Origin of the sequence: Streptomyces tuirus, from assembly GCF_014701095.1 — a bacterium.
Lineage (GTDB): Bacteria > Actinomycetota > Actinomycetes > Streptomycetales > Streptomycetaceae > Streptomyces > Streptomyces tuirus.
Window position 1 is genome coordinate 4,452,212 of record NZ_AP023439.1, and the last position, 56,304, is coordinate 4,508,515.

Consider the following 56,304-nt stretch of genomic DNA (forward strand, 5'->3'; position numbering starts at 1 on the left):
CCTCTCCCGCATCTCGCGCCGCCGCAGCTGCCGGTAGAGGACCTTCTTGACGTCCTTGCCCTCCGGCATCGGCAGCACGTAGGAGCCGGAGCGGTGGACCTGGCGGACCGCGTAGTCGCCGTGCTCGTCCTTCTCGAACTTCACGCCGTAGGACTCCAGCCGCTGCACCATGCCGAAGCCGCGGGTGGCGGTCTGGCGGACGGTGGACTGGTCGACGATGCCGTCATTGGCGCGGGTGATCTCGGCGACGTAGTCGTCGGGTTCGGCGCGGCCCGGGATGACCGCGTTGTTGACGCCGTCCATGCCCATGGCGAGCGCGCCGGAGTGGCGGACGTGCGCCTTCTCCAGCAGCAGCACGTTCGCGCCGTGCTCGGCGGCGGTCAGCGCGGCCATGGTGCCGGCGGTGCCGCCGCCGATGACCAGGACGTCGCAGGTCAGTTCCTCGGCGTCGGCGAGGGACGGGACGGCCAGGGGGGTGTCCGCAGGGGGGTTCACGGAGGTGGTCACCGGGGTGCCTTTCACGTACCGAGCGAGGTGAGGACGTCGCGCCGCAGGGCCACGCGCGCCGGGTCGTCGTGCGCGCCGCGCTCGCGCGGGCGGGGGATGTCCCGGACGGCGACGAGGCCGCCCGCGCCGAGCAGGGCCACGCGGTCGCCGAGGAACAGGGCCTCGTCCACGTCGTGGGTGACGAAGACGACGGTGGCGCCCGTGCCCTGGAGCACCTCCACCAGCAGGTCCTGCATGCCCGCCCGGTTCTGCGCGTCGAGCGCGCCGAACGGCTCGTCCATCAGGACGGCGCGCGGGCGCCCGGCCAGGGCGCGGGCCAGCTGGACGCGCTGGCGCTGCCCGCCGGAGACCCGATGCGGCAACTGCCGGGCCTGCGAGCCGAGTCCGACCCGTTCGAGCCAGGCCCGGGCCTCCTCGCGGCGTTCGGCGCGGGGCACGCCGCGGATGGCGAGGGGCAGTTCGACGTTGGCGCGCAGGGTGCGCCAAGGGAGCAGGGCGTCCTCCTGGAAGACCAGGGCCCGGTCGGCCGAGGGGCCGGTCAGCGGGTGTCCGTCCTGGGCGATCTCGCCCGCGAGCGGCGCCAGCAGGCCGGCCAGGGTGCGCAGCAGGGTCGACTTGCCGCAGCCGGACGGGCCGACGACGGTGAGGATCTCACCGGGAGCGACGTCCAGGCCGACCTTGTCCAGGGCGGGCGCGCCGGGGCGGCCGAGGGAGGCGCCGGTGAGGGTGAGCCGGGTGCCGCGCACCGGGGTGCCGGGGGCGGTCCCGGGGGCCGTCTTGGGCGAGGCGTCCTTCACATCCCCGGCCGGGGTGTTCGAGACGGTCTCAGACGAGGTGCTCATCGCGTGCCTCCTCGGATCGGGTCCCGCCGGGGGCGGTCGTGGCCGGTGCCGGTGTCAAGGACCGGTCGGCCCGGGGCGGCCGGGCCCCGGGCACGTACGCGGTGCGGGGCAGCCAGCGGGTGAGCCGGCGGCCCAGGAGTTCCACGGCCGTGGAGGTGAGCCAGCCGAGGACGCCGATGGTGACCATGCCGACGAACACCCCGGGGTAGTCGACGACCGTGTAGTCCTGCCAGGTGCGGTAACCCACGCCGTACTGGCCGGAGATCATCTCGGCGGAGATCACACAGATCCACGAGACGCCGATGCCGACGGACAGACCGCCGAACACACCGGGCAGCGCGCCCGGCAGCACGACCTGGCCGAGGATCCGATACCGGCCGCCGCCCATGGTGCGCACGGCCTCCTCCCACACGGGGGTCAGGGCACGCACCGCGTGCCGGGTGGAGACCAGGACCGGGAAGAAGGCGGCGGTGCAGGTGATGAAGACGATGCCCTGCTCGTTGGAGGGGAACAGCAGGATCGCGACGGGGACCAGGGCGATGGCCGGGATCGGCCGGATCACCTCCAGCACCGGACCGAGCAGGTCCTCGGCGAGCCGCGAGCGCGCCACGAGCACGCCCGTGGCCACCCCGAGGACGGCCGCCAGCAGGAAGCCGGTGAGGATCCGGGTGAGGCTGTCGGTGAGGTCCGTCCAGTAGTCCGGCCCGGACACCCGGGCGGCGAAGGTCCGGGCCACGTCGGTGACCGCCGGGAACTGCGAGAAGCGCAGCCACAGGTCGACGTTCAGGCTGGTCAGCGCCTGCCACAGCCCCAGCGCGACGGTCAGCGACAGCACGCGGAGCGCGTACCGCTTCACGACGCCCGCTCCAGGGCGTCGGCGTACGGGACGACCCGCGCCCCGCCGTGCCCGGCGACGTACGCCTGAGCGGTGTCGGGGGCGACGAAGGGCAGCAGCTTGTCCCCGTCGGCCACCCACACGGCCTTGTCGGCGAACCAGAGGGTGCCGGTGGTGGTGTCGGGCACGTAGGCGGCGCGCAGGGCGTCGCGGTGTCCGGCGACGTAACGCAACAGCTTGGAGGGGGAGTCGAACGTGACGGTCTTCGAGGCGCCCTTGGGCCAGGCCTCGCTCGCGGCCGGTGCGGGCTTCGTGGCGAGATGCTTGGCGTACGCCGCCGGTCCGAGGGCCTTCTTCACGTACCGGTCGTCGACGAAGGAGTCGACGTCCACGTCGCCGGTGAGCTTCGCCGACTTGAGGATCGACACGTCCTGCTTCAGCGCGGAGACGAGCTGGGGCTTGATGGCCGGGTCGAAGGTGGCGATGCCGTGATCGCCGTTGTAGAGGTAGACGACCTCGGCGGGCAGGCCCGTCGCCTTCGCGACCTTCTCGGCGGCGTCCACCGGGTGGTCGTTCAGGTAGGCGGTCGCCTCCGCCTGGGCCTTCAGGAACGCGTCCAGCACGGCCGGGCGCTTCTTCGCGAAGTCCTCGCGGGCGGTGACGCCGTGGAAGGTGGGCAGGTTCAGCCGGGCGCCGTCGTAGATCGCCTTCGCCTTGCCCTGGAAGGCGAGCAGGCCGGGCCAGGCGACGAACTGGGAGAGCGCGTCCGTGCTGCCCGCCGTGAGCGCGGAGGCGCCGACGGAGGGCTGCTGGTTGAGCTTCTCGATGCCGTCGTTCGGGTCGATGCCGGCACGTTGGAGAGCCCGTACGAGAGTGCCGTCGGCGGCCGAGCCGACGCTCGTGGAGACCTTCTTGCCCTTCAGGTCCTTCAGCGAGGTCAGCTTGGAGCCGGGCGCGGTGACGATGGTGTTGAGGCCGCCGCGCAGGTTGTAGCCGGTGACCGAGACCAGGCGGGTGGGGCTGTTCAGCTGCTTGCCGCGGGCCGCGTTGATGAGCAGCGGGAAGTCACCCATCGAGCCGATGTCTATCTTCCCGGCGGTCATCTGGGCGGTGATGGGGGCGCCGGTGGCGTAGTCCTGCCAGTCCACCTTGTAGTGGACGCCGTCGTGCAGGGAGTTCAGCTGCTTCTCGAAGGCGCCGAGCGAGCGCAGCAGGGTGCCCGCGGTGACGGTGTTGATGGTCCGGGACTGGTAGCCGACGGTGACGGTGACCGTGGAGCCGTTCCCTGCCTCGGCGTCACCGCCGCAGGCGCTGAGCGGGAGCAGGAGGACGGCGGCGGACGTGGCGACGACTGTGCGTTTCATGATGGTTCGGGCCTCTCACCGGAGCAGATAGGGCATGTTGACCGTGACGGCTCCGGTGGGGCAGCGGGCCGCGCACGGGCCGCAGTACCAGCACTCGTCGACATGCATGTAGGCCTTGCCGTTGCGCTCGTCGATGGCGAGGGAGTCCAGCGGGCACATGTCCACGCAGAGCGTGCAGCCGTCGATGCACTTCGACTCGTCGATGGTCACGGGCACGTCGGCCCGCTGGGGCGCCAAGGGCATGGCTGTCTCCAGGATTGTGCGCGAGCGGGGTGGTTACCGGGTCCGGTGCAGCAGGCCGCTCATGGTGATGCGGTCGCCGCGGAAACGAATGAATTCCAGGTCGACCGGGCGGCCGTCCGCGAGGTGGGTGAGGCGTTCCAGCATGAGGACGGCGGCGCCGCGCGGGGCCTCGAGCACGGCGGCCGAGTGGGTGTCCGCGCTGACCGCTTCCAGGGTGATCTCGGCGTGGCCGAGGTGCTGGCCGGTGACGGCTTCCAGGAGGCGGAAGACGTCGGTGTTCTCCAGGTCGGCGCCGAGCAGTTCGGTGCCGATGTCGAGCGGGATGTAGGTGAGGTCGAGGGACAGGGGCAGACCGCCGAGCCTGCGCAGGCGTTCGATGTAGAGGACGTCGGTGCCGGGCGCGAGCCGGAGGCGGTCGGCGACCGGGGCGGGTGCCGGGGCGGGGCCCACGGTACGGACCTCGTTGGTGACCCGCCCGTGTTCGCGGAGGGTTTCCGCGAGGCCCATCAGGCGGTCCAGGCCGTGGGGGTACTTGTGGGCCACGACCACGGTGCCGACGCCGGGCTGACGCTCCACGAGACCCTCGGCCCGCAGCAGGTCGAGCGCCTCGCGGACCGTGTTGCGGCTGGTGCCGTACTCGGTGGCGAGGGTCGACTCGTGGGGGAGCGTGCCGCCGGGGAAGGCGCCGGTGAGCGCCTGCTGGCGGAGCAGGTCGGCCAGTTGCCGGGCCCGGTCGGCGCGCAGCCGTCGCCGCGCGCGGTGGGCGGCGACGGTGGTCGCGGCTCCCTGTCCGGCGTGGTCTCGGATGCGGTCACTGGGCATGGCTCGGACCATACCTATCCGATAGGAAAAGTGGTGTTGCGGGAATGTTGCGCCACCGGGAGTGTGACCTGTTCGACTGCTGAGCTGCGGATTCGGCCGGCCCGTGGGGAGATCTGCCACCACGGCACGGGCCCGCCCGGCTACGACAGCGCCGTCAGCCCCGGGGCGAACGCGATCAGCAGGGGCAGCAGCGGGACGAGCGCGGCCGTCGTGGTGGTCAGGGCGCGGTGCAGGCGGTCCAGCCGGGGCGGCGGTTCCAGGAGCCGGTCGACCCGCTCGCCCAGCAGACGGTTGCTGGAGGCGCAGGACAGGACGCCGCGGTGCTGGTTGAGCTCGATCAGGGCCAGGGCGGTCGTCAGGTGGCCGCAGCGGCGGGAGGCCGTGTCGTCGGCGGCCAGTTCGACCAGGCGGTGCGTCTGGTCGCAGAAGTGGGCGAACAGCGGGATGCGGGGGAAGCCGGTGGCCAGGGCGGTGGACAGGTGCAGCAGCCAGTCGTGGCGGGCCCGGGCGTGGCCGCGCTCGTGGGTGAGGACGGCGTCGAGCTGGTGGCCGGTGAGGCGGTGCAGGGCGCCCGTGGTGACGATCAACTGGGGCGGGTTCCCCGGCATCCACCAGGCGTCCGGGTACTCGTCCTCGAGGACCAGCAGCGGACCCCGGGCCGCCGGCAGGCCGGCCGGCAGGTCGGGGGCGCGTTCGCGCAGCTGGGCGCGGGCCTGGGCGCGGCGCCGGCGCGCCTCGACGAGCTCCCGCGCGAGCATCGCCGTCGTCCAGGCGGCGCCGCAGGCCAGCAGCAGGGTGAGGGCGGCGGCCCACGGCGGGGCGGTGGACAGGTCGTACGCCGCGGTGACCGCGGGCGGTGCCGGGGCGAACAACTGGGCGCGGACCGTGCCGAAGACGGCTGCGGCGCCCAGCGAGAGCGCCGTCACGCAGGCCAGCAGGACGGTGGCGACCAGACACTGCCAGACCCACAGCGCGACCACCGGTTCCCGCTCGGGCCACCCGGCCCGGGTCAGCGCCCGGGGAACGGGGACGGCGGCCGTCACGGCGACGACGCTCAGCAGGAGCAGGCAGACGGTCATGGCCACGGGCTCCGGTTCCTCGTCGGAAGAGGGGCGGACACGGGTGGTGCGGGGGAGGGCGGCCGCCGTGCGCGCCGATGACCACGCCGAGCGTGACGTACGTGCGGGCACACCGCCCCGCGCCCAGTATGACGGGCCGGGCGGTGTGCGCGAGGGTTCGAACGACAACGGAAGGGACCTCGGGGGCGGCCACCGGCCGGCCCCCGCGCGTCCGCCCTCAGCCCTGGGCCACGCGCCCGGTCACCTCGCCCAGCCCCACCCGGACGCCGTGCGGTCCCGGGGCCCAGGCCGAGAGGGTCACCTCGTCGCCGTCCTCCAGGAACGTCCGCTTGCCGTCGGGGAGTTCGAGGGGCTCGCGGCCGTTCCAGGTCAGCTCCAGCAGGGAGCCGCGCTCCCGTTCCGCCGGGCCGCTGACCGTGCCGGAGCCGTAGAGGTCGCCGGTGCGCAGCGAGGCGCCGTTGACGGTCATGTGGGCCAGCTGCTGGGCGGCCGTCCAGTACATGGTGGAGAAGGGCGGTTCGGAGACGACGTGGCCGTTGACGGCGACGCTGATCCGCAGGTCGTAACCGCCGGGTTCCTCGTCGCTGTCGTCCAGGTAGGGCAGCAGCTCGTGCGTCCGGGCCGGGGGCGCCACGAGGGCCTCCTCCAGGGCGTCCAGCGGGGTGATCCACGCCGACACCGACGTGGCGAAGGACTTGCCGAGGAACGGGCCGAGGGGCACGTACTCCCAGGCCTGGACGTCGCGGGCGGACCAGTCGTTGAGGAGGCAGAGCCCGAACACGTGCTCGCGGAAGTCGCCGAGAGCCACCGGCGCGCCCATCCGGGACGGCACGCCGACGACGAAACCGACCTCGGCCTCGATGTCCAGGCGGACGGACGGTCCGAAGACGGGAGCGGCGTCCGTGGGGGCCTTGCGCTGGCCGGACGGCCGTGCGACCTCCGTGCCGGAGACGACGACCGTGCCGGAGCGGCCGTGGTAGCCGATGGGCAGGTGCTTCCAGTTGGGGGTGAGGGAGTCCTCCGCGTCGGGGCGGAAGATCTGCCCGACGTTGCGGGCGTGGTTCTCGGAGGCGTAGAAGTCGACGTAGTCCGCGACCTCGAACGGCAGGTGCAGCTCCACCGACGACAGGGGGTGGAACAGCGGGGCGACGGTCTCGCGGTGGGACGGCACGGTCACCCAGGCGGTCAGCGCCCGGCGCACGTCCGACCAAGTCGTGCGCCCCGCGGCCATCAGCGCGTTGAGGGTCGGCCGGGCGAGCAGGGAGGCGTACGGCGAGCCGAGCGCGTGGGCCGCGGCGCCCGCGTCCAGCACATGGTCGCCGAGCCGGACGCCCACGGTCCGGTGGGACGAACCGGGCAGGGAGAACACGCCGTACGGCAGATTGTGCGGGCCGAAGGGGTCGCCCTCGGGGACATCGAAGGGGGGCATCGGGTGCTGCCTCGCTTTCGGGTGTGCCAAGTCGTCACCACGTATTCGTGGTCGTGCCACACGTTACGGGTGACACACCGGTCCTGGGCAGAGTCCGAGGAGGTGGAGGGGGACGAACGGGGCAGGTGGGCCCGGGTGGGACCGGACGGGGCGACTCCGGCGGGCCGGACGGGACGCCGCATTCGTACGTGCCGGAAGTTATCCACAGGACGCGACGCAATCTTGACGGAGCGGTGCGAACGGGGCGACTCTGGGCGGGTGCCGGAAGGCCTCGGGGAGGGGGCTTTCCCACGGCACATCTGGGGGGCGGATGGCCATAGGGGAGGCCGGTCCGGGTTCGGTGCGGCGTGGTGCACAGCCGAAGCGGCTGGAAGAGACCATGCGCACCCGGCTCGGCCGGGAATGTGTGTATGTACCGTCGTGCCGTTTCGGGCTGTACGTGGCGCTGCGCCACTGGTGCCCGCCCGGCGGACGCGTGCTGATGTCGCCGGTCAACGACGACGTGATCTTCTTCGTCGTGCTCGCGGCCGGACTGCGCCCGGTGCAGGCGCCGTTGAACCCGCTCGACGCGTCCATCGATCTCGACGCCGTGCCGGACGAGGTGTGGGGCTCGGTGTCGGCCGTGCTCACGACGAACCTGTACGGCAACCCGGACCCGGCGCCGCGCCTCAGGCAGAAGTGCGACGCGCTGGGGATCCCGCTGTTCGAGGACGGGGCGCACGCGATCGGCAGCCGGGTGGGGGACCGGCCGGTCGGGGCGTGGGGCGAGGCGTCGGTGTTCAGCCTGTCCAAGCACGTCGGGGCGAAGGCCGGAGGCATGCTCTCGCTCGCCGACCCCGGGTTACGGGAGGCGGTGGAGAAGACCTGCGAAGGACTGCTCGCACCGCGCCGGGCGAGCGCCGAACTCGCCTACCTGGTCCGGCCGTACGCGGAGGCGACGGTGCGCGGGCTGCGGCTGCGGCGCGCCGCCTGGGCCGCGATCCGGCTGCTGGGCCTGGCGGACCGCGAGGAGATCCGGATGCCCCTGCGCCCGGACGAACTCGCCCTCGCCGCCCGCGAGACGCCCGGGCTCGACGCCCACCACCCGTGGGTGCGCGTCGACATGCACGACTACCGCCTGGAGCCCGGCCGGCTGCGGCTGCGGCGCATCGGCCACAAGCTCGACCGGCTGGACGAGGTGCTGGACGCCTGCCGGGCAGGGACGGAACTGCTGCTGTCCACGCCCTGGGCCAAGCCGCGCGAGGGCCACGGGACGCAGCCGCTGTTCCGCGTCCCGCTGTTCGTGGCCGACCGGGACGCGGCGCTCGCGGCCCTGGCCCGGCAGGGCATCGTCGTCGGCTACCTCTACGACCCGCCCCTGGACGACTACGCCGGCGCGGAGTTCACCGACCCCTCACCGGCCCCCGAGGCGGCCCGCTGGTTCGCGCGGCACGCGCTGCCCGTGGACCCGCTGCGGGCGCGCACGGTCGTCGAGGTGCTGGAGCGCTCCGGGGCGCAGCCCGTCCGGGCGCCGGGAGAACTGCCCGGGAACGCGCCGGCAGCGGGAGGGCTGGGACAGTCCCGTGGCTGAGATCCAGGTGCACGAGCCCGCCGCCGCGCGCACCGACGGCGGCGGACCGAAGCCTGCCGGCGCCGACCACACCCACGACTCCCTGTTCAAGAACGCCTACTTCCTCATGCTCAGCACCGGCGTCTCCGCCGTACTGGGCCTGGGGTTCTGGCTGGTGGCCGCCCGCTACTACACGGAGGAGGCCGTCGGCCAGGGCTCGGCCGCGATCGCCGCGATGCGGCTGCTCGCCAGCATCACGGCGACGACGATGATCGGCGCCGTCGTCCGCTTCGTCCCGCGCGCGGGACGGGAGACCGGGCGGCTGGTGTGGGGCACGTACGTGGCCAGTTCGCTGGTCGTGGCGCTCGCCGCCGCCGTCTTCCTGCTCACGCTCGACGCCTGGGGAGCGTCCTACGCCCCACTGGGCACGCCCATGGCGGGCGCGGTGTTCGTCGCGGCCTGTGTGGCCTGGGCGTTGCTCACCCTGCAGGACGGGGTGCTCACCGGACTGCGCAAGGCGGAGTGGGTGCCCGCCGGGAACGCGGTGTTCTCGGTCGGGAAGCTGGCCCTCCTGGCCGTCTTCGCCGGGACGCTGCCCGTCCTCGGCATCTTCGTCTCCTGGGCGGTGGCGATCGCCTTCTCCACCCTGCCGCTGGGCTGGCTGATCTTCCGCCGGCTCATCCCGCGGCAGGCGGAGGCCGACCGCGACAAGGAACCCCCGAAGATCAAGGACATGGGCCGCTTCCTGGCCGGGGACTCGCTGGGCGCCCTGTTCAGCCTGGCGATGATCAACCTGCTGCCGGTGATGGTCGCCGTCCGCTTCAGCGCCGCCGAGAACGGCTACTTCTACGTGGCCTACACCGTCGGCGGCACGATGGAGTTCATGGCCATCAACATGGCCTCGTCGCTCACCGCGCACGCCTCGCACGACCCGCGCCAGCTCGCCGACGGTGTCCGGGGCGCCCTGCGGCGCATGACCTTGCTGCTGGTCCCGGTCGTGGCCGTGCTGGTCGTCTTCGCCCCGTACATCCTCACGCCGTTCAGCCCGGACTACGCCGAGCACGGCTCGACCGTGCTGCGGCTGCTGGCCCTCGGCGCCCTGCCGCGGGTGGTGGTGGAGCTGTACATCGGCGTGCTGCGCGTCCAGGGGCGCACGGGTGTGCTGGCAGCGCTCCAAGGGGCCATGTGCGCCCTGGTGCTGGGCAGCGCCGCCGTGCTGTTCACCCCGGCGGGGATCGCGGGCGCCGGCTGGGCGGTGCTGCTGAGCATGACGCTGATCGCCGTCGTCTCCATGGCCGGACTGCGCACGGCCCTGCGCAACGACGACGGCGCACCCCCCGCCCGGACGCCCGCCGACCCCGCCTACGGCACCCACTGGGCGAAACTCAACGCCACCGCCGGCTACGGCACGACCTGGGCCCGCCGGGCCGCCTACCAGCCCAGGAACGGCGACCAGGACACGGTCACGCTGTTCATCGGACGCCCCGGATACGAACGCGAGGCGCTCCAGGCGGACACGCTGGCGCTGATCGTGCGACCGGAGGGACCGACCAGGGAACCCCCGCCCCCCGAGCCCGGGGAACCGGACCAGGACCTGCGGGAGCGGCGGCTGAGCGGCGCCTTGTGGAGCCTGCTGGCGGTGGCCTCCCTCTTCTTCCTCGCACCGCTGCGGGACCTGCCATGGCTCGACGGCGCCTCGCGGGCCGCGCTGACCGGACGGCAGCTGCTGGAGGGCCTGCCCCTGCCGTCGCTCACCGCGGGCGGCCTGCTGCTCGTGGTGTTCGTCGCCGCCGTCACGCTGAGCACCCGGCGCGACCCGTGGCTGCCCGGCACGGCACTGGCCGCCGCCCTGCTCGCCCTGTACGCCGCACCGGTCGCCCTCGGACGGGAACCGCGGCCGGTGGACGGGGCGTTGTATGAGAAGGCGGCCGGCTTCCTGGCGGACGCGGTCGGGCTCGACGGGCCCGAGCCGCTGCTGCGCTGGGCGCCGCCGGCCTGCCAGCTGCTGTGTCTCGTACCGCTGGGGCTGCTGCTCGCGAGGGCGGGCGCGCGGCTGACGTGGCCGGGGCGCTGGGGGGTTTTGTATCTCGTCGCGGTCGGCGGCTGGGTGTGGCGCGACGCGCTCGCACCCCTCGCGCCGCCCCTGCTCGCCGCCCTCGCGCTGCTCCTGCTGCTCCATCGCGCCGCGACAGCGTGGACACGCTCCCGCACCACGGCCTCACCAGGCCCCAGAGCCAACCGAACGGCCGGCGGACCACCGAGCGGCCCGCCCCACGACTGATCACACCCGAAGCCGAGACCGATCCGGGCACAAGGCCAAAAGGCCGAAGCAGATCCCAAGCAGACCCGAAGCACCCAAGCAGACCCGAAGCAAACGTCAAGCAGAGCCGACACAGAGCCGAAGAGAGCAACCGCCAGGGGGGAACCACCGTGCGTCCGCCAACCACACCGAGGGAGAGATCCACGCCGGAACCCACACCCGCACGGGACGGCGCGAACACCTCCGGCAGCGGCCCCGAGACGGCCAGCCAGTCCTCGAGTCCCTCCTCCTCGGAGTCCTCCAGCCCCGCCCACGAGCCCCTGACGGACCTGGCCGACCTGCCCCCCGCCTGGTCCGGGCGGGGCGCTCAGGCCTGGCCCGCCGTTCCGCTGCTCGTCGCGCTCGCCCTGTGGGCGTACGCCGTGCGGCACACCGACGTCTCGCGGCTCGACGACTACGGGCTGGTCAGCGCGCTGCACCCGGCCTTCTGGGCGGGGCTCGCGGTGCTCACCACCGGCTTCTGGTTCACGGTCCGCGACGCGCGCCGACCGGCCGCCTGGTCGGCGGCGTACGTGCTCGGCCTGCTGGTGATGGAGCGGGCCACGCAGGCGGTGCTCTACCCGACCCCGCTGTACGCCTGGGCGTGGAAGCACGAGGCCGTCATCGACCATCTGCTCACGGCAGGCGGTCTGCAGACGGCCGATCAGGTCGGCGACATGGCCGTGTACGACCAGTGGCCGGGCTTCTTCGCCGCCCAGGCCGCCCTGCAGCGACTGCTGGGCGTCGACTCGGCGGCGATGTTCATGGCCTGGTGGCCCCTGGCCTCCAGTCTGATGCTGCTGCTCCCGCTGCTGCTGATCTACCGCACCTTCACCGAGGACCGGCGGCTGATCTGGACGGCGGTCTGGCTCTTCTACGTCGCCAACTGGGTCGGGCAGGACTACTTCTCCCCCCAGTCGGTGGCGTACGCGCTGCACGTGGGCGTGCTCGCCGTCGTCCTGCGGCGCTTCGGCCGGTCGGCGGTGCGGCGGGGCCGGCCGCGGCAGGCCGTGTGGACGGTGGTGATCACCGTCATGATCGTGGCGATCGTCATCTCCCACCAGCTCACCCCGGGCATGCTGGTCGTCTGCCTGCTCGCCCTGTGCCTGAGCCGCCGCCACCGCGACTGGGTGCCGGTGGTCACGACCGTCGTGATCTTCCTGGCCTGGTGCCTCACGGCCGCGCTGCCCTTCCTGTCCGCGGCGATGCCCGACATGATCCGCTCCATCGGCGACGTCGGGGCCAACGTCGAGACGGGCTACGGCGCCACCCCGACCGGCACGGGAGCCATCGCCACGTCCTGGGCGGCCCGGCTGCTGTCCGGTTCCGTGCTGCTGCTCGCGGCCGTCGGAGTGCTGCGCCAGCGGGTGCTGCGCCACCGCGCCCGGCCCCTGCTGCTGGTCGCGGCGGCCCCGCTGCCGATGTTCGCGGCGAGCAGCTACGGCAGCGAGATGATCTTCCGGGTGCTGCTGTTCATGCTGCCCGGCGCCGCCTTCTTCGCCGCCGCGGCGCTGCTGCCGAAGGTCCGCACGCTGGCCGCCGACGCCGCCGCACAGCGGGCCGGCCACCGGCAGACCGCCACCGGCCCCGCCGCACAGGACGCCGGCCACCGGCAGGCCACCGGCCCCGCCAAGGCCCGCCGGTGGGTGACCGGCACCTGGGTGCCGCTGGCGGCGCTGCTCGGCGGAACCCTGGCGTTCGTCCCGGCCTACTCGGGCAAGGACCGGATCAACTACTTCCCGCCGCAGGAAGTCGCCCTCGTACGGCAGCTCTTCGACCAGGCACCGGACGGCTCGCTGGTCGTGGCCGCCAACCGCAACTACCCGGACGCGTACGCCTCCTACGGGAGCGTCGACCACTACTGGTTCCTCGACGACGCCCGCAGTCACGTCGACCGGATCGTCAGGAGCCCCGCCGCCACCCTCGCCCGGGACATGGCCGGAGTGGAGCGGCCGGGCCGGGCCTACTTCCTGCTCACCCAGGGGCAGCTGGCCAACTCCGAGATGAACGGGCAGCTCGACAAGGCGCAGCTGGACCGCATCCGGACGTCCGTCGCCGCCTCGCCGCGCTTCCGGCTGGTGGCGGAGAACAGCGCCGGGTGGCTCTACGTGCTGAAGCAGTCAGGGGGAGCGGAGCGATGACACCGCAGGAGCTAGTGGTCCGGATGCTGCCCCCGTTCGGCGGCTGGCTGGCGCTGGCCGCGCTCGCCCTGCCCGGCGGATCGCCGCTGCGGGGCGCGGCGGTCGTGCTCTTCCTGGCGGCGGGCCCGGGCGCGGCCATGGTCAGAGTCTGCGCCCCCGCCCTGGGGGCACGGCCCGCCGAAGGGCCCGTGGAGCGCCGGGAGGCGGACTTCGCCCGCCACTCCGACCTGCTGGAGCGGCTGATGCTGACGCTGTTCCTGAGCATCGGCGCCCTGATGCTCGTCGCGACCGTACTGATCGCCACGCACACCTTCAGCGCGCAGCGGGTGCTGCTGACGCTGACGCTGCTGACCACACTCGCCGCGTTCTGCCCGCCCCTGCGCGCCTCCCCGCGGCCGAGGACACCGAAGGGTTCCGCTCAGTGAGGTTCAACCGTCCCCACCGTCCCTTTCGCCGCACGCCGAGCACGACCGGAGGACAGCACCGGAAAGAACCGCACCAGGAGCGGCCCGGCGGCCCGTCGGCATCGGGCCGGCGCCGCCTGCTGATCACGTCCGCCACCGTCGTCAGCGCCGTCCTGGTCGCCGCGTTCGCCCTGCGCGACGCGTCGGGACCGGACTCGGGAGCCGCCGGCTCCAAGGCGGACTGCCGCCCCACGGCCCTCCTCGAACCGCCCTGCGGCGCCTGGTTCGGCGCGTTCGTGCCGCACGAGCGGGACGACCTCCCGGAGAAGGTGCGCGCCTACGAGAAGCGCGTGGGCCGCGAGCTGGACATCGTGTACACGTACCACGACATGTCCCTGCCCTCGGGCACCCGGCGCGAGGGGCAGTTGCTCACCCCGGAGGAGCGGCGCGTCGGCGAGGACCACCTGCTGCTGCTCTCCTGGGAGAGCAAGTGGTGGGGCGGCACCGAGCGGCAGCAGCCGAACTGGAAGCAGATCGCCTCCGGCGAGCTGGACGACAAGGTCATCGACGTCCAGGCCCGGCGCATCAAGGACTACGGCAAGAAGGTGTTTCTCTCCTTCGACCTGGAGATGGACACCCGCACCCCCGCCAGCGGCACCCCCACCGACTACGTGAATGCCTACCGGCACATCCACGACCGGTTCCGCGCACTGGGCGTGGACAACGTGGTGTGGACCTGGATCACCACCGGGTACCTCGACCACGCGGACGAGATCAAGAAGATGTACCCGGGCGACGACTACGTCGACTGGGTCGGCTACAACCAGTACAACTACTACCGCTGTCACGACGCCGGCTGGCTCTCCTTCGCGCAGACGCAAGCCGCCACACACGACTGGATCCGCGCGAACATCTCCGACGACAAGCCGCTGATGCTCTCCGAGTTCGGCACGGCCACGGACGCGAACCGCCCGCAGCGGCAGGCCGAGTGGTACGCGCAGGTGCCCGGGGTGCTGAAGGGCCTGGACGGCGTCAAGGCCGCCCTCCAGTGGAACTACCGGGACCCCGGACCGCACTGCAACCTGGCGCTGGCGAACGACGCGGCCTGGGACAGCCTGCGCAAGGCGGTCGCCGACCCCTACCTCAACCAGCCGCTGCGGTAGTCCCCGCCGGGGTCACCCCGCGAACTCGGGCCCGTGCACCACCGCACGGGCCCGCCGGTACCAGCGCCAGGCGATCGTCTTCGGCCCGTCCCGGTACGGCGCGACCCGCGCGCCCACCCCCGCCAGCCAGCCCTCGACATCGGCGACGGTGTGGGTGCGCCGGACGATGAGCCGGGCGATGCGGTAGCGCTCGTCGCGCTCGGAGCTGAGCGCGTGCCGCACCGCCGTCGCCGTCTCGTAGCCCGCCCGGGCCGACATGGCCCGCACCCGGGGGCTGTTGTAGCCGTGCGGATAGGCGAGGTGCCGGATCTCGTGGCCGAGAGCGTCCTCCAGCACGGCCTTGGAGGTGCGCAGTTCGTACGCCAGGGCCTTGGCGGACAGGGTGTCGAGCTGGGCGTGTGTGACGGTGTGACTGCCGATCTCCATGCCGGAACGTTCAAGCTCCGCCGCCCGGGCCAGGGTCATCATCGGGGCGGGCGGCAGCAGACTGCGGCCGCCCGGGGCGATGGCGCCGGTGGTGAGGTAGGCGGTGGCGGGCAGCCCGCGCGCGGCCAGGACCTCGGCGGTCGGGCCGGGAAGATCGGCGAACCCGTCGTCGAAGGTGAGCAGCACGGGCCGGGGCGGCAGGGGCGCCCGCCCGGCCAGATGATCGGCGACCGTACTGATCGTGACGGGCGTACGCCCGCTGCCGGCGATGACGTCCAGATGCGCCGCGAACTGCCGTGGCGTGACCGTGAACTCGGCGATCCACCCGGGTGGGTCGTCCATCACGGCGTGGTAGAGGAAGACGGGGATGGCCGGGGTGCCCGAGGGCGATATCGGCCCCTCACCACGTGTACGCGCCGACGTCGTCATCTCGCCCCCTGAGCGGTGTTCTCCCCTTGAGCGGTGGTCTCCCGCCGAGCGGTGTTCTCCCCTTGAGCGGTGGTCTTCCGCCGAGCGGTCTTCTCCCGCCGAGCCGTCTTCTCCCGAACCGCCGCGCGCAGCGCGTACCGCGCCCGCAGATAGCCGACGGGCCCGTAGACCATCCCCCTGCGCTGCAACCGCGACAGCCGCCGCGGCCAGGGATGCGTCCGCTCGTCGTGGTCGCCCGGCGGGCCGGCGCCGTCCGCCGTGTCCGTCTCGCGCACCGCCGTCAGCGTGCGGGCGTGGGCGAGGCCGCGGGGCAGCCTCGCGAGGAACGCCGGCAGCAGCGCGGGCCGGTTCACGAGCACCGCGGTGAGATACGCCGTGAGCCCGGCGCCGTAGCCGTACGCCTGGGTCTCCAGGTCCCGCCAGGTCTCCCGGTGGTGGTGCCACACCAGGGCGTACGGCGTGTAGTGCAGCCGGTGCCCCTGGGCCAGGACGCGGACGAAGCCGTAGAGGTCGTCGCCGCCCCGGGCCGCCGTGCCGGCCCCGGTGGCCGGGTCGAAACCGCCGACGGAACGCAGCACCGCCGTGCGGAACGCCATGTTCGCGCCCGAGCCGAACCGCCCGGCCGTGAACGGGAACAGCGGCTCGTCGCCCGGCGGGTGCGCCGGATCGTACGTCCTTGGAGTGAAGCCTTTGGCGAAGCCGCCGTGGCTCTCCAGCAGCACCTGGGCCGGGGTCGTCAGCCGCGCCGGCAGGATCAGCCCGGTGCTGCACCCCAGTCCGGCGTCGGCGGCGAAGGGCGCGGTCAGCTCGGTCAGCCAGCGCGGGTCGGCGACCACGTCGTCGTCGGTGAAGGCGACCACCTCGCCACGCACGGCGTCCAGCCCGGCGTTGTGGGCGGCTGCGAGCCCCGGAACGGGCTCACAGACGTACCGCACGCGCTCGGCGTACTTCCGCTCGATGAGCTCCCGCGTCTCGTCCGTGACCGGTGCGTTGTCCACGACGACGATGTCGAACCGCGGATGGTCCTGCGCCAGCAGCGAGTCCAGCGCCCGCGCCAGCTGCCCGGCCCGCTCCCGGGTCGCGACGACGACGGTCGTGATCGGCGGCTCCCCGGGCCCGGCGAACACGGCCGGCCCGCACTCCGCCCGCGCCCGGTCCGCCAGCACGGCCTTCGCGTCCGCGCCCCCCGGTACCCGCCCGAGCAGCGTGCCCACGGGCCGGCCGCCCCTCCTGACCAGGACGAACACCTCCCCGTGCGTCACCGGCGGACTCCCCGGGCCGGGTCTGAGCACCGCCTCCTCACCGTCGAGGTCCAGCTCGGCGACCTGTACCGCCCCGATGTCCAGGAACCGCCGTATCTCCTCCTGCGCACGCGCCGAACGGGCCATGCGCCCACCCCCCTCGTGAAGTCAGCCACGGCGCAGCCGAGCCGCGCCCTTCAGCGTCCGCGCGGCCAGCGACGCGAGCTGGGGCCTGCTGCGGACGAAGCTGTGCGCGCGGCGTGCCGGTTCGCGGCTCAGCCAGTGCAGTGCCGCGCCCACCCCCGGACGGGTCACCGCGCCCTCGTACACGGGCAGTTCGCCCGTCTTCAGCGCGTCCTTGTACTCGGCCGCGCCCCTGCCCAGGTCGAGCGTGCCGATGCCTTCGGCGGCGGCTGCCTCGGCCATCCGCAGGTGCAGCACCAGACCCGGCGAGAACTTCGAGAACTCCGGGTCGTAGGCCGGGAACCAGCAGGCCAGCACCGAGGCCGAACGCAGCCCGAAGTGCGCGGCGACGGGCCGCTCACCGGCGTACAGCACGGACAGCGTGCCGCTGCACTCCGGCGCCCGGGTCCGGGCCAGCTGCCCGACGAGCCGGGTGATCCACTCCTGGGCGAACCGGTCCCGGCGGCCGGTCCTGCGGTACTGCGCTGACTTCCACTCCATGAGCGTGCGCAGCGCGGCCGGATCGCGTTCGTCGAACACGAAGCGCAGCTCGCCGGCCTGCCGGCCCAGCCTGCGCTCCTTGGCCAGTGTGGTCTTCAGGAACTTCGGCGACTGCGCGCGCAGCACCGACTCGTACGTCTCGTAGCCCTTCTCCACGTCGATGACGTAGGTGGCGTACTCCTCGGCCGCGTACCGGACGAACAGCCGCTGCTCGGCCTCCAGATTGTCGAAGGCGAAGCTCGACAGCGAGCAGGCCCTCAGCAGTTCGCCCGTCTCCAGATCGAGGCCCGGCCGCAGGATCGCGCCCTGCGCGTCCGAGACGCCGAGCCCGATCGCCCGGCCCTGGCCCAACGGGCCCCGTTCGTAGGGCAGGAAGCCGGCCGGCTCCGTGCCCTCGTACACCACGGCCACCCGGGCCCCGGGCCTGACCCGGCCGACGGCATCGGTGAACTCCGGCTCCATGAAAGGGTTGCGCGGTGCCTCCGAGGCGGCGCGCAGCGCACGCCAGCGCTCCCTCTCCCCCTCGCCGAGCTCCCCGGGCCCAGCCACGCGAATGCGCCCACTGCTCAACCTGACCCCCCGATCAAGTCCCCCCTGGACACTTGGAAGGTACCGCTCTATGCGGCCCCACGGGTAGGTAGCGGAGCATGTTGTTGCCAACCGGTGCAGAGGCCTTCAACCGGGCAATCGGCGTCCACCGTGCGATGAAACGAAGGGCCGCACTGTCCGTATTCTCTGATCATGGCCGCACCCCTCGCATATTCACTCATCGCCACCGACCTGGACGGGACGCTGCTGCGCGGCGACGACACCCTCTCCGACCGGTCCCTCGCCGCGCTCGCGCGGGTGGCGGACGCCGGTGCCCAGCACCTCGTGGTGACCGGCCGGCCGGCGCCGAGAGTGCGGCCGCTCCTGGACGACCTCGGGTGCAGGGGGCTCGCGGTGTGCGGACAGGGCGCGCAGGTGTACGACGCCGGCGCGGGCCGGTTGCTGTGGTCCATCAGGCTGGACCGGGAGCTGGCCGAGACCGCCCTCGGCAAGATCGAGGCCGAGGTGGGGCAGGTGTACGCGGCGGTCGACCAGGACGGGGTCGACGGGCTCACGCTGATCGAGCCGGGGTATCTGATGCCGCACCCGACCCTGCCCGCCGTGCGGGTCGACCGGCGCGAGGAGCTGTGGGGCGAGCCCATCAGCAAGGTGCTGCTGCGCCATCCCCACCTGACGGACGACGAGTTGGCGGCGACGGCCCGCTCGGTGGTCGGCTCGCTGGCCACGGTGACGATGTCGGGGCCCGGCACGGTCGAGCTCCAGCCGTGCGGGATCACCAAGGCCACGGGGCTGGCGCTGGCCGCCGAGCATCTGGGACTGCGGCCGGCGGACACCGTCGCCTTCGGCGATATGCCCAACGACATCCCGATGTTCGACTGGGCCGGCCACGGCGTCGCGATGGCCAACGCCCATCCCGAACTCAAGGCCGTGGCCGACGAGGTCACCCTGTCGAACGAGGACGACGGCATCGCCGTCGTCCTCGAGCGACTGCTGGGCGGGACGGCTCAGTACGGGCCGTTGACGTTGTCGATCGAGCCGTAGCGGTCGGCCGCGTAGTTGCAGGCAGCCGTGATGTTGGCGACCGGGTCGTACGGGTCGAAGGGGGTGCCGGCCACGTGGTAGGCGGCGAACGTCGGGTCGATCACCTGGAGCAGGCCCTTGGACGGGGTGCCCGCGGCGGCGTTGGAGTCCCAGTTGTTGATGGCCTGGGGGTTGCCGGACGACTCGCGCATGATGTTGCGGTGGATGCCGTCGTAGGAGCCCGGGATCCCCTTCTGCGCCATGATGTCGAGCGACTCGCGGATCCACCCGTCGAGGTTGTTCGCGTAGGTCTTCGCGGACGCCTGGGTGGCCTTGGCGACGCCGCCGGCGGGCTTGGCGGCCGGCTTGGCGGGGGCCGACGACTTGGTCGCCGTCTTCTTCGCCGCGTCCGTCTTGGTGGTCTTCACCGTCAGCTTCAGACCCGGGTGGATCAGCTTCGGGTTGTCGCCGACGGCGGCGCGGTTGTCCTTGTAGAGCTGCTTCCAGCCGCCCGAGACGTCGTACGTGGCCGCGATGCGGGCGAGCGAGTCGCCCTTGACCACGGTGTACGCGAGGGACTTGGCGGGCTGGGCCGCCCGCTGCACGGACTGTGCGGCGGCGGGTGCGTTCTGGGGCTCGGCGGCGCTCGCGTGGGTGGCGCCGAGAAGCGGAAGGGTGAGTGCTGCTCCGCCGGTACCGGCGGCCATGAGGCCTCGGGTCAGCGGGTTGGTTCCGGGGCGACGGTGCTTGCCTCGTCCGGCCATGGCGATGTTCCTCTCCGGCGCCTGCGAGGTGAGCTGTCGGGTTCGGGCCGGGAGGTGCCCGGCCGCGTACGGCGCTGTGTGCCGTACGCGGCTTCACCCCGAGCCGGGCCGCTGTGCGGACCGGCGACTTACCTGGGTCCCCCGCTCCTGCCACGCGTGAGTGAGTCGGTTCCTGTGGGGAGTCCGGGCGGCGGCAGGATTAGGCGTCCGCCGGACAGGGCCGGAACGTATGCGAGAGCACATGTCGGGAACAAGCGCCTCAGTCACATATCGCGCGGTTGACCTTGGTCGGGGGCGTTTGGGCCGCTTGATCCTTTGCGGAAGCCAAGGCTCAACTGGCTTTCGGGGGAAGGCGTTAGAGGCCGCTGCCGCAGTGACGGGGAAAAGCGGAGGAAGTGATTCAACTCACTGATCACGAGTCCCTGGGGCAATTTTCCTCAAGGGGAATTCACCGACTCATCACGGCAAATCGTGCATAACTCGCTACCCCGGGGTAAGTCGATAAATATCTGTTCTTATAGGTTGATCGAAAACATAAGGGTCGTGATCGGATACCACCCGGCCTGTAACCATGGGCGCTGGCGGTGATCGAAACGTGACCGGATACGCTGACTCGAGTGAGGGCAGCGACCTATCGACAATCCGCGTAATCACCGGCAGACACAGCAGACAGGAGACCCCTCGTGACCGACGTCGGGCCGTTCGGGCTGAGCGTGCGGGACCAGGCTCTGGAGGCCGATGTCCAGGCCGGATTGGCGGCTGTCGAGGAAGGCTTGCTCGAGGCCACCAAGAGTGAGGTGCCCTTCATCACGGAGGCCGCCCAGCATCTGGTCCGGGCCGGCGGCAAGCGGTTCCGCCCGCTGCTCGTCATGCTGTCCGCCCAGTTCGGTGACCGCCACGCGCCCGGCATCGTGCCGTCGGCCGTCGTCGTGGAGCTGACCCACCTCGCCACGCTGTACCACGACGACGTCATGGACGAGGCCGCCGTGCGCCGCGGCGTCGAGAGCGCGAACACCCGCTGGGACAACTCCGTCGCGGTCCTCACCGGCGACTTCCTCTTCGCCCGCGCCTCGCACATCCTGGCCGACCTCGGCCCGGAGGCCGTGCGGGTGCAGGCCGAGGCGTTCGAGCGCCTGGTGACCGGCCAGATCCTGGAGACGGCCGGACCGCAGGACGGCCGCGACCCCGTCGAGCACTACCTGGACGTGCTGGGCGGCAAGACCGGCTCGCTGGTCGCCGTGTCGTGCCGGTTCGGCGCGATGATGTCCGGCGCCGACGACACGGTCGTGGACGTCCTGACCCAGTACGGCGAGCGGCTCGGCGTCGCCTTCCAGCTCGCGGACGACGTCCTGGACATCGCCTCCGACTCCCACGAGTCCGGCAAGACCCCCGGCACCGACCTGCGCGAGGGGATCCCCACGCTGCCGGTGCTGAGGCTGCGCGAGCGGGCGGCCCGGCTCGGGCTCGCCGAGGACATCGCCCTGTCCGAGCTCCTTGACTCCGACCTCACCGACGACGCACGGCACGCCGAGGCACTGCGCCTGCTGCGGGCCCACCCGGCGCTGGAGCAGGCCCGGCAGGACACCGTCCGCTACACCCAGGACGCCCGTTCGGCGCTGGCACCGCTGCCGGAGTGCACCGCGAAGGCGGCGCTCCTGGAGCTGTGCGACGCGGTGGTGCACCGGGCCGGCTGACTCGTCTCCCTCCTGCGACCCCTACGGGTCGGGGGAGAAGTCGCCCCTCCGTGTCATACCCCAGCAGTAGACGGAGTTGAGCCCGGGGTCTGACGTATCTCCCTTGCCGATTTGGTCAGATGGTGACCACGGAAAACACCACTCCTCACCTGTTCGGGTGAGAATGGCGGCTCAGGGACGAGTGCGTGGACGACACGGACAGCCGCCGCCGACCACGGAGGTAGGGCACACATGGCACCGTACGCATCCGACGACAGCACGACCGCCGGGGAGGTCGACGAGCAGCGCTCCGGGCGGCGCAAAGCCGCGCGGTACGTCGTCCCGGTCACGGTGATAGGGGTGGCGGCCGCGACGATCGGGCTGGTCCCCGCGCTCGCCGACTCCGGTGACCCCGACCTCCCGAAGATCACCGCACAGCAGCTCATCGAGAAGATCGCCACCTCGGACGTCCAGCAGCTGTCCGGCACGGTGAAGGTCAGCACCGACCTCGGCCTGCCGAATCTCGGCGGCCTGGAGTCCGGCCTGCTGTCCGGCGCCGCGGGCCAGGGCGAGGGCGGCTCCTCGGCCGACCCGACGGCCAAGCTCACCGAACTCGCCTCCGGCACGCACACCTTGCGCGTCGCCGCCGACGGCCCCGACCGGCAGAAGCTGTCGCTGCTGGAGAACGCCGCCGAGTACAGCGTCATCCACAACGGCAAGGACGTCTGGGGCTACGACAGCAAGTCCAACGAGGTCTACCACGGCACCTCTTCGACGAGCCCGGAGCGCGGCAAGGACCAGCAGCCGCCCGCCACGCCGAAGGACTTCGCCGAGGAGGCCCTGAAGGCGGCCGACGACACGACCTCCGTGACCGTCGGCGGCACCGCCCAGGTCGCCGGCCGGGACGCCTACAAGCTCGTCGTCGAGCCGAAGCAGTCCGGCTCGACGGTCGGCGCGATCAGCATCGCCGTGGACGCCAGGACCGGCATGCCGCTGAAGTTCACCCTCACCCCGGCGAGCGGCGGCGCGGCGGTGATCGACGTCGGCTTCACGAAGGTCAGCTTCGCCAAGCCGGCCGCCTCGACCTTCGACTTCACCCCGCCCAAGGGCGCGAAGGTGACCGAGGAGAAGGACCTCGACAAGGGCTCGAAGGAGGCTCCCGGCACGACCTTCGGCAAGGGCGGGGCGCGCGAGCACGCCCCGAAGGACGAGGAGGACTTCGGCAAGGGCCCCGACGGAATGAAGACCATCGGCGAGGGCTGGAGCGCCATCGCCACCTTCGACACCGGCGGCGAGGGCGTGCCCTCCGGCGGTGCCGGCGGCGACCTCGGCGGCTTCATGGACTCGCTCGGTGACAAGGTCCACGGCGAGTTCGGCTCGGGCACGGTCTTCTCGACCCGTCTGGTCAACGCCCTCGTCACCGACGACGGCAAGGTCTACGCCGGTCTGGTCACCAAGGACGCGCTGGTGAAGGCGGCCGACGCCGGGAAGTAGCTCCCGGAGGCGTACGGGAGCCGAGAGAACGAGAGGAAGCCGGTGGGCGAGGTGTCCGCCGCGGAAACGGAGCGGAGTGCGGCGGGGGCCGAGGCCGGGGAACCGGTCATCGCCACCCGCGGGCTCACCAAGCGCCACCGCGGCGGACAGCTCGCCGTCGACGGCCTGGACCCGACCGTCCCGGCGGGCAGGGTCTTCGGCTTCCTCGGCCCGAACGGCTCCGGCAAGACCACAAGGACATCACCGCGTGGCGCTCAGTCCTCGTAGAGGAACCTGGCCGGGGGCGCCTCCTGCTCGAAGAAGGTCTTGGCGCGGGTCAGTGCGGCGTCGTCGGTCAGCACGTCACCGGGCTTGCTGCCGTTGCCGAGCAGCACCCCGCCGAAGCGCATCCCCATGTACGCCGCGGAGTTGTGGAGTGTCCCGACGAGCGGGTCGGCGACCACCTCCTGGGTGTGCGCGAGGGCGGTGACGCCCCACAGGGTGCGGCCGGCCAGGGTCGCCTTGAAGTCGAGGCCGGGCGTGCGCAGCCAGCCCGACCAGTAGTCGAGGTAGCGCTTGGTCTGCGCGGAGACCGAGTACCAGTACAGGGGCGAGACGATCACGATGTCCGTCGCGGCGAGCGTGGCATCCAGCAGCCGGGCCACGTTGCCCTCGGTCGGGCGGACGTGGTCGCTGTCGTGCCGCAGGTCCTCGAAGTCCGGCACGGGGAGCTGGGTGAGGTCGATCCACTCCTGCTCGACGTCCGGGGGCAGTTGCTCGGCGGCCCGGCGGGCCAGCAGCTCGGAGTTGCCCTCGGCGCGAGCGCTGCCCAGGACGAAAAGGAAACGGCGGGTCATGGTGTCCCCCAGAAGAAGGCGATTGCATGCGCGTGCATCATATGTGTGCGCATTCAAATCCGCCAGGGGTACCCGTCAGCCTCCGCTCCGCCAGGGGTGCCCGTCAGCCTCCGCTCCGCCAGAAGGGTTCGTCAGCCTCCGCTCCGTCAGAAGGGTTCGTCAGCCTTCGGTCCGCGCCTCCGCCTCCCGTGCCACGGCCAGCAGCAGCGCCTCCCGCCCGTGCGGTGCGACCAGCTGAAGCCCGGCCGGGCAGCCGTCCCCGCCTAAGCCGGCCGGGAGGCTCAGCGCCGGGTGCCCGCTGACGTTGAACGCCCAGGTGAGCGAGGTGGAGTAGCGGTCCCCGGGCCCCTCGTGACCGTGCGGGGCCGTGGGGGCCGTAGGGGTCAGCAGCAGCCCGGCGTCGGCGAACAGCGCGGCGAGGCGCCGGTCGTTCTCCGCCCGGACGCGGTGGGCCCCGGCCAGGTCGGCACCGGGCGTGCGCAGCGCGAGCCACGCGGGCCCGGGATCCATGAGCCTCACCGGCACCCGCGGCCGTACGAGCCGCACGACACCCGCCGCCACGAGCCGTTCCACCGCGGCCCGGCCGAGCGCGACCGGCTCCGGATCCGGCCCGGCGAAACCGAGGTCGGGGGACCAGACGGCGGTGACGGGGAGGGCGGGGAAAGCGGGCTCCGGCTCGCCCGCCACCACCTGCCACCAACTCGCCGCGTCCGCGGCGCAGCGGGCGAGCACACCGGGGACCGCGAGCCCCGTACGGTCGGCGGAGGGCAGCCGCCCGGCCGTGGTCTTCAGCCCGGCCACCCCGCACCACGCCGCCGGTATCCGCACCGACCCGGCCCCGTCGCTCCCCGTCGCCAGCGGCACCAGCCCGGCCGCAACGGCCGCCGCCGCCCCGGCCGACGAGCCACCCGGCGTACGGTCGGTCCGCCACGGATTGACGGTACGGCCCCGGGCCCCGAGCCCCCAGGTCTGCCAGGGCGTGCCCGGCCCGGGCACGGACGTCGCCCCCACGGCCACCGCCCCGGCCGCGAGCAGCGGACCAGCCGCGCGCAGCCCGTGCCGCCCCTTCACCGCGACCGGCACACCGGCCAGCGGAAGGGAGGGATCCGCGCCCCCACGGTCGAGTCGCCCGTCCACCTCACCCGCCCGCCGCAACGCCTCGTCGGCCCACACCTCGACGAACGCGCACAGCCGCGGATCGATCCGCTCGATCCGGCCCAGGGTCTGCGCGACCACGTCCACCGCGCGCAGCTCCCGGGCCCGCACACCCGCCGCGATCTCCACGGCCGACAGGGGTACGTCCGACAGCGGTATGTCCGGCAGGGGCGCGGGCGACAGCGGGACGTCCGACAGCGGGACGCCCGACAGGGGTGCGGCCAGCCCGGGGACGGCCGTCAGCGTGCCGCTCCCGTCAGCCGGGCCAGGGCCTCCGTCTCGCGCGGCGGGCGCCCGAGCTCGCCGAGCCGCCAGGACGGCACCCACGGCACGCGGTACACGTCGATGACCGACTCCAGTGCCCTGACCCGCTGGGCGAGCGGGCGCGGCAGCCGGCCCGGGGCGTCCGCCACGAGGACGACGGCGTCCAGGTCGAGCCCCTGCGGAGCCCGGCCGCGCCGGAAGATCTCCACGGCCCCGGCGACCGTGTCCAGACCGGCCGCGTGCGTCCGCGCGACCAGCAGCACCGACGGGGGATCGCCGGGCCCGGGCCAGGACCGGCCGCAGTCCTGACCGCCGTAGACCGCGGTGAGCGTGGAGACGCCCGCACCGCCGTGCGTGCCGACCCAGGAGAAGCGCCGGGCCGCGGCATGGGCGTGCGCGGGCTCCGGCGACATCGGCTCCGGGGGCGTCACCGGGCCGCGCAGCCAGATCTCCGGTCCCTGTCGCATGCCTGTGTGCATGCCCCTCTCCTCCCTCGTGCGCCCGGTCATCATGCCCGTCACCACGACCCTGCCGGGGCCGACGGCCCTTGGGACGAGCCTGTGACACCGTAGTGACGTGAGAAACGGGGGCGAGCGGACACACTCGACAGTAGGTGTACGACGCCGAGTGAGGGGACGATGTCGCGACTCAGCCGCGAGAAGAAGCGGGAACAGCAGCAGGCCGCACACGCGGCGACCCCGGCGGCGCCGATCGACGTCCATGTCCCCGGGGCCGGAACGGACGTGGGAGGGGGAGCGGGCGGGGTGTCCGACGGTGCCTCCGTCGGTGGCGTCCCGGTCTTCGCGGCCCCCGGCGAGGAGATCCAGCGGGCCGTCCTGAACCGCCTCCACCACATCGCCCTCGCCACCGGCCACCCCGTCCTCGCCACGATCCGCGACGAGCGCATCGGCTACGTCGTCCCGCTCCAGGTCGACCCGGACGGCTCCAGCCACTTCACGGCGGAGCCGTTCGCCACGGTTCCGGCGGAGCCGCCGCGGCCCGTCCGTGATGACCTGCCGCCGCCGCAGCCGCAGCACGCTCAGGGCGCCGACGCCATGACGCCTCCGGAGCCGCAGCACGCCCGGGATGTCGACGCCATGACGCCGCCCGAGCCGGAGCACGCCCCGAGCGGCGGCGCCCCAGCGGCCGAGCCCCGGCACCCGCGCGAGGACAGCGCCACGCACGTGCTGCGCCCGCTGCGGGGGTCCGGTTCGGCGCCGACGTTCCCGCTGCGGGCCGTGCCCGAGCCGCAGCCGGCCGATGAGGTCGTGCCGACGTTCGAGCCGCGAGCCGTACCGGAGTCGGCGGAGCCCGTGCCCGAGGACGCGCCACCGGCCCCGGGCACGGCGATGCCGCCCGGCACCGTCGCGCCGCCCACCGGCGCGTTCGGCCCGCCCCCGCCCATGGACGCGAGGCCGCTCCCCGTTCCGGAGTCGCCCCCGGCTCCGCGACGCGGAGCGCTTCCCGACCCCGCCCTGATCGCCGCCGACCCCGATCCCAAGCCCACCCCTCCCCGCGGCTTCGACGCCGTCGCGGAGGCCGTGCTCGGGGACGAACCCCTCACCGCCCCGGGCGACCCCCACACGCCCGCGCTCCTCGCGGAGCCGGTCGCGCGGATCAACGAGGCGGTGAAGGAAGGCAGGATCGAGGCTGCGGCCGGACTGGCGGAGCAGACCGTCGTGCAGGCGTCGGGCACACTCGGGCCGGAGCACCCCGAGGTGCTCCGGCTGCGTGAACTCACCGCGTACATCGCCTACTTGGCGGGCGACCCGCTGCGCGCCTGCCGGCTGTCGCTCGATCTGGCCGGTGCCCGCCGCCGGGCCGGCGACGCGGAGGCCGCCTACGGCAACGTGGAGAGCGCGGCCACCGCCTGGCGGGCGGTGCGCGACCCGGCGCTGGGACTGGAGCTGGGGCGCGACCTGATCGGGCTGTGGACGGAGCTCGCCGCCGAGGACGGCCCGGCCGCCGAGGAGGTCGAGCAGCTGGAGGCGGCCCGCGCCCGCATGGGCCGCCTCACCGAACGCGCCGCCCGCAACCGGTAGGCGCTGCCCCGGGGCTACTCCGACAGCTCCCACACGGCGTACGCGAGAGCGTCGCTGTTGCGGTTCAGGGCGGTGTCGTTGATGTTGGCGGTGGTGTCGCAGGAGGAGTGGTAGCAGCGGTCGAAGGCCCGCCCCGCCGTACCGCCCCACTTGGCCGCCTGCGCCGCCGTCATCGTCCGGCTCGCCCCGGTGAACAGACCGCCCACCGGCACGCCCGCGCTCTTGAAGGGCGCGTGGTCGGAGCGGCCGTCGCCCTCGGTCTCGATCTCGGTCGGGACGCCGATGCCGCCGAAGTAGTCCTTGAAGGTCTTCTCGATCGCCGGGTCGTCGTCGTAGACGAAGTAGCCGGGGTTCGGGGAGCCGATCATGTCGAAGTTCAGGTAGGCGCTGATCCTGGAACGGTCGCCGGTGGCCAGCCGGTTGACGTAGTAGCGGGAGCCGACCAGGCCGAGCTCCTCCGCGCCCCACCAGGCGAACCGCAGGTGCTTGGTGGGCTTGTACTGCGCCCGGGACACGGCCAGGGCGGTCTCCAGGACGGCGGCCGAGCCGGAGCCGTTGTCGTTGATGCCGGCCCCGGAGGAGACGCTGTCGAGGTGCGAACCGGCCATCACGACCTGGTTCGCGTCGCCGCCCGGCCAGTCGGCGATCAGGTTGTAGCCGGTGCGGCCGGACGCGGTGAACTGCTGGATGGCGGTGGTGTATCCGGCGGCGTCCAGCTTGGCCTTCACATAGTCGAGCGAGGCCTTGTAACCGGTCCTGCCGTGCGCCCGGTTGCCGCCGTTGGCGGTGGCTATGGACTGCAGCTGGGACAGGTGGGTCTTGACGTTCGCCACGGGTATGTCCGGCGCGGCGGCCGCTCCGGGGAAAGCGGACGACGCGGCGTCGGCCACGGCACCGCCGGTCAGGAGCATGGCTGTTGCCATGCTGCCTGCGGCGACGGCGCGCGCGGAAACGGAGAGCTTCATGTGGGGGCTCCGGATTCCGTCGGGAAGCCCATGGGGTGTCCACGGGCCGCCCACAGTGAATGGGGTGCCTGGATGGTGAAGCTGGTATTGACTCTCCGTCAAGGTACGTATTTCGCCAGGGCGTTACGGAAGGCGATACGGAGCGCGTAACGAAGCGCGTACGGAGTGCGGGCCTCCGGCGCCCGGGTCGCAGGGTGCGGAACATCGGTCCTTCCCCGCGGGCGCCCGGGTCGCCGCACCCACCGGCGCCCGGGTCAGTGCACGCAGAACTCGTTCCCTTCCGGATCCGCCATCACGACCCACTCGCCGCCCCGCTCCTGCACCCGCCGCAGCGCACCGGCCCCGAGCCCCTCCAGCCGTGCGACCTCCTCGTCGCGGCGTCCCTCGCCCGGGTGCAGATCGAGGTGCAGCCGGTTCTTGCCCGTCTTCGCCTCCGGCACCCGCTGGAACAGCAGCCTGCGCCCCAGCCCGGTCCCGCTCTCCTCCTCGAACGGATCCTCGGGGTGCCGTACGGCGACGAGGTCCCGGAAGGCGCGGCGGCCGTGGAAGTCGACCGTGGCCTCCTCCGGCAGGGCGCCGAAGCCGAGCAGCTTCCCGATCAGGGCGCTGTTGTCCTCCACCTCGTAGTGAAGGGCGGCGGCCCAGAAGTCGGCCTGCGCATGCGGGTCGTTCGCGTCGATGACGAGTTTCCAGTGCACGGGAGTCGGTGATGCGGGTGTCTGCGTCATGTAACCACTTATACTGGTTAGGTGAGTGGACGCGCAGGGGAAACGCCGGATCGAACGCCCGGCCTGACGCTGGTCTCGGGCCAGGGCAAGCACTACCGCTTCGACCCCGGCACCCTGTGCCTGGAGCTGACGGTGACGGGCGGCCCCGGGGCCTTCGCCCGCTGGGAAGTGCTGCACGAACCGGCCGACCTGGTCACCTGGGCCGGACGCAGCCGGCTGCCCGACGGACTGGACCTCACCGTCTCCGCCGGGGAACTGCAACGGGCCCGCGCCCTGCGCGACGCGGTGTTCCTGCTCGCGGCCGACCGTGCCCACGGACGCCCCCTGCGCGCCGCGCAGCTGGACGTCGTCAACGCGGCAGCGGCCGAGCCCCCGCTCATCGCCCGCATAGGGCCCGACGGCACCCGTGCCTGGGCCCCCGGCGCCACCGGCACCCACCTGCTCGCGACCGTCGCCCGCGACGCGATCGACCTGTTCACCGGGCCCCACGCCGACCGCGTCCGCGAGTGCGGCGCCCACAACTGCCACCTGCTCTTCGTCGACACCTCCCGCCCGGGCCGCCGCCGCTGGTGCGCGATGGAGCACTGCGGCAACCGCGAGAAGGTCCGGGCGCACCGCGCCCGCCAGGCGTCTACGGAGCCGTAGCCTCCGCGCCCTCGGCCGCACGGGTGTCGTACGCGGTCCGGGCCTGCGCGATCTCCTCCTGGTGCGCCTCCGTCCAGGTCACCAGGGACTGGATCGTGGTGTGCAGCGTCCCGCCGAGGGAGGTCAGTTCGTAGTCGACCCGCGGCGGAACCACCGGGTGCACCGTCCGCTTGACCAGGCCGTCCCGCTCCAGGGAGCGCAGCGTCACCGTCAGCATCCGCTGGCTGACACCGTCGATCTCCCGGCGCAGCTCGGTGAAGCGCAGCCGCCGGTTGTCCAGCAGCGCGATGACCAGCAGCGACCACTTGTCGGCGATCCGGTCGAGGATCTGCCGGACCTGGCAGTCCTCGCGGGTGTCCCACTGGAAGGGATCGGCGTCGCCGTGGTCCACGGTGCTCCCGCAGTGACTCGGTGACTTTGAAGTGCCTTCTTCCATGTCTGTCGATGCTGCCGCAGGGTGGGCCGTGGTTACAAGAGGGAACCGACCCTCACTTGCGTAACCGCCCCTCAGCGGAGGAGTGTTGACTCATGGGCACCCGTGCCTGGGCGCTACTGCTCGTTCTGTGCGGAACGATCTTCCTCGAAGGCATCGACGTCGCGATGATGGCGGTGGCGATCCCGGCCGTCCGCGCCGATCTGGGCCTTGCCACCGGCACCGCGGCCTGGGTGATGAGCGCCTACGTGCTCGGCTACGCCGGCTTCACCCTGCTGGGCGGGCGGGCCGCCGACCTGCTCGGACGGCGGCGGATGTTCCTGCTCTGGCTGACCGTCTTCCTCGCCTTCTCGGGGCTGGGCGGCTTCGCGACGGACGGCTGGATGCTGATCGTCGCCCGGTTCGTCACGGGCGTCGCCGCCGCGTTCATGACCCCGGCCGCGCTCTCCCTGATCACCACGTCGTACGAGGAGGGCCCGCAGCGCAACAAGGCCCTGCTGGTCTTCGCCGGGACGGGTGCGGCAGGCTTCTCCCTCGGCCTGGTGATCGGCGGCCTGCTCACCGAGATCGGCTGGCGCTGGGTGTTCTTCGCACCCGTGCTGCTGGCCGCCGCCCTGCTCCTCGCGGCCGTACGCCTGATCCCGCGGCGCGACGCCCCGCCCCAGCGCGGGCGCACCTTCGACCTGCCCGGCGCGATCACCGCCGCCGGCGCCATGCTGCTGGCCGCCTACACCGTCGTACGCCTGGAGCACGGCCTGCACCACTGGCCGCTCACCCTGGCCTCGGGCCTCGCGGCCGTGATCACGGCAGGTGTCTTCGTCGCGGTCGAGCGCCGCTGCCCCGACCCGCTCGTCCGGCTCGGCATGCTGCGCTGGAGCCCGGCCGTGCGCGCCGACCTCGGGGCGCTGCTCTTCCTCGGCGCCTTCTTCGGCTTCCAGTTCGTCGTCACGCTCTACCTGCAAGAACTGCGCGGCTGGTCGTCCCTGCAGACGGCGGTGGCCCTGGTCGTCATGGGCATCGACGCCGTCCTGTCGCCCACGCTCACGCCCCGGCTGGTCACACGCTTCGGCCACGCCCGGGTGATCACGGGCGGCTTCCTCCTGGCCGTGGCCTCCTACGCGCTGTTCCTGCCGGTCGGCATGGACTGGTCCTACGCCATGATGTTCCCGACCCTGCTGCTCTCCGGCCTCGCGTTCGCCCTGGCCTACGGTCCGCTGACGATCGCGGCGACGGACGGGGTGGCCGAGTCGGAGCAGGGCCTGGCCGGCGGGCTGCTCACCACGGCGACACAGTTCGGCGCGGCGATCGGCATCGCGGCGGTGACCGCGGTCTACGGCCTGGCGTCCACCGGGTCCGGCCCGGAGGCCACGCTCTCGGCGTTCCGCGCGGCACTGACCGTGCCGGTCGCCCTGGTGGTGCTGGGCACCTTCATTTCGCTGGTCAGCGTCCGGGAGGCCCGGCGGGCGGCGCGCAAGGCGTCCCAGGTGAGCAGCGTCAACGCCAGCCACACCAGCGCGAACCCGGCCCAGCGCTCCGGCGGCATCTCCTCGTGGAAGTAGAAGATGCCGAGAAGGAACTGCAGGACCGGCGTCGAGTACTGGAGCAGGCCGATCGTGGACAGGGGCACGCGGATGGCGGCCGCGCCGAAGCAGACCAGGGGAAGCGCGGTGACGATGCCGGCCGAGGCGAGCAGCGCCGCGTGCCCCGCGCCCTCGCCGGTGAAGGTGGAGTCGCCCCGCGCGGCGAGCCACGCCAGGAAGCCGAGCGCGGGCAGGAACTGGATCGCCGTCTCGGCGGCCAGCGACTCGATGCCGCCGAGGCCCACCTTCTTCTTCACCAGCCCGTAGGTGGCGAAGGAGAACGCGAGACAGAGCGAGATCCACGGGGGCCGGCCGTAGCCGATGGTCAGCACGACGACCGCGACGACGCCGGTCCCCACCGCCGCCCACTGCACCGGCCGCAGCCGCTCCTTCAGCAGCAGCACGCCCATCGCGATGGTGACCAGCGGGTTGATGAAGTACCCGAGCGAGGCCTCGACCACGTGCCCGGAGTTCACGGACCAGATGTACAGGCCCCAGTTCACGGTGATGACCGCCGCGGCGACCGTGATCAGCGCCAGCTTGCGGGGCTGCCGCAGCAGCTCACCGGCCCAGGCCCAGCGGCGCATCACCAGCAGGGCGGCGCCCACGAAGACCAGCGACCACACCATCCGGTGGGCCAGGATCTCGACCGCGCCGGCCGGCTTCAGCAGGGGCCAGAACAGGGGGACGAGCCCCCACATCCCGTAGGCCGCGAAGCCGTTCAGCAGTCCTATGTGCCGCTCACCCCTCGGCTTGCCGGTCACGGGCCCCTCCTTCGCGCCTGGCGTGTGTCCGCGTGGACGACGGTAACGCCGAGCGCCCCCGGCTGTCATGTCCGTATCGGTATACGGTCATGACAGTCCGGGGGTGGTGCGGCGCGGGGGAGGGTCAGCCCTTGAGCGCGGCGGCGATGGCCTCGGCGAACGGGGTCGTCGGGCGGCCGGTCAGGCGGGACAGATCGCCGGAGGAGACGACCAGCTCGCCCTTCTCGATGGCGACGTCCACACCCGCGAGGATCCGGGCGAACGGCTCGGGCAGGCCCGCGCCGGTCAGGATGCCCACCAGGGCGTCGGCGGGGACGGCGTTGTAGGCGATCTCCTTGCCGGTCTGCCGGCCCAGCTCGGCCGCGTACTCGGCGAAGCTCCAGGAAGTGTCGCCGCCCAGCTCGTACGTCTTGTTCTCGTGCCCCTCACCGGTCAGCACGGCGACGGCGGCCGCGGCGTAGTCGGCCCGGGAGGCGGAGGAGACCCTGCCCTCACCGGCGGCGGCGACGACCGCGTTGTGCTCCAGCACCGGGGCGAGGTTCTCGGTGTAGTTCTCGTGGTACCAGCCGTTGCGCAGCAGCGCGTAGGGCACACCGGAGTCCAGCAGGATCTCCTCGGTGCCGCGGTGGTCGTCGGCGAGCGCGGCGGTCAGGGTGCCGGGGGCGCTGGTGTAGGCGAGCAGGGCGACACCGGCGGCCTTGGCGGCGTCGATGACGACCTTGTGCTGCTGCACCCGGCCCTTGTCGAACTCGTTGCCCGAGATCAGCAGCACCTTGTCGCCGGCGGAGAAGAGGCCGTCGTAGGAGGCGGGGTCGTTGTAGTCGGCCAGCGCGATCTTCACGCCGCGGTCCGCGAAGCCGGCGGCCTTCTCGGCGTTACGGACGACCGCAGTGATCTGCCCGGCGGGGACCTTCTCCAGCAGCTGCTCCACGACGTGGCGGCCGAGGTGTCCGGTGGCTCCGGTGACGACGATGCTCATGGTGAGGACTCTCCTTGTGGGGTGCGTTGGCACTAACCCTAGGAGATGCGCTAACTCTTCGAAAGTACCCACTTTGAAGTAAGGTACTGGCATGTCGGTAAGTACCAGTGAAGCCCTGTGCCCCTACCGGCTGGTCCTGGAGCATGTGACCAGCCGCTGGGGCGTGCTCGTCCTCACCGAGCTCCTGAACCGCCCCTACCGCTTCAGCGAATTGCGCCGAGCGATCAGCGCCTACGGAAACCGGGTCGTCAGCGAGAAGATGCTGACCCAGACCCTCCAGACCCTGGAGCGCGACGGACTCGTCCACCGCGACGCCAAGCCCGTCATCCCGCCGCGCGTCGACTACTCCCTCACCGCCCTGGGCCGCGAGGCCGCCGAGCAGGTCAAGGCCCTCGCGGCCTGGACGCACCAGCGCATGGACGACGTGGAGCAGGCCCGCCGGGCATACGACGAGGCCCGGGCCGCCTCCTAGGCGGGCCGGGCCCCGGGGTTCCCTCCGGCCGGGTCAGCCGACGACCGTCCAGGTGTCGCCGCCCGCCAGCAGCGCGCCCAGGTCGCCCTTGCCGTGCTGCTCGATCGCGGTGTCGAGCTGGTCGGCCATCTGCGTGTCGTAGACGGGCCGCTCGACCGAGCGCAGGACACCGATCGGCGTGTGGTGCAGGGTGTCCGGGTCGGCGAGGCGCGACAGCGCGAACGCCGTGGTCGGGGACGGGGAGTGCGCGTCGTGAACGAGCACCTGGTCCTCGTTGTCCGGCGTCACGGCGACCACCTTCAGATCACCGGTCAGCGGGTCCCGGACCACACCCTTGGCCAGGTCGGCACCGAACCGGATCGGCTTGCCGTGCTCCAGCCGGATCACGGCCTCCTCGGCCTGCTGCTTGTCCTTCAGGGCGTCGAAGGCGCCGTCGTTGAAGATGTTGCAGTTCTGGTAGATCTCGATCAGCGCCGTGCCCTGGTGGGCGGAGGCCTGGCGCAGCACCTCAGTCAGGTGCTTGCGGTCGGAGTCCACCGTCCGCGCCACGAACGACGCCTCCGCGCCGAGCGCCAGCGACACCGGGTTGAACGGCGCGTCCAGCGAACCCATCGGCGTCGACTTGGTGATCTTCCCGACCTCGGACGTCGGCGAGTACTGGCCCTTGGTCAGACCGTAGATCCGGTTGTTGAACAGCAGGATCTTGAGGTTCACGTTCCGGCGCAGCGCGTGGATCAGGTGGTTGCCGCCGATGGACAGCGCGTCGCCGTCACCGGTGACGACCCACACCGACAGATCCCGGCGGGAGCTCGCCAGACCCGTGGCGATGGCGGGGGCGCGGCCGTGAATGGAGTGCATCCCGTAGGTGTTCATGTAGTACGGGAAGCGCGAGGAGCAGCCGATGCCCGAGACGAAGACGATGTTCTCCTTCGCCAGCCCCAGCTCGGGCATGAAACCCTGCACCGCGGCCAGGATGGCGTAGTCGCCGCAGCCGGGGCACCAGCGCACTTCCTGGTCGGACTTGAAGTCCTTCATCGACTGCCTGCCCTCGGCCTTGGGGACGAGGGAAAGCGACTCGATGGTGCCCGTGCCGTGCGTGGACGTGTCAGCCATCGATGGCCTCCTTCAGAGCCGCGGCGAGCTGCTCCGCCTTGAACGGCATGCCGTTGACCTGGGTGTACGAGTGGGCGTCGACCAGGTACTTCGCCCGGATGAGCGTGGCGAGCTGCCCGAGGTTCATCTCGGGGATCACCACCTTGTCGTAACGCTCCAGCACGGAGCCCAGATTCCGCGGGAAGGGGTTGAGATGGCGCAGATGCGCCTGCGCGACCGACTCCCCGGCTCTGCGCAGCCGCCGCACCGCCGCTGTGATCGGCCCGTACGTCGAACCCCAGCCCAGCACCAGCGTCCTGGCCTTTTTCGGGTCGTCCACCTCGACGTCCGGGACGTCGATGCCGTCGATCTTCGCCTGCCGGGTGCGCACCATGAAGTCGTGGTTGGCCGGGTCGTAGGAGATGTTGCCCGTGCCGTCCTGCTTCTCGATGCCGCCGATCCGGTGCTCCAGACCCGGCGTGCCCGGGATCGCCCACGGGCGGGCCAGCGTCTGCGGGTCCCGCTTGTACGGCCAGAACACCTCGGAACCGTCGTCGAGCGTGTGGTTCGGCCCCTGCGCGAACTGCACCCGCAGGTCCGGCAGCTCCTCGAGGTCGGGGATCCGCCAGGGCTCGGAGCCGTTGGCCAGATAGCCGTCGGACAGCAGGAACACCGGAGTGCGGTACGTCAGCGCGATCCGCGCCGCCTCGAGCGCGGCGTCGAAGCAGTCCGCCGGGGTGCGCGGCGCGACCACCGGAACCGGCGCCTCGCCGTTGCGCCCGTACATCGCCTGGAGCAGGTCCGCCTGCTCGGTCTTGGTGGGCAGACCCGTCGACGGGCCGCCGCGCTGGATGTCCACCACCAGCAGCGGCAGCTCCAGCGAGACCGCGAGACCGATCGTCTCCGACTTCAGCGCCACACCCGGACCGCTCGTGGTGGTCACGGCCAGGGAACCACCGAAGGCCGCGCCGAGCGCGGCCCCGATGCCTGCGATCTCGTCCTCCGCCTGGAAGGTCCGCACGCCGAAGTTCTTGTGTTTGGACAGCTCGTGCAGGATGTCGGACGCCGGAGTGATCGGGTACGACCCCAGGTACAGCGGCAGATCCGCCTGCCGGCTCGCCGCGACCAGCCCGTAAGACAGGGCGAGGTTGCCGGAGATGTTGCGGTAGACACCCGGCGGGAACGCCGTGGCCGCCGGCGCGACCTCGTAGGAGACGGCGAAGTCCTCCGTCGTCTCGCCGAAGTTCCAGCCGGCCCGGAACGCCGCGATGTTGGCCGCCGCGATCTCGGGCTTCTTCGCGAACTTCGACGTCAGGAACTTCTCCGTGCCCTCGGTGGGCCGGTGGTACATCCAGCTCAGCAGGCCCAGCGCGAACATGTTCTTGCTGCGCTCGGCCTCCTTGCGGCTGAGGTCGAACTCCTTCAGCGCCTCGACCGTGAGCGTCGTCAGCGGCACGGGGTGCAGGTGGTAGCCGTCCAGCGACCCGTCCTCCAGCGGAGACGTCTCGTAGCCGACCTTCTGCATCGCTCGCTTGGTGAACTCGTCCGTGTTGACGATCACCTCGGCGCCGCGCGGCAGGTCGCCGATGTTCGCCTTCAGCGCGGCCGGGTTCATCGCCACCAGCACGTTCGGCGCGTCACCGGGGGTGAGGATGTCGTGGTCGGCGAAGTGCAGCTGGAAGGACGACACACCCGGCAGGGTTCCGGCGGGGGCCCTGATCTCGGCCGGGAAGTTCGGCAGGGTCGACAGGTCGTTGCCGAACGACGCGGTCTCCGAGGTGAAACGGTCACCGGTGAGCTGCATGCCGTCACCCGAGTCCCCCGCGAACCTGATGATCACCCGGTCGAGGCGGCGGACATCCTTCGCCCCCGCCGCTTTGCGCTGCTCTCCTGCGACTGCTTCGTCGGCCTGCTCCGCTGGGCTACTGACCTGGCTGGTCACTGAACTGGACCTCCCTCGAGGACGCTGTCCGGGACAGGCCTTCCCGCAGGCCCTCCCGGGATCAACCCTACGACCGCAAGGGTCGCGTTCTGCGGGTCATTCGCATCTTGGACACGACTTCGGTATGGGTATGCGTCCGTCTTTGTCCGGGTTTCCGGGGTTGGGGATCGTGAACGTCAGGAATTGAGATACGTCAGCACGGCCAGGACCCTGCGGTGATCGCCCTCGCTCGGGGACAGCCCCAGCTTCAGGAAGATGTTGCTGACGTGCTTCTCGACCGCCCCGTCGCTGACCACCAGCTGCCGCGCGATCGCCGAGTTCGTCCGCCCCTCGGCCATCAGCCCCAGCACCTCGCGCTCCCTGGGGGTGAGCCCCGCCAGCACGTCCTGCTTACGGCTGCGGCCCAGCAGCTGCGCGACCACCTCCGGGTCGAGCGCCGTGCCGCCCCCGGCCACCCGCACCACCGCGTCCACGAACTCCCGCACCTCGGCCACCCGGTCCTTCAGCAGATAGCCGACCCCCCGGCTGGACCCGGCGAGCAGCTCCGTCGCGTAGCGCTCCTCCACGTACTGCGACAGCACCAGCACCCCGAGCCCCGGATGCGCCTTGCGCAGCTGCACCGCCGCCCGCACTCCCTCGTCCGTGTGAGTCGGCGGCATCCGCACGTCCGCCACGACCACGTCCGGCAGCTCGCCCTGCGCGTCCAGCTCCGTGATGGTCTTGATCAGAGCCTCGCCGTCACCCACACCGGCGACCACGTCGTGCCCGCGGTCGGTCAGCAACCGGGTCAGGCCCTCTCTGAGCAGCACCGAATCCTCGGCGACGACCACCCGCACCCTGTCCTCCACGATGTCCGGCCCCCCACAGCCCGCTGCCGCCCGTCCGCAGCCCACAACGGCTCCGCGCCCACCCGTGCGACGGGTCCAGCATTTCAGGGTCCGGGGGAGTATGGGGACGGGACCGGCTTCTTGACTGGCCGATCGGGTGGTGAGGGAAGGTTGAAGGGCCGGAGGCGGACTGCCCCTGGCCCTGGACCTGGCCCTGTCAGGGCTCGCGGCCCCGAGCCCTGACAGGGCCAGGGCCGGGGCGGTCACCGCACGTGGGCCCCCCGCCACGGCAACTCGGCGGTCACCCGGGTCGGACCGCCCGCCGGCGAGTCCACCACCAGGATCCCGTCCACCGCGTCGAGCCGGTCCGCAAGTCCCGCGAGACCGGACCCCTGGGAGACGTCGGCCCCGCCCACGCCGTTGTCCACGACCTGCAGCATCAGCCGGTTCTCCGTCCGCCACACCTCGACGCCCGCCCACGTCGCCCGCGCGTGCTTGCTGACGTTCTGCAGCAGCTCCGACACCGTGAAGTACGCGATCCCCTCGATCGCCGGCGCCGGCCGCTCCGCGAGGTCGACCTCGACCTGCACCGGCACCGTGCACCGCGACGCCACCGCCGACAGCGCCGCGTCCAGCCCCCGGTCCGTCAGCACCGCCGGGTGAATCCCCCGGGCCAGGTCCCGCAGCTCCTGCAGCGCCGTCTTCACCTCGCCGTGCGCCTCGTCCACCATCCGCGCGGCCGCCCGCGGATCCTCCTGGAGCTTCTCCTTCGCCAGACCCAGATCCATGGCCAGCGCCACCAGCCGGGCCTGCGCCCCGTCGTGCAGATCCCGCTCGATGCGCCGCAGGTCGGCCGCGGCCGTGTCGACCACGACCCCCCGGTCCGACTCCAGCTCCACCACCCGGGAGACCAGCCGCGACGGCCCGAGCAGCCCGTGCACCATCAGCCGGTCCACCATCGTCAGCGCCCGCACGATCCACGGCGTGGCGATCGTGAAGAGCAGCCCCACCAGCGCGGTCACCGTGATCTCGAACGGGTTGTCCAGGTAGATCCGGTGCGCCTCGTCGCCGTACAGCTGCACCCCGTCCTGCCCCGCGTACACCGGGAACACCCAGAACCACAGCGGATACGTCAGCAACGCCCAGCCCAACACCCACACGTTCACGGCCACGACGAACGAGAACACCGCCCAGGGCAGGTGCAGCACCGCGTACAGCAGCGCCCGCCACGAGGCGCCGCTCTTGAGGACGGCCCCCATCCACGCCATCGCGCCCGGCTTCCGCATCCGCAGCGGCTCCGGCTCGGCCACCTCCAGCCCCAGCAGCCCCCGGGCCCGCATCCGCTCCAGCGCCCCGAAACCGCGGCACCCGGCGAGCGCCGCCGCCAGCACCGGTACACCGAGGAACGTGACCAGCAGTCCCGCCCCCAGCGACACCATCGTGACGGCGTAGGTGAACAACAGGATGCTGATCGGCAGGCTGAGCAGCACATGGGTGAGCTCCAGCCAGGTGCGGCCCTCGACCGGCGCCCGCAGCACGGCCGGCAGCCGGTGCCGCCGTTCGGTGCTCGTCGGGAAGCCCGACCCGCTGTCGAGCCCGTATCCCTGTCCGTACTCCGTGGCCATCGGCGCCGTCCTTCTCCTCGTCCCGCGGCTGTGCTCCCGTACCTCCACCCTGCTCCGCCGCAGGTCGGCGAACCATGGAGTCCGTCGGCGTCTTGGCCGGGGGGTTTTCCCTACCCCGGGGCTCTGTCTCGGGGCGCCTGCCCCGGGGGCCTGTCTCGGGGCGCCCGCCCCGGAGGCCAATCCGGTGGCGCCTGCCCTGGGGCCTGTCCCAGGCCCCCTACCCCGCGGCCCCTATCCCGCGGCCCCGGACCGGTCACGCCACGGCAGTTCCGCCGTGACCGTCGTCGGACCGCCCTCGGGCGACTCCAGGACGAACAGCCCGTCGACGGCGTCCAGCCGCTCCGCCAGCCCCTTCATCCCCGTACCGCCGTCCAGGCTCGCGCCCCCGTGCCCGTCGTCCCACACCTGGATGAGCAGCCGGGTGTCGGTCCGCCACACATCCACCGAGGCCGACTTCGCCCGGCTGTGCTTGCTCACGTTCTGCAGCAGCTCAGAGACGGTGAAGTAGGCGATGCCCTCGATGGCCGCGGCCGGCCGCTCCGGCAGATCGACCGTCACCTTCACCGGGACCGTGCAGCGCGAGGCGACCGAGGACAGGGCCGCGTCCAGACCGCGGTCGGTCAGAACCGCCGGATGGATCCCGCGCGCCAGATCCCGCAACTCCTGGAGCGCCAGCTTCACCTCGCCGTGCGCCTCCTCGACCATCGCCGCCGCGGCGTCCGGATCCTCCAGCACCTTCTCCTTCGCCAGGCCCAGCCCCATCGCCAGATTCACCAGCCGCGCCTGCGCCCCGTCGTGCAGATCCCGCTCGATGCGCCGCAGGTCTGCCGCGGCCGTGTCCACCACGACCCCCCGGTCCGACTCCAGCTCGGCGATCCGCCGCTCCAGCTCGTCGGAGGGCGACAGCAGCGCCCGCACCATGGCCCGGTCGGCGTTGGTCAGCCCCCGCGCGATGAACGGCAGCACCGGCCACAGCACGAACAGCGAGGCCAGCGTGACCGTGAAGGTGAGCACCCCCCACGGCAACCGGATGAACTCGTACAGCGCCGTACGCCAGCCCACCGGGTCCTTCAACTGCATCCACAACCGCTGGAAGAAGCCGCCCCCGCCCCGCATCCGCAGCCGGCTCGGCTCCTCGATCCGCACCCCGAGCAGCGCCCGGGCCCGCGCCCGCTCCAGCCTGCCCAACTGCCGCGCCCCCACGAGTCCGGCCGCCAGCAGCGGGAACCCGATCACCGTGACGGTCAGCCCGAAACCGGTGGAGAACACCGTCACGACATAGATGAAACCGAGCAGCGCCACCGGAAGGTTGGCCAGCAGGTGCGCGATCTCCTTCCAGGTGTGCCGGTCGTAGGCGAGCCGGGCCGGCGGCGGACGGTCGTCCTGCCCCGCGGCCCCCCGGGCCGCCGTCGTCCCCGGGGACGTGATGCGTTGGGTCATATGCGTTAGCGTGCCCGGCGGCGGGCGACGGCGCCATGAGGTGGACCGCCAGGATCAACTGAGGAAAACCCCACCCTCGCGTGCAGGGCCCGTGACGGGCTGCTTACCCTGCCTTTATCAGGGCCTAGACTCCCGTGCGTACAGATCGTCGAACGGCGGCGGCCCCCGTGAGCCGCAGCATCGTCGCAGGATCCAGGTCCGAGTTTCAGGGAGCGAGGGACGGACGTGCCGGAACCGACCGTCGTCACCACGACCGTCGTCGCGGCGGACTACTTCCAGTCCTACTCGGTCGTCGGACTGCTCGCCGTCGTCGGTGTGCTGTTCGTCGCCGTCGCCTTCGGCGCCGGCCGCCTGCTGCGGCCCGTGGTCCCCACCCCCGAGAAGCTCCTGACGTACGAGTGCGGCGTCGACCCCGTCGGCGAAGGCTGGGCCCACACCCAGGTCCGCTACTACGTCTACGCCTTCCTCTATGTGATCTTCGCCGTCGACTCGATCTTCCTGTTCCCCTGGGCGACCGTCTTCGCCGCCCCCGGCTACGGCGCGGCGACCCTGGTCGAGATGTTCATCTTCCTCGGCTTCCTGGCCGTCGGCCTGCTCTACGCATACAAGAAGGGCGTCCTGGCATGGACGTGAACCCCTCGGTGTCCGAGCCTGTCCTGCTGCCCGAGCCCAAGCGGCTGGGTGCCCTGGCCCGCCTCGCCCCCGAACCGATGAAGGTCATCCTCAACTGGGGCCGCCGCTACTCGCTCTGGGTCTTCAACTTCGGCCTCGCCTGCTGCGCGATCGAGTTCATCGCCGCGTCGATGGCCCGCCACGACTTCATCCGCCTCGGCGTCATCCCGTTCGCCCCGGGCCCGCGCCAGGCCGACCTGATGGTCGTCTCCGGCACCGTCACGGACAAGATGGCCCCGGCCGTCAAACGCCTCTACGAGCAGATGCCCGAGCCGAAGTACGTCATCTCCTTCGGCGCGTGCAGCAACTGCGGCGGCCCCTACTGGGACTCCTACTCCGTCACCAAGGGCGTCGACCAGATCATCCCCGTCGACGTCTACGTCCCCGGCTGCCCGCCCCGGCCCGAGGCGCTGCTCCAGGGCATCCTCAAGCTCCAGGAGAAGATCGCCCGCGAGTCACTGGGGGAGCGCTACGGCAGCAAGGCCGGGCACCCCTCGGCCGCCGCGCTGCAGAGCGGCCTCGTGCAGCCGCCGACCCCGGCGCCGGCACCCGCGGCCGACTCCGACTCGGGCTCCGCCCCGGGCTCCGCCCCGGGCTCTGATTCGACGCCGGGGGAGGGACGATGACCGCGGTCGGCTGGCTGCCCGCCGACGCCGAGGAGCTCTTCGGCCCCGAGGCCACGGCCGAGGAGTCCTACGACGTCCTGACCGTCGACGTACCTCCGGCCGCCTGGATCACCGCCCTGGAGACCGCCCGCGACCGGCTCGGCTGCACCTACTTCGACTGGCTGAGCGCGGTCGACGAACCAGGCACCGGCTTCCGCGTCACCGCCCACGTCGCCGCCCTGTCCCCTCTGCGACGCCTCCTCCTCCGTACAACGGTCCCGCACGAGACTCCCGCCCTGCCCTCCGCCGTCGGCGTCTACGCGGGTGCCGCCTGGCACGAACGCGAGACCCACGAGATGTTCGGCATCCCCTTCGAAGGCCACCCGGCGCTGGACCACCTCCTCCTCCCCGACAACTTCGAAGGCCACCCCCTGCGCAAGGACTTCGTCCTGGCCGCCCGCGTCGCCAAGGCCTGGCCCGGCGCGAAGGAACCGGGCGAGTCGGAACACGGCGGCCCCAAGCGCCGCCAGATGCTCCCACCCGGCGTCCCCGACCCCAACGAATGGGGCCCCCTCAAGGGCCAACTCCCCCCCGCCCCCACCCGAGGCGCGGGCCGCACCGCAGGCGACCGCCCCACCCGAGGCACACGCCCCGCGGGGGAACGCCCGGTACGACGCGCACGCTCGGTGTCGGAGGGCTCGGCGAGCCAGACGGCGACCGGTCCGGAGACGCCGGCTGGCGGGGCGGGGTCGCCGAGCGGCGGGGCGGAAGCTCCGAGCGGCGGGGCGGGAGCGCCGAGCGGCGGGGCGGGAGCGCCGAGCGGCGGGGCTTCGGCCGGTGGTGCGGGGGCTTCGGCTGGTCCGCGTCGGACGCGTTCGGTGTCGGAGGGCTCGGCGAGCCAGGTCGCGGCCGGTGCCGAGACACCGGCCGGCGGGGCGGGGGCTTCCGCTGGTCCGCGTCGGACGCGTTCTGCCGCTGAGGGCTCGGCGAGCCAGTCCACGCCAGGCGGGTCGACCCCTCCGGCTTCGGCGGATCCCCGGCGTAACCGCTCGGCGTCGCAGGGGTCGGCGAGTGAGCAGCGCGGCGGCCCCGCCTCCCAGGTGCCCGGCTCCGCGTCCCCTGCGACCAGCCCCGAGGCCGTGAGGCCCGGTTCCACATCCCCGACCTCCGACGCCCCCTGGCACCACGCCCGCCCGGCCTTCGACGAAGAGTCGTCGAGTAGTCCCGAGGGCCCGGCCACGCCGGTGTCGTCGGGCCCGCCCGAGAGCCTGGCCACTCCCGAGTCCTCGGGTACACCCGAGAGCCCGGACTCGACGGACCCCGCGGATGCCCAGGACTCGGCGACGGAGCCGCAGCCCACGGACGACCACGTGAAGCCCGCCGCCGGCCCGAGCAAGCCCGAGAACCTCGAGAACCCCAAGAACCCGAAGAACGCCAAGAACCACGAGAACCCAGACCACCCCGAGAACCCAGACAACCTAGACAACCCCGAGGACCCCGCAGGAGGCCCGCAGTGAACGACGTGCTCGACGTCGCCCTGCGACTCCTGGTCGTCTTCGTCGTCTTCCTCACCCTCCCTCTGGTCATCGGCCAGACCGAACACAAGGTGATGGCCCACATGCAGGGCCGCCTCGGCCCCATGTACGCCGGCGGCTTCCACGGCTGGGCCCAGCTGATCGCCGACGGCGTGAAGTTCGCGCAGAAGGAGGACGTCGTCCCCGCGGGCGCCGACCGCCGCATCTTCCAACTCGCCCCCGCCGTCGCCCTCCTGCCGTACCTCCTCGTCCTGCTCGCCATTCCCATCGGCCCGGGCGAGGGCGCCGTCGGCCAGGTGATCGACGCGGGCGTCTTCTTCGTCCTGGCCATCATGGGAGTCGGCGTCCTCGGCTCGCTCATGGCCGGCTGGGCGTCCGCGAACAAGTTCTCCCTCCTCGGAGGCCTGCGGACCGCCGCCCAGCTCCTCGCCTACGAGCTGCCGATGCTGTTGACCGCCGCCTCGGTGGCGATGGCGGCCGGCACCGTCTCCCTCCCCGGCATCCTCGACGCCTTCGAGTGGTGGTGGCTGCCCTGGCAGATCGTCGGCGCGATCGTCTTCTTCGTGGCTGGCCTCGCCGAACTCCAGCGCCCGCCCTTCGACATGCCCGTCGCCGACTCGGAGATCATCTTCGGCGCGTACACGGAGTACACCGGCCTCCGCTTCGCTCTCTTCCTCCTCGCCGAGTACGCCGGAATCGTCGTCCTGTGCGGCCTCACCACCGTCCTCTTCCTGGGCGGCTGGCACGGCCCCTGGGGAGCCGACGGACTCGGCTGGGTCTGGACCCTGCTGAAGACCGCCGTCCTCGCCTTCCTCGTGATCTGGCTGCGCGTCACCTATCCCCGCCTGCGCGAGGACCAGCTCCAGAAGCTGGCCTGGACCCTCCTCGTCCCCCTCTCCCTCGCCCAGATCGCCCTCACCGGCATCGTCAAGGTGGTGATCCAGTAACCATGGCCCCCATCCCCGGCAGTGGCCTCGCCAAGGGCCTGGCCGTCACCCTTCGCACGATGACGAAGAAGTCCGTCACCGCGCAGTACCCGGACGTCCAGCCCGACCTCCCGCCCCGCAGCCGCGGTGTGATCGGCCTGTTCGAGGAGAACTGCACGGTCTGCATGCTGTGCGCCCGCGAGTGCCCCGACTGGTGCATCTACATCGACTCCCACAAGGAGACGGTCCCGGCGGCGACCCCGGGAGGCCGCGAGCGCAGCCGCAACGTCCTCGACCGCTTCGCCATCGACTTCTCCCTGTGTATGTACTGCGGTATCTGCATCGAGGTCTGTCCTTTCGACGCCCTGTTCTGGTCTCCCGAGTTCGAGTATGCCGAGACCGACATCCGGGATCTCACGCACGAGCGCGACAAGCTCCGCGAGTGGATGTGGACGGTCCCGGCCCCGCCGGCCCTCGACCCCGGCGCGGAGGAACCGAAGGAACTCGCCGCCGCCCGCAAGACCGCCGACAAACTCGCCGCCCAGCAGGCCCCGCCGGCCACCGAACCCCAGGCCGACGAGCAGGCCCGCGCCGCCGAGCAGCCCACCCGGCCGCAGGGCGACTCCAAGCAGCAGACCGACCAGCCGAAGCCGGACCGCCCGATGCCGGGTGACTCACACCCCCGGCCCACTGCGCCGGGCCCCCTGACGCCGGGCGACGGGACGCCCGATAAGCCAACGCCCGGGCAGCCGAAGCCCGATCAGCCGAAGCCGGGGCAGGAGGGCTCGGAATGACCCTCGCCATGAGCGCCGCTCTTCTCGCGACGGGCCCGACTCCCGGTGCCGCCGCCGGACCGCACGGCTTCCTCTCCCCGACCGGCGCCGAGATCGCCTTCCTCCTGGTCGGCCTGGTGACCTTCGGCGCCGCGCTCGTCACCGTCACCACCCGGCAGCTGGTGCACGCCGCCCTGTGGCTGGTGGTCACCCTCGGCGGCCTCGCCGTCGAATACCTCCTGCTCACCGCCGAGTTCATCGCGTGGGTGCAGGTCCTCATCTATGTCGGTTCCGTCGTCGTCCTCCTCCTGTTCGGTCTGATGCTCACCAGAGCCCCCATCGGCCGCTCCCCGGACGCCGACTCCGGCAACCGCTGGGCCGCCCTCACCGTGGCCCTCGCCGCTGCCGCCGCCCTCGTCTGGGTCGTCGTCGACGCGTTCCGCACGACCTGGATCGATCTGGACGGCCCCGCCGCCGGCTCCACCGAGGCCACCGGCGCCAGCCTCTTCCAGAACTGGGTCCTGCCTTTCGAGGCCCTTTCCGTCCTCCTCCTCGCCGCCCTGGTCGGCGCGATCGTCCTGTCCCGCAAGGCGAAGACGGAGACGAGCTCTCCCTCCATGAACGCCTCGGCTGTCACCGAGAGTTCCCGAACAGTCACAGAAAGTTCGGGGAGTTCTGAACAGGAAGGTGCCCGCTGATGCACCTCGCCTATCCCGCCGTGCTCTCCGCGCTCCTCTTCTGCACGGGCCTGTACGGCGTCCTCGCCCGCCGCAACGCGATCCTGGTCCTGATGTCGGTCGAGCTGATGCTCAACGCCGTCAACCTCAACCTGGTCGCCTTCGACGTCTGGCTCAGCAGGACCGCCGAGGAGACCCTCCACTCCGGCCAGGCCCTCACCCTGTTCACCATCGCCATCGCCGCAGCCGAGATCGGCATCGGCCTGGCGATCGTCCTCGCCGTCCACCGCAACCGCGGCACAGCGGACATCGACAAGCTCCGCGACACCTCCGAGCGGCACGATCCCGACGACCCTGACCACGGCGCCCGCACGGCCGGGCAGTCCGACGAGGCCCAGAAGGCTGAGGCCACCGCGTGACCACGACCACCCTCGCCGTCCTCGTCCCCCTCCTTCCCTTCCTCGGCGCCCTCGCCGGCCTGCTCCTCGGCCGCACGGCACCCGGCTTCGTCCGCCCGCTCGCCGTCCTGCCGACGCTCGCCTCCCTGGTGCTCGCCGCGCTGGTCGCCGTGCGCCAGGGCGGCGGCGCGGCCGTCGACTCGGCCACGGAACTCACCCCCACCGGCTCGGTGCCCATCGAGCTCGCCCTGCACATCGACGGCTTCGCCGCGCTCGTCGCCGTCCTGGTCGGCCTGGTCGCCTCCTGCGTGCAGATCTACTCGACGGGCTATCTGCGCGACGACCCGCGCTACCCCTCCTATGCCGCGCTCGTCTCCCTGTTCACCTCCGCGATGTTCCTGGTCGTCTACTCCGGCGACCTGATCGTGCTGCTGGTCGGCTGGGAAGTCATGGGCATCTGCTCCTACTTCCTGGTCGGCCATTACTGGGAGACCCCGGAGGCCCGCGCCGCCTCCCTCAAAGCCTTCCTGGTGACCAAGCTCGGCGACGTCCCCTTCCTCATCGGCCTGTTCGCCCTGGCCACCGACGCCGGCTCGTTCCGCATCACCCGGATCCTCGGCACCGTCGCGAGCGGCGGACTCGACCACCCCACGCTGATCGCCCTGCTGCTCCTCGCCGGTGTGGCGGGCAAGTCCGCGCAGTTCCCGCTGCACACCTGGCTCCCCGACGCGATGGCCGGCCCGACACCCGTCTCCGCGCTGATCCACGCCGCGACGATGGTCGCCGCCGGTGTCTACTTCATCGCCCGGCTCCTTCCGGTCTTCGAAGCCTCCCAGGCAGCGATGGTCGTCCTCGCCGTCATGGCCGCCGTGACGATGACCGGCTCGGCACTCGCCGCGCTCGCCCAGGACGACATCAAGCGCGTCCTCGCTTACTCGACGATCGGCCAGCTCGGCTACATGACCGGCGCCCTCGCCGTCGGCGACCGCGGAGCCGCCGTCTTCCACCTCCTGTCCCACGGCGCCTTCAAGGCGCTGCTGTTCCTCGCGGCCGGCGTGATCATCCACGCCGCAGGGACGAACTCGCTCGCCGTGATGTCCCGCATGCGGAACCTGCGCGACCGCGTCCCCGACGCCTACTGGACGATGACCGTGGCGCTGCTCGCGCTCGCCGCGATCCCGCCGTTCAGCGGCTTCTTCTCCAAGGAGGCCGTCCTCGGCGTCGCCGAGCACGTCGTCACCGGCCACACCGAGCACGCCCCCGCCGCGGCGGGCTGGATCGTCCTCGTCGCCGGTCTCCTCGCGGCCGTGCTCACCGCCGCCTACGCGATGCGCCTGTGGCTGCTGGCCTTCCGGGGCCGGGGCATCGAAGCCCCCGACCACGGCCGGCAGCCGCTGACGATGACCGTGGTGCTGTGGGTGCTGGCCATCCCCTCCCTGGCCCTCGGAGGGTTCACGTTCCGCCTGCTGCCGGACTGGTTCGACGGCCGTGACCTCGGCCCGACGCTGACCACCTCGGTGCTCGGCACCGGCGTGGCCCTGGTCGGCGGCATCGTCACCTACGCCGCCTGGCGGCACACCGCCGCGCTCGCCGCCCGTGTTCCGCTCGGCGCGGTCGCGGCCCACCCGGAGGGCGACGCCGCCAAGGTGGAGGCGGAGGCCATCGCCACGCACGAGCCGGCTTACGGAGACATCGCCTACGCGCCGGACCCCGCCGACCCGGGGCGCCTGCTGCTGGGCCCCCTGCACCGGCACGCGGCCGCCGGCTTCCACCTGGACGCCGTGTACTCGGCCCTCTTCGTCCGACCGGTCCAGGCCGGAGCGAGCCTCGTCCGGTTCCTCGACCGCGAGGTCGTCGAGACCTACGTCCGCGGCGCGGGTGCGCTGCCCCGCTGGCTCGGCGCCGCCGTACGACGCGCCCAGACCGGCAACGTCCAGACCTATGTGAGCGCGCTGCTCGCCGGCACCGTCGTCCTCGCGGTCGCCGTCGTCCTCGCCACCACGGGAGCGTGAGCAGGCGTGATCGATATCAACGAGTCCGTGATGCAGTTCCTTCTGGCGTTCGTCGTCGTCGGGCCGCTCCTCGGCGCGGCCGCCGCTCTCCTGCCGGCCCCACCCGGACTGAAGGGGAAGTCACCCGAGCAGGCCGTGCTCCGGCACGGTGTCACCGTCACCGGCGCGGTCCTCGTCGCGGCGATCGTCCTCGCGCTCGGCTTCGACCACGACCAGCCGTCGAAGATGCAGGCCAGCACCGACATCAGCTGGATCCCCGCACTCGACGTGCGCATCCACCTCGGCATCGACGGCATCTCTCTCCCCCTCCTGGTCCTGACCGCGCTGCTGACCTTCCTCTGCGCGCTCTACTCCTACTTCAAGATGCCCGCGGGGCCGACTCCGAAGGCTTTCGTCGCCCTGCTGCTCGTGCTCGAGTCCGGCACACTCGCCACCTTCGCCGTCCTCGACCTGGTGCTGTTCTTCCTCGCCTTCGAGATGGTCCTCATCCCGATGTACTTCCTCATCGCCCGCTGGGGCGGTGAGGGCCGGAGCCAGGCCGCGTGGCGCTTCATCCTCTACACGCTGCTCGGCTCCGTGGTCATGCTGCTCGGCCTGCTCCTGATCGGAATCAAGGCGGGCACGTTCGACATGGTGGCACTCGCCACTGACAACGGCCGGTCACTCACCACATCCGTGCAGGTCATCGCCGTTCTGTCGATCGGGATCGGGCTCGCCGTGAAGACGCCGATGTGGCCGTTGCACAGCTGGCTTCCTGACGCCCACACCGCAGCGCCGACCGTCGGCTCGGTCCTCCTGGCCGGTGTCCTGCTGAAGATGGGTACGTATGGATTCGTCCGGATCCTGCTGCCCGTCGCGCCAGACGGGTTCCGCACCTTCGCCCCCTACCTCGCCGCCCTGGCCGTCGTCGGCATCATCTACGGATCGCTGGCCTGCCTGGCCCTCGCCAAGCAGGGCGCGAAGGGCGACCTCAAGCGCCTCATCGCCTACTCCTCCGTCGGCCACATGGGCTTCGTCCTGCTCGGCATCGCCACGATGACCCCGACCGGCGTGAACGGCGCCCTGTTCGCCAACATCGCCCACGGCCTCATCACCGGCCTGCTCTTCTTCCTGGTCGGCGCCTTGAAGGACCGCACCGGGACCACCGACCTCGACACCCTCGCCGAGGAGACCGGAGCCGCCCTCTACGGCAAGGCGCCGCGCCTCGGCGGCCTGCTCGCCTTCGCCGCCGTCGCCTCGCTCGGTCTGCCCGGCCTCGCCGGCTTCTGGGGCGAGATGCTGGCCCTGTTCGGCGCGTTCCAGCCGGCGCAGGGCCTCAGCCGCCCCGCCTTCCTCACCTTCATGGCGATCGGTGCGTTCGGAACCCTGCTGACGGCCGCGTACCTGCTGATCGTGGTCCGACGCGTCTGCATGGGCGCGCTGCCCCAGGGCGCCCCGAAACTCACCGACGTGCGGTCCTACGAGTTCGCGGCGTGGACCCCGCTCGTCGCCCTCACCGTCATCGCGGGCCTGTGGCCCAAGGCACTCCTCGGCCTGAGCGACCCGGCCGTCCAGCAGCTCCTCGCAGGAGGCACCCGATGAGCTCCCCGGCCCAGCCCCTGGCCGCCTCGCTGGTCCAGTCCGTCGACTGGCTCGCGATCGCCCCGCCCACCATCGTGGCGGTCGTCGGACTCGTCGTCCTCGTCGCCGACCTGTTCGTTGCCGAGCACCGCAAGACACTGCTCGGCTGGACCTCGGTGGCGGGCCTGGCCGCCGCCACCGCGATGCTCCTGCCCCTCCTGGACGGCGACCGCAGCACCTTCTGCCTGACCGGCGACGCCGCCGTGTGCAGCTACACGGCCGACCGCTTCACCCTGGTCATCCAGTTCCTGGTCCTCGGCGGCGCCCTCCTCGCCGCCCTCCTGTCGGTCACCGCCCTGAAGGACGCCCGCAAGGAGCTCCCCGAAGGCGAGTACTGGTTCCTGCTGCTGTCCTCCGCGGCCGGCGCCGCGCTCCTGCCCGCCTCCCGCGACCTCGCGACCCTCATCATCGCCCTGGAGGTCGCCTCCCTGCCCGCCTTCGCGCTGGTAGGTCTCAAGTACGGCGACCGGAAGTCCTCCGAAGCGGCCCTGAAGTTCTTCCTGTCGTCGGTCACCGCGACCGCGGTCAGCCTCATGGGCATCAGCTTCGTGTACGCCACCACGGGCACCCTCTACCTCACCCAGGTCGCCGACCGCATCCAGCACGTCGACGGGCAGTTCCACACGCTCGCCCAGACCGGGGTCGTCCTCACCCTCGTCGGATTCGCCTTCAAGACAGCCGCCGTGCCCTTCCACTTCTGGGTGCCCGACACCTATGTGGGCGCGCCCCTGCCGATCGCGGCCTACCTGTCGGTCATCGGCAAAGCGGTCGGCTTCAGCGGCCTGATCCTCCTCACCGTCGTGGCCCTCCCGTCGTACGCCGACGTGTGGGGCCCCGCACTGGCGGCCCTGGCCGCGCTCACCATGACCGTGGGCAACGCCGGAGCCCTGCGCCAGCAGGCCACGCGCGCGTACAGCGCGGTACGCCTGCTCGCCTGGTCCTCCGTCGGCCAGGCCGGCTACCTCCTGGTGCCGATCGCCGCCGCCGCGTACTCCGGGGACGCCGAGAAGTCGATCGGCTCCACCGTCGCCTACGCCCTGATGTACGGCGCCGTGAACCTCGGCGCCTTCGCCGTGGCCGCGCTCGTCGGCCGCACGAAGGTCCTCAACCGGGTCGCCGACTACCGCGGGCTGTACGCTTCCAGCCCCCTGTCCGCGCTGCTCCTGGCGTTCTTCCTCCTCTGCCTCGCAGGGCTGCCACCGGGCATCATCGGTCTCTTCGCCAAGGTCACCGTCTTCTCGGCGGCCGTCGACGCCGGCCTCGGCTGGCTTGCCGTGGTCATGGCCGTCAACGTCGTCATCGCGCTCTTCTACTACCTGCAGTGGACGGCCCTGCTCTTCCGCGCCCCCGAGGGCGAACCCGAGAAGCACCGCGTTCCCGGCCCGGTCACCGCCGCGATCGCCCTGACCGGCGTCCTCGGCGTCGCCCTGTCCGGCGCACCCCAGCTGGTCCTGCGCTTCACCGACACCGGGCTCTTCTGAACAGCCCGACGCCAGGCCCTTCCGAAACAGACCGACACAGGCCCTTTTGCAAAGAAGAGGGCGCCCCCAAACCGGCTGCGTACACCGCGCGCGTGCGGGGCACTCGCCCGGCACGCGCGCGTGCCGCTTCCCGGCTCCGTCACCCGTACGGCCCACACCCGCCGCCGCACGCGCAAGGGAACTAGAGCCTCCCGCCTGGCGTTGACCAGTACGGGAGGGTCCACTGGACGTGAGACGCGGCACCAGTGGCACCGCAGACACAGCCAGCAAGGGTCCCCTGCCGCACCACTAGGAGGGCGTACCGTGCACCGCCGGCACAACGGGCTCAGGACAGCGGTCCTCCTGGGAGGACTGTCCGCACTCATCATCGTCATCGGCAGCTTCTTCGGCCGCATGGGGCTCGTCATCGCCGTCGTCGTAGCACTGGCCACCAATGCGTACGCGTACTGGAACAGCGACAAACTGGCACTGCGCGCCATGCGCGCCCGCCCGGTGAGCGAATTCGAGGCTCCGGCGCTTTACCGCATGGTCCGCGAGCTCTCCACCCAGGCTCGCCAGCCCATGCCGCGCCTGTACATCTCCCCGACGGAGGCACCCAACGCCTTCGCCACGGGGCGCAACCCGCGCAATGCCGCCGTGTGCTGCACCGACGGCATCCTGCGCCTCCTGGACGAGCGCGAGCTGCGCGGCGTCATCGGCCACGAGCTCAGCCACGTCTACAACCGGGACATCCTCATCTCGTCCGTTGCGGGCGCCCTCGCCTCCGTCATCATGTTCCTGGTCAACTTCGCCTGGCTGATCCCCATCGGACGCTCGGACGACGATGACGGCCCCGGCCTGCTCGGCATGCTGCTGATCATGATCCTGGGCCCGCTCGCCGCCTCCATCATCCAACTGGCCATCAGCCGCTCCCGGGAATACGAGGCGGACGCCTCCGGCGCCCAGCTCACCGGCGACCCGCTCGCCCTCGCCAGTGCTCTGCGCAAGCTCGACATGGGCACGAAGCAGCTCCCACTGCCGCCCGAGCCGCGCATCGAGACCGCCAGTCACATGATGATCGCCAACCCGTTTCGGCCCGGTCAGGGCCTCACCAAGATGTTCTCCACACACCCGCCGATGGCGGAACGCATCGCCCGGCTCGAGAAGATGGCAGGTGGGAACCAGTGAGGACCGTACTCAACGTCATATGGCTCGTGCTGAGCGGCTTCTGGCTGTTCCTCGCCTACATGCTCGCGGGCCTGCTGCTCTGCATCACGATCATCGGCATCCCCTTCGGCATCGCGGCCTTCCGCATCGGCGTCTACGCCCTGTGGCCGTTCGGGTACACGACGATCGAGCGACGTGACGCTGGTGCGCCGTCCTGCGTGGGCAACGTGCTGTGGCTGGTGCTCGCGGGCTGGTGGCTCGCCCTCGGCCACATCGCCACCGGCATCGCCCTGTGCCTCACCATCATCGGCATCCCGCTGGGCATCGCCAACTTCAAGCTCATCCCCGTCTCTTTGTTCCCGCTCGGCCGTGACATCGTGCGGACGGACGAGCCGTTCGCGGTGCGCTGACGGAAGGGCCACCGGCCTCCGACGACCTCCCCCCTTTTCCACAGGCCTGGGGTTATCCACAGGCCCGCCCGGTTGTCAGCGGCGGCCCGCATGATGAACCCATGACCGCGACCGAGCAGTTGCCGACCACCATGACGGCCACTACCCACCACACTCTCCCGGAGAGCACTCCTTCGCGCTCCGGGTTGGCCGCCTCGGCGAAAGGCGCCAAGAGACCCAGGCCACGCGGCTTGGAGGAACCCGGTTCGAGAGGCTCCTGAAGGCCTGGCCGGGCTCGGCCCACCCCGACCCGACTCGGCCCACCGCCCCACCCCGACCCGACTCGGCCCAACACCGGACACCGACTCGGCCCAATACCCCACACCGACTCGTAACGGAGGGGCCGCCGGCCCTACCCCCTCCCCGCCCCGGCCTCCATCCACCCGCGCACGACATACGCAATCGCCCCCACCACCAGCACCCCGGTGCCCACGACCACCGACACCCCGGGCAGCGAGAACGCCAGCACCACGCATCCGACCAGCCCCACCACCGGCACCACCCGCGACGCCGACGCCGAAGACAGAGTCCAGGCCGACGCGTTGGCCACGGCGTAGTACGCCAGCACACCGAAGGAGGAGAAGCCGATCGCGCCCCGCACGTCCACCGTGGCGGCCAGGACCGCGACGACCGCACCCACCGCCAGCTCCGCCCGGTGCGGCACCTGGAACCGCGGATGCACGGCGGCCAGGGTCCCCGGAAGATGCCGGTCCCGCGCCATGGCCAGCGTCGTCCGCGACACCCCGAGGATCAGCGCGAGCAGCGAGCCCATCGCGGCCACCGCCGCCCCGACCCTCACCACCGGCACCAGCGAGGGCACCCCGGCCGCCCGCACCGCATCGGCAAGCGGCGCCGTCGCGTTCCCGAGACCTTCCGAGCCGAGTACCGAAAGGACGGCCACCGCCACACACGCGTACACCACCAGCGTGATGCCCAGTGCCAGGGGGATCGCGCGCGGAATGGTGCGGGCCGGATCCCGTACCTCCTCGCCGAGCGTCGCGATCCGTGCGTACCCGGCGAAGGCGAAGAACAGCAGACCGGCCGCCTGCAGCACGCCGGCTGCCCCGCCCGAGACCCCGATGCCCAGCCGCCCGGCGTCGGCCTCACCCGACATCAGACACGCGACCACCACGGAAGCGAGGAGAGCCAGGACCAATGCCACGATCACCCGCGTCAGCCACGCGGACTTCTGGACACCGCCGTAGTTCACCGCGGTCAGCGCCACCACGGCCGCGACCGCCACCGCGTGCGCCTGCTCGGGCCAGACGTACGTGCCCACGGTGAGCGCCATCGCCGCGCAGGAGGCCGTCTTTCCGACCACGAACGACCAGCCGGCGAGATACCCCCAGAAATCCCCTAGCCGCTCCCGCCCGTATACATAGGTGCCGCCCGAGGCCGGATACAGGGCGGCGAGACGAGCCGACGACATGGCGTTGCAGTACGCGACCACCGCGGCGACGGCGAGCCCGAGGAGCAGCCCGGAGCCGGCCGCGTGCGCGGCCGGAGCGAGAGCGGCGAAGATCCCGGCCCCCACCATCGAGCCGAGCCCGATGACGACGGCGTCTCCCACGCCGAGGGTGCGGCGCAGTCCGGGACCGGAGGTTGTCATGCGTCGCACCCTACTGATCAGTGCAACCGGCGGATGCGGCCAGGACGTCCTGCCTACCAGGACGGCGTGAACGTGCGGGGCAAGAGGCCATGCTCGGGGCGCCCGACGTACGACGCACGGGCTCGGCCCGGGCCGGCCTGGCCGAAAGCAAGATCACATGGCCGGGACAGTGCGGACACAGCGTGAAAGGGCAGGTTCACGGCATGACCATCATCAGCTGGATCGTCCTGGGACTGTTGGCCGGAGCCATCGCCAAGTTCCTGCTGCCGGGGCGCGACCCGGGCGGCCTCATCGGCACAACCCTGATCGGCATCGCAGGCGCGTTCATCGGCGGCTGGATATCGGCCCGCTGGATGGACCACCCGATCACCAAGGGCTTCTACGACGGTGCGACCTGGGCAGCGGCGATCGGAGGATCGCTCGTCCTGCTGATCGCCTACCGGCTCCTGTTCGGCAACTCCCGCGACTAGGCGCGCCACCGACCGGCCGAGCCACCGACCGGCCGAGCCACCGACCGGCCGAGCCACCGACTGGCCGTGCTACCGGCCAGCCGCGCAATGGGATGGCCGCACTACGACTGACCGCGCCACTGGCCGGCCGCGCTGCCGACCGACCGCGCCACCGACGACAACCGGCAGCCCGCAGCCCGCACCGGCAGCCGAGAAGGGTGGGCACCGGCGGCGCCCACCCTTCCTCGTATCCAGGTATTCAGGTATCAACGTCTCCGGATATCCGGGTATCCGTGCGGGCGGGAGCCCGAAGGCCGGACCTACCGGTAGTTCACAAACTGAAGGGCGAAGTCGAAGTCCTTGCCCTTGAGCAGGGCGATGACGGCCTGCAGATCGTCACGGTTCTTGGAGCTGACCCGCAGCTCCTCGCCCTGCACCTGCGCCTTCACGCCCTTGGGGCCCTCGTCGCGGATGATCTTCGCGACCTTCTTGGCATTCTCCTGGGAGATGCCTTCCTTGATCGACGAGAAGATCTTGTACTCCTTGCCGGAGAGCTGGGGCTCGCCCGCCTCCAGAGCCTTCAGCGAGATGCCCCGCTTGATCAGCTTGGACTGGAAGACGTCGAGGATGGCCTTCACCCGGTCCTCGGAGTTCGCCTCCATGAGGATCTGCTCACCGGACCACGAGATCGAGGCACCCACGCCCTTGAAGTCGTAGCGCTGCGAGATCTCCTTGGCGGCCTGGTTGAGTGCGTTGTCGACCTCCTGCCGCTCGACCTTCGAGACGATGTCGAAACTGGAGTCGGCCATGTCCTGTGGCTCCTTGTATCGGGGTGCGTATCGTGCGTACCGGCATACGTGGGCGGTCGCAGGGCCCGTTCAGGTCCCGGGCCGCATCCGGCAAGCCTAGCCACCCGTGGCCCTCCGAGCGCCGATCAATCGGGTGGCGGAGCACCCCTCCGCATCGGGTATTGTTTACGTCGTTGCCACGGAGCGCCGCGGAAAGCGGCTCGACGGGCAGCAAACCCCGGCGGTGTGCCCGAGCGGCCAAAGGGAGCAGACTGTAAATCTGCCGGCTCAGCCTTCCCAGGTTCGAATCCTGGCGCCGCCACACTGGGGAAGACCCCCTCCGAACTGCGGAAACGCAGAGCGGAGGGGGTCTCTTCGTTGTGCTGGGGGCGCTGTTCGGTCGGGCTCTAAGGTTGCC

The 56,304-nt window shown here is 71.9% G+C and carries 51 protein-coding genes, 1 tRNA gene, 2 pseudogenes and 1 riboswitch (1 of these 55 running past the window's edge); of the genes and pseudogenes, 27 read left to right on the plus strand and 27 right to left on the minus strand.

Features of this window, described 5'->3' with window-relative positions:
- From IGS69_RS20540 to fahA, 8 genes are all read right to left on the minus strand, one after another.
- On the minus strand, positions 1-507 hold the 5' portion of the coding sequence (locus tag IGS69_RS20540; protein WP_232543594.1) for a fumarate reductase/succinate dehydrogenase flavoprotein subunit. 2,316 nt of this gene lie to the left of the window's left edge; the window shows 507 of its 2,823 coding nt (coding positions 1-507); it begins with the start codon at positions 505-507; the stop codon falls past the left edge of the window.
- Between the two features lie 11 nt (positions 508-518).
- Positions 519-1,349, minus strand: coding sequence for an ABC transporter ATP-binding protein (locus IGS69_RS20545; RefSeq protein ID WP_190901942.1), 831 nt, complete (start codon positions 1,347-1,349; stop codon positions 519-521).
- Positions 1,333-2,205, minus strand: coding sequence for an ABC transporter permease (locus tag IGS69_RS20550; protein ID WP_190901944.1), 873 nt, complete (start codon positions 2,203-2,205; stop codon positions 1,333-1,335). Before IGS69_RS20550 ends, IGS69_RS20545 begins: the two co-directional genes overlap by 17 nt.
- Positions 2,202-3,548 carry an ABC transporter substrate-binding protein gene (locus IGS69_RS20555; RefSeq protein WP_190901946.1) on the minus strand — a complete coding sequence of 449 codons (1,347 nt, stop codon included), beginning with the start codon at positions 3,546-3,548 and terminating at the stop codon, positions 2,202-2,204. Before IGS69_RS20555 ends, IGS69_RS20550 begins: the two co-directional genes overlap by 4 nt.
- A 15-nt stretch (positions 3,549-3,563) precedes the next feature.
- On the minus strand, positions 3,564-3,791 hold the full coding sequence (locus IGS69_RS20560) for a 4Fe-4S dicluster domain-containing protein (RefSeq protein ID WP_003992261.1): 228 nt from the start codon (positions 3,789-3,791) through the stop codon (positions 3,564-3,566).
- Between the two features lie 33 nt (positions 3,792-3,824).
- Positions 3,825-4,613 (minus strand): GntR family transcriptional regulator, encoded by a 789-nt coding sequence (locus IGS69_RS20565; protein WP_190901948.1) that lies wholly within the window; start codon positions 4,611-4,613, stop codon positions 3,825-3,827.
- Between the two features lie 140 nt (positions 4,614-4,753).
- A complete protein-coding gene (locus IGS69_RS20570) occupies positions 4,754-5,692 on the minus strand; it encodes a M56 family metallopeptidase (protein ID WP_190904577.1) in 939 nt (312 codons plus the stop codon).
- Between the two features lie 217 nt (positions 5,693-5,909).
- Positions 5,910-7,121, minus strand: a complete 1,212-nt coding sequence (gene fahA, locus IGS69_RS20575; RefSeq protein ID WP_190901949.1) for a fumarylacetoacetase — start codon at positions 7,119-7,121, stop codon at positions 5,910-5,912.
- A 310-nt stretch (positions 7,122-7,431) separates the two neighbouring features.
- On the opposite strand from fahA, the gene IGS69_RS20580 reads away from it, so the two are divergent.
- From IGS69_RS20580 to IGS69_RS20600, 5 genes are all read left to right on the plus strand, one after another.
- Positions 7,432-8,691, plus strand: coding sequence for a DegT/DnrJ/EryC1/StrS family aminotransferase (locus tag IGS69_RS20580; protein WP_190901951.1), 1,260 nt, complete (start codon positions 7,432-7,434; stop codon positions 8,689-8,691).
- Positions 8,684-10,951 carry a lipopolysaccharide biosynthesis protein gene (locus IGS69_RS20585; RefSeq protein ID WP_190901953.1) on the plus strand — a complete coding sequence of 756 codons (2,268 nt, stop codon included), beginning with the start codon at positions 8,684-8,686 and terminating at the stop codon, positions 10,949-10,951. The genes IGS69_RS20580 and IGS69_RS20585 overlap by 8 nt, the downstream gene beginning before the upstream one ends.
- A 299-nt stretch (positions 10,952-11,250) precedes the next feature.
- Positions 11,251-13,110 carry a glycosyltransferase gene (locus tag IGS69_RS20590; RefSeq protein WP_190904578.1) on the plus strand — a complete coding sequence of 620 codons (1,860 nt, stop codon included), beginning with the start codon at positions 11,251-11,253 and terminating at the stop codon, positions 13,108-13,110.
- A complete protein-coding gene (locus tag IGS69_RS20595; protein ID WP_190901955.1) occupies positions 13,107-13,535 on the plus strand; it encodes a hypothetical protein in 429 nt (142 codons plus the stop codon). The genes IGS69_RS20590 and IGS69_RS20595 overlap by 4 nt, the downstream gene beginning before the upstream one ends.
- Positions 13,532-14,677 (plus strand): glycosyl hydrolase, encoded by a 1,146-nt coding sequence (locus IGS69_RS20600; RefSeq protein ID WP_190901957.1) that lies wholly within the window; start codon positions 13,532-13,534, stop codon positions 14,675-14,677. The genes IGS69_RS20595 and IGS69_RS20600 overlap by 4 nt, the downstream gene beginning before the upstream one ends.
- Before the next feature lie 12 nt (positions 14,678-14,689).
- Here IGS69_RS20600 and IGS69_RS20605 read toward each other — a convergent pair whose 3' ends face one another.
- The 3 genes from IGS69_RS20605 to IGS69_RS20615 all read right to left on the minus strand — a co-directional run bounded on the left by IGS69_RS20605 (position 14,690) and on the right by IGS69_RS20615 (position 18,012).
- Complete coding sequence (locus IGS69_RS20605; protein ID WP_190901959.1) at positions 14,690-15,445, minus strand: polysaccharide deacetylase family protein; 756 nt, start codon at positions 15,443-15,445, stop codon at positions 14,690-14,692.
- Positions 15,446-15,528: 83 nt separating this feature from the next.
- Positions 15,529-16,920 (minus strand): glycosyltransferase, encoded by a 1,392-nt coding sequence (locus IGS69_RS20610; protein WP_232543597.1) that lies wholly within the window; start codon positions 16,918-16,920, stop codon positions 15,529-15,531.
- Between the two features lie 21 nt (positions 16,921-16,941).
- Positions 16,942-18,012 carry a GNAT family N-acetyltransferase gene (locus tag IGS69_RS20615; RefSeq protein ID WP_385863359.1) on the minus strand — a complete coding sequence of 357 codons (1,071 nt, stop codon included), beginning with the start codon at positions 18,010-18,012 and terminating at the stop codon, positions 16,942-16,944.
- 186 nt (positions 18,013-18,198) lie between these two features.
- Here IGS69_RS20615 and IGS69_RS20620 point away from each other — a divergent pair, with 186 nt between their 5' ends.
- The gene (locus IGS69_RS20620; RefSeq protein WP_190901963.1) at positions 18,199-19,047 is read left to right on the plus strand and encodes an HAD family hydrolase; all 849 of its coding nucleotides are present in this window, start codon (positions 18,199-18,201) and stop codon (positions 19,045-19,047) included.
- On the opposite strand, the gene IGS69_RS20625 is transcribed toward IGS69_RS20620, so the two are convergent.
- Positions 19,011-19,790 carry a transglycosylase SLT domain-containing protein gene (locus IGS69_RS20625; RefSeq protein ID WP_190901965.1) on the minus strand — a complete coding sequence of 260 codons (780 nt, stop codon included), beginning with the start codon at positions 19,788-19,790 and terminating at the stop codon, positions 19,011-19,013. The genes IGS69_RS20620 and IGS69_RS20625 overlap by 37 nt on opposite strands.
- A gap of 3 nt (positions 19,791-19,793) precedes the next feature.
- A riboswitch (cyclic di-AMP (ydaO/yuaA leader) is annotated at positions 19,794-19,971 on the minus strand.
- A gap of 502 nt (positions 19,972-20,473) precedes the next feature.
- On the opposite strand from IGS69_RS20625, the gene IGS69_RS20630 reads away from it, so the two are divergent.
- From IGS69_RS20630 to IGS69_RS20640, 3 genes and pseudogenes are all read left to right on the plus strand, one after another.
- Entirely contained in the window at positions 20,474-21,484 is a 1,011-nt protein-coding gene (locus tag IGS69_RS20630) for a polyprenyl synthetase family protein (RefSeq protein ID WP_190901967.1), read from the plus strand.
- 231 nt (positions 21,485-21,715) lie between these two features.
- Positions 21,716-22,957 carry a LolA family protein gene (locus tag IGS69_RS20635; RefSeq protein ID WP_190901969.1) on the plus strand — a complete coding sequence of 414 codons (1,242 nt, stop codon included), beginning with the start codon at positions 21,716-21,718 and terminating at the stop codon, positions 22,955-22,957.
- Between the two features lie 42 nt (positions 22,958-22,999).
- Positions 23,000-23,191, plus strand: a pseudogene (locus tag IGS69_RS20640) (ABC transporter ATP-binding protein); the annotation flags it as partial.
- Positions 23,192-23,211: 20 nt separating this feature from the next.
- Here IGS69_RS20640 and IGS69_RS20645 read toward each other — a convergent pair.
- The 3 genes from IGS69_RS20645 to IGS69_RS20655 form a co-directional block, all read right to left on the minus strand.
- Positions 23,212-23,793: a flavodoxin family protein gene (locus IGS69_RS20645; RefSeq protein WP_190901971.1), complete on the minus strand. Its 582-nt coding sequence runs from the start codon at positions 23,791-23,793 to the stop codon at positions 23,212-23,214.
- 159 nt (positions 23,794-23,952) lie between these two features.
- Complete coding sequence (locus IGS69_RS20650) at positions 23,953-25,077, minus strand: amidase (RefSeq protein WP_190901972.1); 1,125 nt, start codon at positions 25,075-25,077, stop codon at positions 23,953-23,955.
- A gap of 110 nt (positions 25,078-25,187) precedes the next feature.
- Positions 25,188-25,691, minus strand: coding sequence for a DUF6668 family protein (locus IGS69_RS20655; protein ID WP_190901974.1), 504 nt, complete (start codon positions 25,689-25,691; stop codon positions 25,188-25,190).
- 159 nt (positions 25,692-25,850) lie between these two features.
- On the opposite strand from IGS69_RS20655, the gene IGS69_RS20660 reads away from it, so the two are divergent.
- Positions 25,851-27,254: a tetratricopeptide repeat protein gene (locus tag IGS69_RS20660; RefSeq protein ID WP_190901976.1), complete on the plus strand. Its 1,404-nt coding sequence runs from the start codon at positions 25,851-25,853 to the stop codon at positions 27,252-27,254.
- Positions 27,255-27,268: 14 nt separating this feature from the next.
- On the opposite strand, the gene IGS69_RS20665 is transcribed toward IGS69_RS20660, so the two are convergent.
- Both IGS69_RS20665 and IGS69_RS20670 read right to left on the minus strand, forming a co-directional pair.
- The gene (locus IGS69_RS20665; RefSeq protein WP_190901978.1) at positions 27,269-28,219 is read right to left on the minus strand and encodes a M28 family metallopeptidase; all 951 of its coding nucleotides are present in this window, start codon (positions 28,217-28,219) and stop codon (positions 27,269-27,271) included.
- Positions 28,220-28,473: 254 nt separating this feature from the next.
- A complete protein-coding gene (locus tag IGS69_RS20670; RefSeq protein ID WP_190901980.1) occupies positions 28,474-28,947 on the minus strand; it encodes a VOC family protein in 474 nt (157 codons plus the stop codon).
- Positions 28,948-29,016: 69 nt separating this feature from the next.
- Between IGS69_RS20670 and IGS69_RS20675 the strand changes: the two genes are divergently transcribed.
- Positions 29,017-29,592, plus strand: coding sequence for a CGNR zinc finger domain-containing protein (locus IGS69_RS20675; protein WP_190904579.1), 576 nt, complete (start codon positions 29,017-29,019; stop codon positions 29,590-29,592).
- Here the strand turns inward: IGS69_RS20675 and IGS69_RS20680 are convergent.
- Positions 29,579-30,028, minus strand: a complete 450-nt coding sequence (locus IGS69_RS20680; RefSeq protein WP_190901982.1) for a winged helix-turn-helix transcriptional regulator — start codon at positions 30,026-30,028, stop codon at positions 29,579-29,581. The two genes, IGS69_RS20675 and IGS69_RS20680, sit on opposite strands and share 14 nt — an antisense overlap.
- A 167-nt stretch (positions 30,029-30,195) precedes the next feature.
- Here IGS69_RS20680 and IGS69_RS20685 point away from each other — a divergent pair.
- Positions 30,196-31,275: pseudogene (locus IGS69_RS20685) on the plus strand (MFS transporter); the annotation flags it as partial.
- Between the two features lie 80 nt (positions 31,276-31,355).
- Here IGS69_RS20685 and rarD read toward each other — a convergent pair.
- On the minus strand, positions 31,356-32,306 hold the full coding sequence (rarD, locus tag IGS69_RS20690) for an EamA family transporter RarD (RefSeq protein ID WP_385863356.1): 951 nt from the start codon (positions 32,304-32,306) through the stop codon (positions 31,356-31,358).
- Positions 32,307-32,493: 187 nt separating this feature from the next.
- On the minus strand, positions 32,494-33,348 hold the full coding sequence (locus IGS69_RS20695) for an SDR family oxidoreductase (protein WP_190901985.1): 855 nt from the start codon (positions 33,346-33,348) through the stop codon (positions 32,494-32,496).
- A gap of 91 nt (positions 33,349-33,439) precedes the next feature.
- Between IGS69_RS20695 and IGS69_RS20700 the strand changes: the two genes are divergently transcribed.
- The gene (locus IGS69_RS20700; RefSeq protein ID WP_190901987.1) at positions 33,440-33,820 is read left to right on the plus strand and encodes a winged helix-turn-helix transcriptional regulator; all 381 of its coding nucleotides are present in this window, start codon (positions 33,440-33,442) and stop codon (positions 33,818-33,820) included.
- A gap of 33 nt (positions 33,821-33,853) precedes the next feature.
- On the opposite strand, the gene IGS69_RS20705 is transcribed toward IGS69_RS20700, so the two are convergent.
- The 5 genes from IGS69_RS20705 to IGS69_RS20725 form a co-directional block, all read right to left on the minus strand.
- Positions 33,854-34,933, minus strand: coding sequence for a 2-oxoacid:ferredoxin oxidoreductase subunit beta (locus IGS69_RS20705; protein ID WP_190901989.1), 1,080 nt, complete (start codon positions 34,931-34,933; stop codon positions 33,854-33,856).
- Positions 34,926-36,854 (minus strand): 2-oxoacid:acceptor oxidoreductase subunit alpha, encoded by a 1,929-nt coding sequence (locus IGS69_RS20710; protein ID WP_190901991.1) that lies wholly within the window; start codon positions 36,852-36,854, stop codon positions 34,926-34,928. Before IGS69_RS20710 ends, IGS69_RS20705 begins: the two co-directional genes overlap by 8 nt.
- A 176-nt stretch (positions 36,855-37,030) precedes the next feature.
- On the minus strand, positions 37,031-37,690 hold the full coding sequence (locus IGS69_RS20715) for a response regulator transcription factor (protein WP_332836578.1): 660 nt from the start codon (positions 37,688-37,690) through the stop codon (positions 37,031-37,033).
- A gap of 254 nt (positions 37,691-37,944) precedes the next feature.
- A complete protein-coding gene (locus IGS69_RS20720; protein ID WP_190901995.1) occupies positions 37,945-39,306 on the minus strand; it encodes a sensor histidine kinase in 1,362 nt (453 codons plus the stop codon).
- Between the two features lie 231 nt (positions 39,307-39,537).
- On the minus strand, positions 39,538-40,746 hold the full coding sequence (locus tag IGS69_RS20725; protein WP_190901997.1) for a sensor histidine kinase: 1,209 nt from the start codon (positions 40,744-40,746) through the stop codon (positions 39,538-39,540).
- A gap of 225 nt (positions 40,747-40,971) precedes the next feature.
- On the opposite strand from IGS69_RS20725, the gene IGS69_RS20730 reads away from it, so the two are divergent.
- From IGS69_RS20730 to IGS69_RS20785, 12 genes are all read left to right on the plus strand, one after another.
- Entirely contained in the window at positions 40,972-41,379 is a 408-nt protein-coding gene (locus tag IGS69_RS20730) for an NADH-quinone oxidoreductase subunit A (protein ID WP_030234112.1), read from the plus strand.
- Positions 41,370-42,044 carry an NADH-quinone oxidoreductase subunit B gene (locus IGS69_RS20735; RefSeq protein WP_190901999.1) on the plus strand — a complete coding sequence of 225 codons (675 nt, stop codon included), beginning with the start codon at positions 41,370-41,372 and terminating at the stop codon, positions 42,042-42,044. Before IGS69_RS20730 ends, IGS69_RS20735 begins: the two co-directional genes overlap by 10 nt.
- Entirely contained in the window at positions 42,041-43,540 is a 1,500-nt protein-coding gene (locus IGS69_RS20740; RefSeq protein WP_190902001.1) for an NADH-quinone oxidoreductase subunit C, read from the plus strand. The genes IGS69_RS20735 and IGS69_RS20740 overlap by 4 nt, the downstream gene beginning before the upstream one ends.
- Positions 43,537-44,505 carry a complex I subunit 1/NuoH family protein gene (locus tag IGS69_RS20745; protein ID WP_190902003.1) on the plus strand — a complete coding sequence of 323 codons (969 nt, stop codon included), beginning with the start codon at positions 43,537-43,539 and terminating at the stop codon, positions 44,503-44,505. The genes IGS69_RS20740 and IGS69_RS20745 overlap by 4 nt, the downstream gene beginning before the upstream one ends.
- A gap of 2 nt (positions 44,506-44,507) precedes the next feature.
- Positions 44,508-45,278: a NuoI/complex I 23 kDa subunit family protein gene (locus IGS69_RS20750; RefSeq protein ID WP_190902005.1), complete on the plus strand. Its 771-nt coding sequence runs from the start codon at positions 44,508-44,510 to the stop codon at positions 45,276-45,278.
- An 8-nt stretch (positions 45,279-45,286) separates the two neighbouring features.
- The gene (locus IGS69_RS20755) at positions 45,287-45,955 is read left to right on the plus strand and encodes an NADH-quinone oxidoreductase subunit J family protein (protein WP_190904580.1); all 669 of its coding nucleotides are present in this window, start codon (positions 45,287-45,289) and stop codon (positions 45,953-45,955) included.
- On the plus strand, positions 45,955-46,353 hold the full coding sequence (nuoK, locus tag IGS69_RS20760; RefSeq protein ID WP_190902007.1) for an NADH-quinone oxidoreductase subunit NuoK: 399 nt from the start codon (positions 45,955-45,957) through the stop codon (positions 46,351-46,353). Before IGS69_RS20755 ends, nuoK begins: the two co-directional genes overlap by 1 nt.
- The gene (locus tag IGS69_RS20765; protein WP_190902009.1) at positions 46,350-48,344 is read left to right on the plus strand and encodes an NADH-quinone oxidoreductase subunit 5 family protein; all 1,995 of its coding nucleotides are present in this window, start codon (positions 46,350-46,352) and stop codon (positions 48,342-48,344) included. The genes nuoK and IGS69_RS20765 overlap by 4 nt, the downstream gene beginning before the upstream one ends.
- A 6-nt stretch (positions 48,345-48,350) precedes the next feature.
- Complete coding sequence (locus IGS69_RS20770) at positions 48,351-49,925, plus strand: complex I subunit 4 family protein (protein ID WP_190902011.1); 1,575 nt, start codon at positions 48,351-48,353, stop codon at positions 49,923-49,925.
- On the plus strand, positions 49,922-51,445 hold the full coding sequence (locus IGS69_RS20775) for an NADH-quinone oxidoreductase subunit N (RefSeq protein WP_190902013.1): 1,524 nt from the start codon (positions 49,922-49,924) through the stop codon (positions 51,443-51,445). Before IGS69_RS20770 ends, IGS69_RS20775 begins: the two co-directional genes overlap by 4 nt.
- A gap of 303 nt (positions 51,446-51,748) precedes the next feature.
- Positions 51,749-52,612: a zinc metalloprotease HtpX gene (htpX, locus tag IGS69_RS20780; RefSeq protein WP_190902015.1), complete on the plus strand. Its 864-nt coding sequence runs from the start codon at positions 51,749-51,751 to the stop codon at positions 52,610-52,612.
- Positions 52,609-53,001, plus strand: a complete 393-nt coding sequence (locus IGS69_RS20785; RefSeq protein ID WP_190902017.1) for a YccF domain-containing protein — start codon at positions 52,609-52,611, stop codon at positions 52,999-53,001. The genes htpX and IGS69_RS20785 overlap by 4 nt, the downstream gene beginning before the upstream one ends.
- A 391-nt stretch (positions 53,002-53,392) precedes the next feature.
- Here IGS69_RS20785 and IGS69_RS20790 read toward each other — a convergent pair whose 3' ends face one another.
- Positions 53,393-54,649 (minus strand): APC family permease, encoded by a 1,257-nt coding sequence (locus IGS69_RS20790; protein ID WP_190902019.1) that lies wholly within the window; start codon positions 54,647-54,649, stop codon positions 53,393-53,395.
- A gap of 203 nt (positions 54,650-54,852) precedes the next feature.
- Between IGS69_RS20790 and IGS69_RS20795 the strand changes: the two genes are divergently transcribed.
- Positions 54,853-55,119, plus strand: a complete 267-nt coding sequence (locus IGS69_RS20795) for a GlsB/YeaQ/YmgE family stress response membrane protein (RefSeq protein ID WP_190902021.1) — start codon at positions 54,853-54,855, stop codon at positions 55,117-55,119.
- 299 nt (positions 55,120-55,418) lie between these two features.
- On the opposite strand, the gene IGS69_RS20800 is transcribed toward IGS69_RS20795, so the two are convergent.
- Positions 55,419-55,907: a YajQ family cyclic di-GMP-binding protein gene (locus IGS69_RS20800; RefSeq protein ID WP_190902023.1), complete on the minus strand. Its 489-nt coding sequence runs from the start codon at positions 55,905-55,907 to the stop codon at positions 55,419-55,421.
- 219 nt (positions 55,908-56,126) lie between these two features.
- On the opposite strand from IGS69_RS20800, the gene IGS69_RS20805 reads away from it, so the two are divergent.
- A tRNA-Tyr gene (locus IGS69_RS20805) sits at positions 56,127-56,208 on the plus strand.
- Positions 56,209-56,304: the final 96 nt, after the last annotated feature.

Excerpts from the sequence above, each read along its gene's own strand:
- IGS69_RS20545 (WP_190901942.1), bottom strand. The coding sequence starts at position 1,349 with ATGAGCACCTCGTCTGAGACCGTCTCGAACACCCCGGCCGGGGATGTG.
- IGS69_RS20555 (WP_190901946.1), bottom strand. The coding sequence starts at position 3,548 with ATGAAACGCACAGTCGTCGCCACGTCCGCCGCCGTCCTCCTGCTCCCG.
- IGS69_RS20560 (WP_003992261.1), bottom strand. The coding sequence starts at position 3,791 with ATGCCCTTGGCGCCCCAGCGGGCCGACGTGCCCGTGACCATCGACGAG.
- IGS69_RS20565 (WP_190901948.1), bottom strand. The coding sequence starts at position 4,613 with ATGCCCAGTGACCGCATCCGAGACCACGCCGGACAGGGAGCCGCGACC.
- IGS69_RS20570 (WP_190904577.1), bottom strand. The coding sequence starts at position 5,692 with ATGACCGTCTGCCTGCTCCTGCTGAGCGTCGTCGCCGTGACGGCCGCC.
- fahA (WP_190901949.1), bottom strand. The coding sequence starts at position 7,121 with ATGCCCCCCTTCGATGTCCCCGAGGGCGACCCCTTCGGCCCGCACAAT.
- IGS69_RS20580 (WP_190901951.1), top strand. The coding sequence starts at position 7,432 with ATGGCCATAGGGGAGGCCGGTCCGGGTTCGGTGCGGCGTGGTGCACAG.
- IGS69_RS20595 (WP_190901955.1), top strand. The coding sequence starts at position 13,107 with ATGACACCGCAGGAGCTAGTGGTCCGGATGCTGCCCCCGTTCGGCGGC.
- IGS69_RS20605 (WP_190901959.1), bottom strand. The coding sequence starts at position 15,445 with ATGGACGACCCACCCGGGTGGATCGCCGAGTTCACGGTCACGCCACGG.
- IGS69_RS20610 (WP_232543597.1), bottom strand. The coding sequence starts at position 16,920 with ATGGCCCGTTCGGCGCGTGCGCAGGAGGAGATACGGCGGTTCCTGGAC.
- IGS69_RS20620 (WP_190901963.1), top strand. The coding sequence starts at position 18,199 with ATGGCCGCACCCCTCGCATATTCACTCATCGCCACCGACCTGGACGGG.
- IGS69_RS20625 (WP_190901965.1), bottom strand. The coding sequence starts at position 19,790 with ATGGCCGGACGAGGCAAGCACCGTCGCCCCGGAACCAACCCGCTGACC.
- IGS69_RS20635 (WP_190901969.1), top strand. The coding sequence starts at position 21,716 with ATGGCACCGTACGCATCCGACGACAGCACGACCGCCGGGGAGGTCGAC.
- IGS69_RS20645 (WP_190901971.1), bottom strand. The coding sequence starts at position 23,793 with ATGACCCGCCGTTTCCTTTTCGTCCTGGGCAGCGCTCGCGCCGAGGGC.
- IGS69_RS20655 (WP_190901974.1), bottom strand. The coding sequence starts at position 25,691 with ATGCACACAGGCATGCGACAGGGACCGGAGATCTGGCTGCGCGGCCCG.
- IGS69_RS20660 (WP_190901976.1), top strand. The coding sequence starts at position 25,851 with ATGTCGCGACTCAGCCGCGAGAAGAAGCGGGAACAGCAGCAGGCCGCA.
- IGS69_RS20665 (WP_190901978.1), bottom strand. The coding sequence starts at position 28,219 with ATGAAGCTCTCCGTTTCCGCGCGCGCCGTCGCCGCAGGCAGCATGGCA.
- IGS69_RS20670 (WP_190901980.1), bottom strand. The coding sequence starts at position 28,947 with ATGACGCAGACACCCGCATCACCGACTCCCGTGCACTGGAAACTCGTC.
- IGS69_RS20680 (WP_190901982.1), bottom strand. The coding sequence starts at position 30,028 with ATGGAAGAAGGCACTTCAAAGTCACCGAGTCACTGCGGGAGCACCGTG.
- rarD (WP_385863356.1), bottom strand. The coding sequence starts at position 32,306 with ATGTGGGGGCTCGTCCCCCTGTTCTGGCCCCTGCTGAAGCCGGCCGGC.
- IGS69_RS20695 (WP_190901985.1), bottom strand. The coding sequence starts at position 33,348 with ATGAGCATCGTCGTCACCGGAGCCACCGGACACCTCGGCCGCCACGTC.
- IGS69_RS20700 (WP_190901987.1), top strand. The coding sequence starts at position 33,440 with ATGTCGGTAAGTACCAGTGAAGCCCTGTGCCCCTACCGGCTGGTCCTG.
- IGS69_RS20705 (WP_190901989.1), bottom strand. The coding sequence starts at position 34,933 with ATGGCTGACACGTCCACGCACGGCACGGGCACCATCGAGTCGCTTTCC.
- IGS69_RS20720 (WP_190901995.1), bottom strand. The coding sequence starts at position 39,306 with ATGGCCACGGAGTACGGACAGGGATACGGGCTCGACAGCGGGTCGGGC.
- IGS69_RS20725 (WP_190901997.1), bottom strand. The coding sequence starts at position 40,746 with ATGACCCAACGCATCACGTCCCCGGGGACGACGGCGGCCCGGGGGGCC.
- IGS69_RS20735 (WP_190901999.1), top strand. The coding sequence starts at position 41,370 with ATGGACGTGAACCCCTCGGTGTCCGAGCCTGTCCTGCTGCCCGAGCCC.
- IGS69_RS20740 (WP_190902001.1), top strand. The coding sequence starts at position 42,041 with ATGACCGCGGTCGGCTGGCTGCCCGCCGACGCCGAGGAGCTCTTCGGC.
- IGS69_RS20750 (WP_190902005.1), top strand. The coding sequence starts at position 44,508 with ATGGCCCCCATCCCCGGCAGTGGCCTCGCCAAGGGCCTGGCCGTCACC.
- IGS69_RS20755 (WP_190904580.1), top strand. The coding sequence starts at position 45,287 with ATGAGCGCCGCTCTTCTCGCGACGGGCCCGACTCCCGGTGCCGCCGCC.
- nuoK (WP_190902007.1), top strand. The coding sequence starts at position 45,955 with ATGCACCTCGCCTATCCCGCCGTGCTCTCCGCGCTCCTCTTCTGCACG.
- IGS69_RS20775 (WP_190902013.1), top strand. The coding sequence starts at position 49,922 with ATGAGCTCCCCGGCCCAGCCCCTGGCCGCCTCGCTGGTCCAGTCCGTC.
- IGS69_RS20790 (WP_190902019.1), bottom strand. The coding sequence starts at position 54,649 with ATGACAACCTCCGGTCCCGGACTGCGCCGCACCCTCGGCGTGGGAGAC.
- IGS69_RS20795 (WP_190902021.1), top strand. The coding sequence starts at position 54,853 with ATGACCATCATCAGCTGGATCGTCCTGGGACTGTTGGCCGGAGCCATC.
- IGS69_RS20800 (WP_190902023.1), bottom strand. The coding sequence starts at position 55,907 with ATGGCCGACTCCAGTTTCGACATCGTCTCGAAGGTCGAGCGGCAGGAG.